Origin of the sequence: Desulforamulus putei DSM 12395 (assembly GCF_900129195.1) — a bacterium.
GTDB classification, from domain to species: Bacteria; Bacillota; Desulfotomaculia; order Desulfotomaculales; family Desulfotomaculaceae; genus Desulfotomaculum; species Desulfotomaculum putei.
In genome coordinates, this window is record NZ_FQUY01000004.1 from 1 (window position 1) to 57671 (window position 57671).

Annotated in this window: 52 protein-coding genes and 1 riboswitch (1 of these 53 running past the window's edge); of the genes, 6 read left to right on the forward strand and 46 right to left on the reverse strand. The window is 52.4% G+C overall.

The window, feature by feature from the left end:
- The 10 genes from BUB67_RS04085 to uvrC form a co-directional block, all read right to left on the reverse strand.
- Positions 1 to 119, reverse strand: a 119-nt coding sequence (locus BUB67_RS04085; protein ID WP_238456958.1) for a glyceraldehyde 3-phosphate dehydrogenase NAD-binding domain-containing protein, incomplete at its 3' end; no start/stop codon positions are given.
- A 127-nt stretch (positions 120 to 246) separates the two neighbouring features.
- Positions 247 to 1668: an RNA polymerase factor sigma-54 gene (gene rpoN / locus BUB67_RS04090; RefSeq protein ID WP_073236213.1), complete on the reverse strand. Its 1422-nt coding sequence runs from the start codon at positions 1666 to 1668 to the stop codon at positions 247 to 249.
- Positions 1669 to 1769: 101 nt separating this feature from the next.
- Positions 1770 to 2771, reverse strand: a complete 1002-nt coding sequence (locus tag BUB67_RS04095) for an MBL fold metallo-hydrolase (protein WP_073236216.1) — start codon at positions 2769 to 2771, stop codon at positions 1770 to 1772.
- Positions 2752 to 3720 carry a DNA-binding protein WhiA gene (gene whiA, locus BUB67_RS04100; RefSeq protein WP_073236219.1) on the reverse strand — a complete coding sequence of 323 codons (969 nt, stop codon included), beginning with the start codon at positions 3718 to 3720 and terminating at the stop codon, positions 2752 to 2754. The genes BUB67_RS04095 and whiA overlap by 20 nt, the downstream gene beginning before the upstream one ends.
- Before the next feature lie 474 nt (positions 3721 to 4194).
- The gene (locus tag BUB67_RS04105) at positions 4195 to 5025 is read right to left on the reverse strand and encodes a polysaccharide deacetylase family protein (RefSeq protein WP_073236222.1); all 831 of its coding nucleotides are present in this window, start codon (positions 5023 to 5025) and stop codon (positions 4195 to 4197) included.
- 83 nt (positions 5026 to 5108) lie between these two features.
- Entirely contained in the window at positions 5109 to 6431 is a 1323-nt protein-coding gene (locus BUB67_RS04110) for a gluconeogenesis factor YvcK family protein (RefSeq protein WP_073236225.1), read from the reverse strand.
- A gap of 13 nt (positions 6432 to 6444) precedes the next feature.
- Positions 6445 to 7314 (reverse strand): RNase adapter RapZ, encoded by an 870-nt coding sequence (gene rapZ / locus BUB67_RS04115; RefSeq protein ID WP_073236228.1) that lies wholly within the window; start codon positions 7312 to 7314, stop codon positions 6445 to 6447.
- A 254-nt stretch (positions 7315 to 7568) separates the two neighbouring features.
- Positions 7569 to 7826: an HPr family phosphocarrier protein gene (locus tag BUB67_RS04120; protein ID WP_073236231.1), complete on the reverse strand. Its 258-nt coding sequence runs from the start codon at positions 7824 to 7826 to the stop codon at positions 7569 to 7571.
- 58 nt (positions 7827 to 7884) lie between these two features.
- Positions 7885 to 8688: a Cof-type HAD-IIB family hydrolase gene (locus BUB67_RS04125; RefSeq protein WP_073236234.1), complete on the reverse strand. Its 804-nt coding sequence runs from the start codon at positions 8686 to 8688 to the stop codon at positions 7885 to 7887.
- 137 nt (positions 8689 to 8825) lie between these two features.
- On the reverse strand, positions 8826 to 10685 hold the full coding sequence (gene uvrC / locus BUB67_RS04130; protein WP_073236237.1) for an excinuclease ABC subunit UvrC: 1860 nt from the start codon (positions 10683 to 10685) through the stop codon (positions 8826 to 8828).
- A 320-nt stretch (positions 10686 to 11005) separates the two neighbouring features.
- Between uvrC and BUB67_RS04135 the strand changes: the two genes are divergently transcribed.
- The 3 genes from BUB67_RS04135 to BUB67_RS04145 are packed head-to-tail and all read left to right on the forward strand — an operon-like array spanning position 11006 to position 13877.
- Positions 11006 to 11683, forward strand: a complete 678-nt coding sequence (locus BUB67_RS04135; RefSeq protein WP_073236240.1) for a TetR/AcrR family transcriptional regulator — start codon at positions 11006 to 11008, stop codon at positions 11681 to 11683.
- Positions 11680 to 12675 carry an HlyD family secretion protein gene (locus BUB67_RS04140; protein WP_073236243.1) on the forward strand — a complete coding sequence of 332 codons (996 nt, stop codon included), beginning with the start codon at positions 11680 to 11682 and terminating at the stop codon, positions 12673 to 12675. The genes BUB67_RS04135 and BUB67_RS04140 overlap by 4 nt, the downstream gene beginning before the upstream one ends.
- A gap of 14 nt (positions 12676 to 12689) precedes the next feature.
- On the forward strand, positions 12690 to 13877 hold the full coding sequence (locus BUB67_RS04145; RefSeq protein ID WP_073236246.1) for an ABC transporter permease: 1188 nt from the start codon (positions 12690 to 12692) through the stop codon (positions 13875 to 13877).
- Positions 13878 to 13993: 116 nt separating this feature from the next.
- Here BUB67_RS04145 and uvrA read toward each other — a convergent pair whose 3' ends face one another.
- Both uvrA and uvrB read right to left on the reverse strand, forming a co-directional pair.
- The gene (gene uvrA, locus BUB67_RS04150) at positions 13994 to 16828 is read right to left on the reverse strand and encodes an excinuclease ABC subunit UvrA (RefSeq protein ID WP_073236249.1); all 2835 of its coding nucleotides are present in this window, start codon (positions 16826 to 16828) and stop codon (positions 13994 to 13996) included.
- 12 nt (positions 16829 to 16840) lie between these two features.
- On the reverse strand, positions 16841 to 18859 hold the full coding sequence (gene uvrB, locus BUB67_RS04155) for an excinuclease ABC subunit UvrB (protein WP_073236544.1): 2019 nt from the start codon (positions 18857 to 18859) through the stop codon (positions 16841 to 16843).
- A gap of 184 nt (positions 18860 to 19043) precedes the next feature.
- On the opposite strand from uvrB, the gene BUB67_RS04160 reads away from it, so the two are divergent.
- Positions 19044 to 19481, forward strand: coding sequence for a coiled-coil domain-containing protein (locus tag BUB67_RS04160; RefSeq protein ID WP_143157000.1), 438 nt, complete (start codon positions 19044 to 19046; stop codon positions 19479 to 19481).
- Positions 19482 to 19500: 19 nt separating this feature from the next.
- On the opposite strand, the gene BUB67_RS04165 is transcribed toward BUB67_RS04160, so the two are convergent.
- On the reverse strand, positions 19501 to 20085 hold the full coding sequence (locus tag BUB67_RS04165) for a uracil-DNA glycosylase (protein WP_073236255.1): 585 nt from the start codon (positions 20083 to 20085) through the stop codon (positions 19501 to 19503).
- A 184-nt stretch (positions 20086 to 20269) separates the two neighbouring features.
- Between BUB67_RS04165 and BUB67_RS04170 the strand changes: the two genes are divergently transcribed.
- Positions 20270 to 20533 (forward strand): DUF3243 domain-containing protein, encoded by a 264-nt coding sequence (locus tag BUB67_RS04170; protein ID WP_073236258.1) that lies wholly within the window; start codon positions 20270 to 20272, stop codon positions 20531 to 20533.
- 69 nt (positions 20534 to 20602) lie between these two features.
- On the opposite strand, the gene BUB67_RS04175 is transcribed toward BUB67_RS04170, so the two are convergent.
- The 28 genes from BUB67_RS04175 to BUB67_RS04315 form a co-directional block, all read right to left on the reverse strand.
- Positions 20603 to 21850: a PDZ domain-containing protein gene (locus tag BUB67_RS04175; protein WP_073236261.1), complete on the reverse strand. Its 1248-nt coding sequence runs from the start codon at positions 21848 to 21850 to the stop codon at positions 20603 to 20605.
- Positions 21851 to 21934: 84 nt separating this feature from the next.
- Positions 21935 to 23086 carry a S41 family peptidase gene (locus BUB67_RS04180; RefSeq protein ID WP_238456948.1) on the reverse strand — a complete coding sequence of 384 codons (1152 nt, stop codon included), beginning with the start codon at positions 23084 to 23086 and terminating at the stop codon, positions 21935 to 21937.
- A 119-nt stretch (positions 23087 to 23205) separates the two neighbouring features.
- Positions 23206 to 24333 (reverse strand): murein hydrolase activator EnvC family protein, encoded by a 1128-nt coding sequence (locus tag BUB67_RS04185; RefSeq protein ID WP_200798118.1) that lies wholly within the window; start codon positions 24331 to 24333, stop codon positions 23206 to 23208.
- A 99-nt stretch (positions 24334 to 24432) separates the two neighbouring features.
- Positions 24433 to 25320, reverse strand: a complete 888-nt coding sequence (gene ftsX / locus BUB67_RS04190) for a permease-like cell division protein FtsX (RefSeq protein WP_200798119.1) — start codon at positions 25318 to 25320, stop codon at positions 24433 to 24435.
- Entirely contained in the window at positions 25310 to 25996 is a 687-nt protein-coding gene (gene ftsE, locus BUB67_RS04195; protein WP_073236267.1) for a cell division ATP-binding protein FtsE, read from the reverse strand. The genes ftsX and ftsE overlap by 11 nt, the downstream gene beginning before the upstream one ends.
- 183 nt (positions 25997 to 26179) lie before the next feature.
- Positions 26180 to 27121, reverse strand: coding sequence for a transketolase family protein (locus BUB67_RS04200; RefSeq protein ID WP_073236271.1), 942 nt, complete (start codon positions 27119 to 27121; stop codon positions 26180 to 26182).
- Positions 27122 to 27260: 139 nt separating this feature from the next.
- Positions 27261 to 28082, reverse strand: coding sequence for a transketolase (locus tag BUB67_RS04205; protein WP_073236273.1), 822 nt, complete (start codon positions 28080 to 28082; stop codon positions 27261 to 27263).
- Between the two features lie 44 nt (positions 28083 to 28126).
- Complete coding sequence (locus BUB67_RS04210; protein ID WP_073236276.1) at positions 28127 to 28969, reverse strand: YitT family protein; 843 nt, start codon at positions 28967 to 28969, stop codon at positions 28127 to 28129.
- A gap of 247 nt (positions 28970 to 29216) precedes the next feature.
- Positions 29217 to 30324 (reverse strand): peptide chain release factor 2 gene (gene prfB, locus BUB67_RS04215; protein WP_143157003.1). Its coding sequence is split into 2 segments (ribosomal slippage): positions 29217 to 30254 and positions 30256 to 30324, totalling 1107 coding nucleotides; the frame shifts between segments, so codons are not numbered across the junction.
- A 71-nt stretch (positions 30325 to 30395) separates the two neighbouring features.
- Complete coding sequence (secA, locus tag BUB67_RS04220) at positions 30396 to 33011, reverse strand: preprotein translocase subunit SecA (protein WP_073236281.1); 2616 nt, start codon at positions 33009 to 33011, stop codon at positions 30396 to 30398.
- Between the two features lie 394 nt (positions 33012 to 33405).
- Positions 33406 to 34464: an NAD(P)-dependent alcohol dehydrogenase gene (locus BUB67_RS04225; RefSeq protein WP_073236284.1), complete on the reverse strand. Its 1059-nt coding sequence runs from the start codon at positions 34462 to 34464 to the stop codon at positions 33406 to 33408.
- Between the two features lie 160 nt (positions 34465 to 34624).
- Positions 34625 to 38083: an NAD(P)-binding protein gene (locus BUB67_RS04230; protein WP_073236288.1), complete on the reverse strand. Its 3459-nt coding sequence runs from the start codon at positions 38081 to 38083 to the stop codon at positions 34625 to 34627.
- Between the two features lie 3 nt (positions 38084 to 38086).
- On the reverse strand, positions 38087 to 39916 hold the full coding sequence (gene nuoF, locus BUB67_RS04235; RefSeq protein ID WP_073236290.1) for an NADH-quinone oxidoreductase subunit NuoF: 1830 nt from the start codon (positions 39914 to 39916) through the stop codon (positions 38087 to 38089).
- Positions 39909 to 40439 carry an NADH-quinone oxidoreductase subunit NuoE gene (gene nuoE / locus BUB67_RS04240; RefSeq protein ID WP_003543778.1) on the reverse strand — a complete coding sequence of 177 codons (531 nt, stop codon included), beginning with the start codon at positions 40437 to 40439 and terminating at the stop codon, positions 39909 to 39911. The genes nuoF and nuoE overlap by 8 nt, the downstream gene beginning before the upstream one ends.
- 4 nt (positions 40440 to 40443) lie before the next feature.
- Positions 40444 to 40740: a hypothetical protein gene (locus BUB67_RS04245; protein ID WP_073236293.1), complete on the reverse strand. Its 297-nt coding sequence runs from the start codon at positions 40738 to 40740 to the stop codon at positions 40444 to 40446.
- 243 nt (positions 40741 to 40983) lie between these two features.
- Positions 40984 to 41625, reverse strand: coding sequence for a response regulator transcription factor (locus tag BUB67_RS04250; RefSeq protein WP_073236295.1), 642 nt, complete (start codon positions 41623 to 41625; stop codon positions 40984 to 40986).
- A 1-nt stretch (position 41626) separates the two neighbouring features.
- Complete coding sequence (locus tag BUB67_RS04255; RefSeq protein WP_073236298.1) at positions 41627 to 43609, reverse strand: sensor histidine kinase; 1983 nt, start codon at positions 43607 to 43609, stop codon at positions 41627 to 41629.
- A 23-nt stretch (positions 43610 to 43632) separates the two neighbouring features.
- Positions 43633 to 44793, reverse strand: coding sequence for an iron-containing alcohol dehydrogenase (locus BUB67_RS04260; protein WP_073236301.1), 1161 nt, complete (start codon positions 44791 to 44793; stop codon positions 43633 to 43635).
- Between the two features lie 156 nt (positions 44794 to 44949).
- Positions 44950 to 45474 (reverse strand): ribosome hibernation-promoting factor, HPF/YfiA family, encoded by a 525-nt coding sequence (gene hpf / locus BUB67_RS04265; protein WP_073236304.1) that lies wholly within the window; start codon positions 45472 to 45474, stop codon positions 44950 to 44952.
- Between the two features lie 142 nt (positions 45475 to 45616).
- The gene (locus tag BUB67_RS04270) at positions 45617 to 45814 is read right to left on the reverse strand and encodes a cold shock domain-containing protein (protein WP_073236308.1); all 198 of its coding nucleotides are present in this window, start codon (positions 45812 to 45814) and stop codon (positions 45617 to 45619) included.
- Between the two features lie 548 nt (positions 45815 to 46362).
- Positions 46363 to 47085 carry a ComF family protein gene (locus BUB67_RS04280; RefSeq protein WP_073236313.1) on the reverse strand — a complete coding sequence of 241 codons (723 nt, stop codon included), beginning with the start codon at positions 47083 to 47085 and terminating at the stop codon, positions 46363 to 46365.
- Positions 47086 to 47129: 44 nt separating this feature from the next.
- Entirely contained in the window at positions 47130 to 47570 is a 441-nt protein-coding gene (locus tag BUB67_RS04285) for a hypothetical protein (RefSeq protein ID WP_073236315.1), read from the reverse strand.
- Positions 47571 to 47588: 18 nt separating this feature from the next.
- Entirely contained in the window at positions 47589 to 47798 is a 210-nt protein-coding gene (locus BUB67_RS04290) for a hypothetical protein (protein ID WP_073236317.1), read from the reverse strand.
- A gap of 138 nt (positions 47799 to 47936) precedes the next feature.
- Positions 47937 to 48155 carry a DUF2922 domain-containing protein gene (locus BUB67_RS04295; protein WP_073236320.1) on the reverse strand — a complete coding sequence of 73 codons (219 nt, stop codon included), beginning with the start codon at positions 48153 to 48155 and terminating at the stop codon, positions 47937 to 47939.
- Positions 48156 to 48169: 14 nt separating this feature from the next.
- On the reverse strand, positions 48170 to 48394 hold the full coding sequence (locus BUB67_RS04300) for a DUF1659 domain-containing protein (RefSeq protein ID WP_073236322.1): 225 nt from the start codon (positions 48392 to 48394) through the stop codon (positions 48170 to 48172).
- Positions 48395 to 48573: 179 nt separating this feature from the next.
- Entirely contained in the window at positions 48574 to 50283 is a 1710-nt protein-coding gene (locus tag BUB67_RS04305) for a sensor domain-containing diguanylate cyclase (RefSeq protein WP_084127636.1), read from the reverse strand.
- Positions 50284 to 50326: 43 nt separating this feature from the next.
- On the reverse strand, positions 50327 to 50791 hold the full coding sequence (locus tag BUB67_RS04310) for a glycosyltransferase (RefSeq protein ID WP_073236325.1): 465 nt from the start codon (positions 50789 to 50791) through the stop codon (positions 50327 to 50329).
- 59 nt (positions 50792 to 50850) lie between these two features.
- The gene (locus tag BUB67_RS04315; RefSeq protein ID WP_073236328.1) at positions 50851 to 51594 is read right to left on the reverse strand and encodes a sensor histidine kinase; all 744 of its coding nucleotides are present in this window, start codon (positions 51592 to 51594) and stop codon (positions 50851 to 50853) included.
- Positions 51595 to 51751: 157 nt separating this feature from the next.
- Between BUB67_RS04315 and BUB67_RS04320 the strand changes: the two genes are divergently transcribed.
- Entirely contained in the window at positions 51752 to 52234 is a 483-nt protein-coding gene (locus BUB67_RS04320) for a helix-turn-helix domain-containing protein (RefSeq protein WP_073236331.1), read from the forward strand.
- Positions 52235 to 52239: 5 nt separating this feature from the next.
- On the opposite strand, the gene BUB67_RS04325 is transcribed toward BUB67_RS04320, so the two are convergent.
- The 5 genes from BUB67_RS04325 to BUB67_RS04345 form a co-directional block, all read right to left on the reverse strand.
- Positions 52240 to 52806: a transposase gene (locus BUB67_RS04325; protein WP_073236333.1), complete on the reverse strand. Its 567-nt coding sequence runs from the start codon at positions 52804 to 52806 to the stop codon at positions 52240 to 52242.
- Between the two features lie 161 nt (positions 52807 to 52967).
- The gene (gene metK, locus BUB67_RS04330) at positions 52968 to 54161 is read right to left on the reverse strand and encodes a methionine adenosyltransferase (protein ID WP_073236336.1); all 1194 of its coding nucleotides are present in this window, start codon (positions 54159 to 54161) and stop codon (positions 52968 to 52970) included.
- A gap of 95 nt (positions 54162 to 54256) precedes the next feature.
- Positions 54257 to 54354, reverse strand: a riboswitch (SAM riboswitch).
- Between the two features lie 63 nt (positions 54355 to 54417).
- Positions 54418 to 54681 (reverse strand): YlmC/YmxH family sporulation protein, encoded by a 264-nt coding sequence (locus tag BUB67_RS04335; protein ID WP_073236340.1) that lies wholly within the window; start codon positions 54679 to 54681, stop codon positions 54418 to 54420.
- A 58-nt stretch (positions 54682 to 54739) separates the two neighbouring features.
- Positions 54740 to 56311 (reverse strand): murein biosynthesis integral membrane protein MurJ, encoded by a 1572-nt coding sequence (gene murJ / locus BUB67_RS04340; RefSeq protein WP_073236343.1) that lies wholly within the window; start codon positions 56309 to 56311, stop codon positions 54740 to 54742.
- Between the two features lie 220 nt (positions 56312 to 56531).
- Positions 56532 to 57671: the 3' portion of a S8 family serine peptidase gene (locus BUB67_RS04345; RefSeq protein WP_238456949.1), read on the reverse strand. Its footprint extends 1917 nt past the window's final position; the window shows 1140 of its 3057 coding nt (coding positions 1918-3057); its start codon lies off the right edge, out of view; the stop codon is at positions 56532 to 56534.

The window sequence follows — 57671 nt, forward strand, 5'->3', positions numbered from 1 at the left end:
AAACGGCGGGACTTGTGGTTTACCAGGGCAACCTCAAACTCCCCGCGTTCAATTGCACAACGCAATACGTTCCGCCCGATACGCCCAAAACCGTTAATCCCCACTTTGATTGGTGCCATTTCAATACCCACTCCTTTGGAATTTAAGTATGTCACAATACTCCAGCCCCTATTAAATTGTATGTCTTATTTACAAAAACATTTCCACATTTATCGCCATATCCCTGCCAAAATAGATATTTTTTTGCTAATATCTTTTTCTTCTGGCGGTTGAGGGAATCCCCAGTTCATCCCGGTATTTGGTTACCGTACGGCGGGATATTTTGACGCCCCTTTGACCAAACAATTCAGCAATTTTCTGGTCGCTCAAGGGGTTGGCCGGATCCTCTTCCTGAATGATCTCCCGGAGCATCTTTTTCAGGCTCTCCGCAGAAACCTGAGTCCCGCTGGCGTCGCTCAGGCCGGTGGAGAAGAAGTATTTCATTTCAAAGACACCCTGGGGCGTCTGGATATACTTGTTGGAAGTGGCACGGCTGACCGTGGATTCGTGCACCCCAACCATATCCGCAACTTTCTTTAAATTCAGGGGCTTGAGGTATTTCACACCGTGGTCCAAAAAATCCCGCTGCAGTTCCACCAAACAATTTGCCACCTTGTATAAGGTCAGCCTGCGCTGCTCGATGCTGCGGATCAACCAGGCCGCTGCATTTAATTTTTCCTCCACAAACTGTTTCGTATTCTGATCTGCAGCACTATTTTTGGCTAACACGGTACGGTAGGTATTGTTAATGGTCAGGCGGGGGATCGCCACGTCGTTGACTAAAATGACATACTGACCTTCCACCTTTTCCACCACCACATCGGGCACGATATACCGGATCTCGTCATGGTGGCTGAAGTTCCGGCCGGGTTTTGGTTCTAATTTTTTAAGAATATCGGCGGCCCGCTGGATCTCCTGGGGAGAAACATTTAGCCTGGCAGCAATTTTTGCCAGCCGGCCTCCCGCCAGGTCCTCAAGGTATTCTTCCACCAGCTGCCTGACAATGGGGTTGTCTTCCTGCAGGAGGTCCAGTTGAATGGTTAAGCATTCCTGCAAGTTCCTGGCCCCTACCCCCGGCGGGTCGAAACTCTGCAGCACCCTCAGGGCCTGCTGCATTTTTTCCGGGCCTACCCCCAGCTGTTCACCGGCTTCTTCCAGACTGATGCCCAGGTAGCCCCTGGCATCAACGTTGCCAATCAGGTACCGGACAATACTTTTAAGTTCTTTGTCCGCCCTGCTCAGGCTGAGCTGCATGTTAAGGTGGTCCACCAGGGTGGGGGCGTGACTGATAAACTGTTCATAGCCGGGCTGTTCAATGACTTCCCTTTGACCCCGGTTGGGGCAGAGGCCCAGGTCGCTGCTGTCTGCAAAATATTCCACCCAGTCCGGGTCGAATTCTTTCTTCCCGGCTGCTGCCGGGCTGTCTTCCTCCCGGGCTGCCTCGGCCTCTTCGGCCCGTTCCCCGTCATGATCTCTCAATTCCAACAGGGGGTTTTCCAGCACCTGCTGTTCAACATACTCGGTAAGTTCCAGAGAAGACATCTGCAGGACAGTGATGGCCTGGCGAAGCTCCGGTGTCATGATCAGTTTTTGAGTTTGCTCCAAATTAAGACCAAAGTCCATTCGCAAGATCCATCACCTCCTGTAGGTAACCATGGACTGTTAAGAAATTAGCAGTATTAGGAGATTTGCTGGCCCCATTGCGGTCCAACGGTGTTATTGTCAGAATTTTATCGGTTTTTCTCCAGTTGTTCAAGAATTGCTGCTATATCGTAAATGGTGCCGTCTGTTGCGTATAAAGTACGGATGCCGCTGCGGTTTTCCACGTAATAGGCCATGGCGGGCCGCAGGTCCTCCGGCCTAAGGCAGCAATGGTTGAAGTGAGTGATAAAGCAAAGCTTAACCTTGCTTCCCGCCAGCAGATGCGGTAAGCCCAGGGTGGTAATATGACGGTGGGCATAGACATTGTGACCGGTGACATTGGCGATCAGCACATCTACCTGGCTGAATATTTCCTTGATATCCCTCCGGTAATCCACCACCTCCAGCAGGTCCATGATGGGTCCCCGCCATGCCGTCTCTTTGATTCCCTCGGGAGTGGAATAACTTATAATATAATTGGTATCGCTGGTATAACCGATGCTTATATTCCCGGCCCGCAGGACAAAGCCATAGTTTTCTTCGGCGTGGTAAACCGGCACGGGGGTTAGGACGGCATTTTTTATTTGAATGGGCCGGTGGGCCTGCAGGGGAATCACCGTAGGCCCTCCTTTGTAGCCGCTATGCCTATTAAGTCCCTGGTGATAATAACTGAGAAGTCTGTCCCGTTCCAGCATCTGCCTGGGCGCCATCAAATAGCCCCGGCGTGAAAACATCCCCCAGCACATGCCTTCAATGACAGCCTCCGCGCCGGCATAATGGTCCAGGTGGCCGTGGGAGATAAAAATTGCGTCCAGGGTCCCAAGATCGATGCCGGCCTCCTGGGCACGCACCACGGCGCCGGGACCGGGGTCCACATAGAGACGAAGGCCGTTGACCGCCAGCACAAAGCCCGCTGTCCGGGGGATCTGGCTAAAAACCGCTTCCGGGTTGCCCCCGGTGCCCAGAAAGGTTACGGTGACCCCGGGCGGCGGCGGAGCCGGTTCTTCCCTGTGTCTGTATTTGCTGAAGGACGCCGCAGCAGCCTCGCTGGTTTTCCTTCTCAATTCCGCGTCAACTTTCTTTAAATCCATGGTCTACCTTCCTTGACCGCACTCTTTCCGCCAGGCGTTCCAACTTTCGCATGCGGTGGTTGACCCCGGATTTGCCTATGGGAGGATCCCAGAGTTCCCCCAACTCTTTCAGGCTGGCATCGGGGTGCTGCAGTCTTAATTCAGCTGCCTCCCGGAGGGGTTTGGGCAGTTTCTCCAGCCCGATGGTATCGGCCAGGTACTTGATATTTTCCAGCTGCCTTACCGCTGCATTGACGGTTTTGTTTAAGTTGGCTGTCTCACAGTTGACCAAGCGGTTTACCTGGTTTCTCATATCTTTGTAGATACGGGCGTTTTCAAAATCCAACTGGGCTGCATGGGCGCCCATGTGGTTCAGGCATTCTACAATTTGCTCGCTGCCCTTGAGGTAGACAACATACCAGTTTTTGCGGGGGCTCACCCTGGCCGGCAGGTTAAAACTCTGCATCAGTTCGGCCAGTTCCTGAGCATGCTTGAAGTTATCGGTAATGATTTCCAAATGGTACGTTCCCTCGGGGTTATTAACAGATCCGCCGCCCAAAAAGGCCCCCCTGAGGTATGCCTTGCGGCAGCAGTCCCTGGCAATTAACTCCTTGTTAATCCCTTCTTCGGCAATGGCAGCGCCGGCCTCACCGATGCCCAGAGCCTTGAATATTTCCTCTATGCCCGGTTGGGACGGGATGCGGACCAGATAGACATTGTTTTTCCGCAACCTGACCCTGCGCCGGACCAGGATCTCGGTGGACAGTCCGAACAGGTTTTTTAAGAGTTTGAAAATCTTACGGGCCACGGCGGCATTCTCTGTCACAATGTTCAGGGACAACTTCTTCTGCCCGCTGATCTGCACACTGCCGTCCATTTTGATCAAAGCAGCCAACTCCGCCAGCCGGCAGCAATCTTTGCCGCCCACCACCCGCGCCAGTTCATTTTTCGTCACTGCCGAGAAGGACATCGCCACCCCTCCACTCAGAGGATATTATACCACAAATAAATTGGTACAATATGGCCTTGCTGCAATTTTAATGCCTGCTGCGGGAGTCTGTCGATGAGGAAAACGATACGGGAAAAATTTGGGGTAACAATTTTCCATAATGCCGACTGTTGAATAATATATTGAGGGGCTGGTACAGAGTGGTTGTTTACTTGGGAAAGAGAACCGTCGAGGCTTTCATTATGGGGAATGATTCTGGTTTTGGCACCTCAAAAAAGTGGGGGGCAAATGCAAAGGCTCGGTCAGCCAGTTGTTAAGAATCGGCAGCACCGTTCCCGCCGTGGAAGAGTTTTAGAATGGAAAATTGGATAGAATGAAAGAAAGTCTTTGGGGTCCAGCCGTCAGCCATCAATCTTTAGCCATCAGCTTTTAGAATCACCTTAAAAGCTGATAGCTGACGGCTGATGGCTTGACCCCGGAGGAATACCCGTTAGGCTAGTATTTATGCAGTTCTTCAATAAATTTCTCGTTGCTGTAATGGCCGGTTACACGGATGCGGCGGAGTTTGAAGGGGTTTGAGTCAGCTTTGGCAAGACCCAGTTCGGTGGTGACGGCTGCCCGGTAGCCGGCCTGTTTCACAAGATCCGCCACGGTGTCGTTGTAGCTGCCGTAGGGGTAGGCAAAGAATTCGACAGGCTTTTTCAGGCCATACTCCAGGGCGCGCTTGGATTCTTCAATCTGGTGACGGGCTGCTTCCGGCGGCACTTCCGCCAGGTGGGGGTGGTCCACCGTGTGGGCGCCGATGGTAAAACCAGCCTCAGCCAGTTCCCGGATTTCATGCCAATCCATCATTTTGTTTTCGGGCTGGAGTTTCTTTTCCACATCAAAAAAGTTGGTATTGCCGATGGCTTTGGAAACTACAAAGACCGTGCCGGTATACCCGTACTTCTTCATGATGGGGTAGGCAAACCGGTAATTATCTTTATAACCGTCGTCAAAGGTGATGACAATGGGTTTGTCCGGCAGGTGTTTGCCCTTTTCAAAATGATCCATCACATCTTCCAACGAAACGGTTTCATAACCGTTTCGTTTCAGGTATTTCATTTGCCATTCAAATTTATCCGGCGGAACCCGCAGGCCCAACCCGCCGGTTCTGGGATCGGGGTTCACTTTATGATACATCAGAATGGGAATGCCTTCCAATTTGGGGTATTTAGCGTCGGAGGGGATGGCTTTATACTGGCGCTGGTACCACATGCCTGTGCCGGTCAGTATGAGTGTGACAACAATCAGACTGACCAGAAAGATTTTTTTTGCTGCAGACATTACGTTCACCTCCGGTATATCTTATGGGTAATGCTTTGGGGTCTGGCCAAAGGCTGGACCCCAAAGGAATGCCGTCTTAGCAACTAGCGCATGCGTGCGGGCTGGTATATTTTAACCGGCGCCCGTTCCAGGGCTGCGGTTTTGGACTCGTACAGAATTTCCATAACCGCCCGGGCCAGTTTTTCGGGCTGGTGCCGAACCACATCGCTATGCTGAACCAGGTATTTGGACCACGTTTGCACGCCCAATTTAGCTAGCGCCGGACCGTCCACCTTTACCGGAGCAGCGCCCTTTTCCCGGTATTTTTTCAACAAACGGCCCGGAATGGGCTCGCAGTTCACCAAGATTTGATCAACGATGGGCCCCACATGATCAAAAATGGCTTTCACATGGTCGCAGGCAGTATAGCCCTGGGTTTCCCCGGGCTGGGTCATAATGTTGCAAATGTAAATCTTCTGGGCCGGCGACTTTTTGATGGCTTCGGCCATTCCCTGCACCAGCAGGTTGGGAATCACACTGGTGTACAGGCTGCCGGGACCCAAAATAATGATGTCGGCCTCTTGAATGGCGGCCAGGGCCTCGGGCAGGGGGCGGCAGACCTCCGGACGCAAAAAAATTCTTTTAATGCGGCTGCGGCTGGCAGAAATGTTGCACTCGCCAAAGACCAGGGTGTTATCTGCCAGTTCAGCCCCCAGCACCACGTTTTCCAGGGTGACGGGAAGCACCTGGCCCCGGATGGCCAGCACTTTGGAAAGGGCCCGGACGGCGCCGTCAAAGCCGCCGGAAACGTTATTTAACCCGGCCAGTAATAAATTGCCCAGGTTGTGTCCGGCCAGTTCGCCGCTGTCAAAGCGGTACTGCAGCACTTCTTCCATGAGGGTTTCTTTGTCCGCCAGGGCCACCAGGCAGTTGCGAATATCTCCCGGCGGCAGGATCCCTAAATGATCCCGCAAGCGGCCGGAGCTGCCCCCGTCATCGGTAACCGTCACAATGGCGGTGATATTGCTGGTGTATTCCTTGATCCCCTTGAGCAGGCTGGAAAGCCCAGTCCCGCCGCCGATGGCCACCACCCTGGGTCCCCGTTTCAACGACCGGTGGTGGTAAATGGTTTCCACCAGCCGTTCCGACGGGTCCGGCCGGATCACCGTCATAATGGACTTAAAGGCCATCCGCAGCCCGTAACCCATCATGGCCAGACCCAGGCCGGTCACCAGGATCCCGATCAGCCACTGGGGGACGCCTGCCAGTTGGTTAACCAGCAGGTCCATGACCACACCCATCAGGCCCCCCAGCTGGCGGTCCAGCAGCGCCAGGCCCAGCCCCAGCAGGGCAATTCCTGCCAGGGCCAGCAGCAGCCAGCGTTTTATATTCATGCCAGGAGAAAACCATTTCCATAAAGCGGTCAAATTTCCCACCCGCCTACACTCGCATGATATCCCGGTGCCTTACATTGACGCGGTACCCCTTCGCTGTGAGTACATCTCCCAGTTTATTGGCCAGTGTCACAGACCTGTGCATGCCGCCGGTACACCCGATGGCGATCATCAGAGTAGCTTTACCCTCATTTTGATAATGGGGAATTAAAAATGTAACAAAATCAATAAATTTTTCCATGAATTCCCTGGTAACATCCTGGGACAGCACATGCTGCCGCACCGGTTCATCGTTGCCGGTGAGGCAGCGCAGTTCCGGGATATAATGGGGATTGGGCAGGAACCGCACGTCAATCACCAGGTCGGCATCCAGGGGAATCCCGTATTTGTAGCCAAAGGACATGACGGTGATCAACAGGCGGTGGTTATCTTCTTTGTCACCGCCGTACTGGCTGACGATCTGCTCCTTCAACTGGCTGTTGGAAAGGTCCGAGGTGTCGATGATTTTATTGGCCCGGCCCCTGATCTCCCGCAGCAGTTCCCTTTCCTCCCGGATGACCTCCAGGACCTCCCCGTGGGTATCCAAGGGGTGACGGCGCCGGGATTCTTTATACCTGCGCACCAGGGTTTCATCGGAAGCTTCCAAAAACAATATTTCATACCGATACCCCTGTTTGCTGAGATCGTTGAGGACCTCCGTCACCTGGTTAAAAAAAGCGCCTCCCCGGATATCCACCACCAGGGCAACTTTATCTATTTTGCCGTTGGACTGGGAGACCAGTTCGGCAAACTTTGGAATAAGGGCCGGCGGCAGATTATCCACACAGAAGTAGCCCAGGTCCTCCAAACTTTGTACGGCTTGTGTTTTGCCGGCTCCGGACATGCCTGTGACAATTAATAATCTCGGACCGGACACCTCAACACCCCCTTCAAAGACAAGCTTAAATATCTCCTTTATTGTAAACGGTAAGTACAAATTAAGCAAATAAAACACTTATCCTAAAAGGGGCAGGGATTTTCAGTTATTAAACGGTTGTTGGTACCGGTTAAAAACACCTACCCCATTATAGTAAAACAGCGCCCCTGTGGTGCTAAATTGGCGCTAAATTTAAGAAGTGAGCTGTGGGAGCTCGGAGGGGAAAAAACGGCAGCGGGAGTGGATGTGTATACCTACCGGTTCAACTCTTTCTCTAATAAATCTCCCAGAACTTGCAGGGCCTCGGGGGCGTCTTCCCCGTCTGCCGTCAGGGTTAAGGTATCCCCGTTCCGATTGGCCAGTTCCAGCAAACCCATGATGCTTTTACCGTTTACCCGGTGTCCGCCCTTTTCCAAACTGATTTGAGCTTTAAATTGATTGGCCGCCTTGACAAATTTGGCTGCCGGTTGGGGATCCAGTTTGTTGACATTTTGCAGGCATTTCTTTAACATGCGCAAGTCACCCGTCTTCGGACTTTTTCCTGTCTTAATATTCTCCATCCGCCGGTGTTCAATCCCCTAAGATAAATTTGCCAATAACCTCTGCCACACCGTCTTCGTCATTGGAACGGGTTACATAATCTGCTTTTTCTTTTATTTCTGTCCTGGCATTGTCCATCACAACACCCAGACCGGCATAGGCAATCATTTCCAAGTCATTGGGCGCATCTCCGATGGCGATGACCTGGTCCGGTGTCAGTCCCCAGCGCCGGGCCAGGGTATCCAGGGCATGGCCCTTGGTGGCCTCGGGGTGGGAAAATTCCAGAAAGTGGGGTTTCGATTTGGTGATGTGCAGGGTCCTTCCGAACTGCCGCCTCATCTCCTGCCCCAGGGCATCCAACTCCTGTACGCCACCGACAATGAGGACCTTGGTGGGCGGTTCCTTCAGGAAGGTAAGCAAATCTCCCACCGGCCGGGCGGTAATGCCGGATATCCTCTGATACATTTCCGCCTCGGGGGTTATTTTTTCTACATACAGGTTGTCATCCACATAAACATTGATATGATACCCCAGGGGCTTCACCTGCCGGATGACCTGTCTGGCCAGCTCCAGGGGGACCGGCCTGTGGATAAGGGTTTCCCCGGAGCCCGCTTCCTTCACCAGGGCCCCCTGGTAGGTGATTAAGGGCAGGTTTATATCCAATTCCCGGGCATAGGGCAGGGCGGAGCAGTACATGCGCCCGGTGGCCAGGGTCACATGCACCCCCGCCTCCCTGGCCCGCCGGATGTATTCTTTATTGCGCGGTGATATTTTAAACTGGCTGTTGAGCAGGGTGTCGTCCAGATCGATGGCCAGCATACGGTATTTTGACAAGGTTGGCAGCCTCCTTTTGTTAGTATCTGTCTGGGCTTGCGGGTGTTGCTAATACTGCATTCCTTTTGGGTCCTGCTAAAAACAGGACCCCAAAGGAGTGCAGTATTAGCCCAGACAAGACCCCATAGGAATACCCATTAGTCTAAATGTTCCCGCAGGAATCGGTACACCGCTTCGGCGGCCTTGCTGTTCATGCCGGGCACCCGGGCCAGTTCTTCCACCGTAGCCTGTTTAATGGCATCCAGATTCTTATAGGCCTTGTAAAGCTCCCGGCGGCGTACCGGTCCGATGCCTTCGATGTCATCCAGGATGGATTTGAGATTTCTTTTGGTTCTGAGCTTCCTGTGGTAGGTCACAGCAAAACGGTGGGCTTCATCCCTGAGCCGCTGCAGCATCTGCAGGCCCCGGGATTCCCTGGGCAGCCGGATGGGGTCCGGCCGGCCCGGCGCAAAAAGCAGCTCTTCTTCCTTGGCCAGGCCGCAGGCGGGGATGTGGGCAAATCCCTGCTCCAGCATGGCTTCCCGGGCGGCGGAGAGCTGTCCCTTTCCCCCGTCAATAATGATTAAATCCGGCAGGCGGGTAAATTTAGCCCGGTTGGGAGCAAGTTCACCGGCCTCCACCTGAGCCTGCTCTTCCCTGGCCCGGGACAAACGCCGGGTGATGGTCTCTTTCATGGATGCAAAATCATTGGGGCCTTCCACGGTGCGGATTTTAAACCGCCGGTACTGGTCTCTGGCCGGTTTGCCGTCTTCAAAGACCACCATGGAAGCCACGGTTTCGGCGCCCTGGATGTTGGAGATATCGTAGCACTCCATGCGCCGGGGCGGCTGTTGCAGGCCCAGGACGGCCATTAATTCCGCCAGAGCACCGTCCAGGGCCTGCCGCCCAGCCTGGCGCTCCAGTTGGGCCTGCTCCAGAGAGAGCAGCGCGTTCTGGGCCGCCATTTCCACCAGTTTGTGCTTATCCCCCCGTTTGGGAACTTTTATGGTAACCTTACTCCCCCGCAGTTCACTGAGCCAGGCCGCCATGAGAGGAGCCCCTGCGATTTCTTCGGAAAGCAAAATCTCCGCCGGCACAAACTCGGTCTGGTTATAAAACTGCTGCACAAAGGTGGCCATGACTTCCCCCCGCTCCAGGGTATCGGTCCCTTCCAGGAAGTAATTTTCCCGGCCGATGAGCTTGCCGCCCCGGATAAAAAATACCGTCAGGCAGGCTTCATCAAAACCCCTGGCCATGGCAATGACATCCTGGTCCGCCAGGTCGGTGGAAACCACCTTTTGCCGCTCCACAATCTTTTCCACTGCCAGCAGCTGATCCCTTAATTCCGCCGCCTTTTCAAATTCTAACTTTTCCGCGGCCTCCTCCATCCGCTGCCGCAACCTTTTCATTAAATCTTCCTGGCGCCCTTCCAGGAACAGGATCACTTCGTTGACCGTTTCCCGGTAGGCGCAGCGGTCCACCAGGTTACAACAGGGCCCCAGACAGCGCTTGATATGGTAATTCAGGCAGGGACGCTCCCTGGGCGCCAGCTCCCGCTGCTTGCAGGTGCGCAGGGGAAAGATTTTCTTTAACAGCCGCAGGGTTTCGTTCACCGCCCCCGCGTGGGTGAAGGGCCCGAAATACCGGGCGCCGTCCTTCAAGACCCGGCGGGTGATGTGCACCCGGGGAAATTCCTCCTGGACCGTTACTTTAATGTAGGGATAGGTTTTATCGTCCTTTAATAAGACGTTATATTTCGGCCGGTGTTCTTTGATCAGGTTGTTTTCCAGGATCAGGGCTTCCATTTCAGAGTCCGTGACAATGTACTCCAGGTCTGCCGCCCGGCGCAGCATGGCCTGCACTTTGGGAGACTGCCTGGCGCCCGCCTGAAAATAGGAACGAACCCGGTTTTTCAGGGAAACCGCCTTCCCCACGTAGATCACCCGGCCGTCCGCATCTTTATAGAGATAAACCCCGGGACGCGGGGGAATATTTTTAATTTTGTCTGTTAATGTCAAGGCCATCCCCCCCAGGATGATTGTATCTTGCAGGTCCGCTGGTGCCAATGGTAATTGTCTTTTTCTAACTATTTTTTCATCTCATGGTTAAGATGGGATAAAGAACAGATTAAGTTTACCTAACCGGTAGTATTTCCTGTTTATCTTGGCTAACGACCGTTTCTTTTCCTGCTTGGAAAAAATAACAAATTTGTTGCAAAATTTCATATGGATTAATAACATTTCAAATAAATCATCCTTCTCTTGACAATGATGGCAAAGAGGAGCACAATAAAGCCAGGTAAATAACCGGTTAGTTACTTTATGGTAAGGAGGTTGCCATGGCTAAAGGGGAAAGGCTTCCGAAAAGAGAAACAGACAACAAGAATGAAGCAAGCGCCCGGGCCGAGGAAAGCAAAAACCGCATCCTCTTGGCCGCAGCGGATATCTTTTCCCGTAAAGGTTTGGACGGCGCCAGGGTGGACGAAATCGCCGCCGCTGCCAGGATCAACAAGCGGATGATTTACCATTACTTTGAAAGCAAGGAAAACCTGTACGTTGAGGTCCTGCGCTATAACTACAGAAAAATATACAACCTCGCCAAAGGGGCCTTTATTCCCGGCGCCGACCCTATGGAAAATGTGGAGCGGGCCCTGCGCCAGTATTTTTACTTCCTGGCCCGGGATGAAGAGTTTGTGCGCCTGGTGAACTGGGAAGCCCTGAACCGGGGACGTTACGGCAGCAGAGTTTTACCCCAGTTGCTGGATCTGTTTGAATCGGACCTGGGTCAGATTTTACAGGACGGCATCAACCGGGGAGTTTTCCGCCCCGACCTTGATATACGCCAGACCCTTTTGAGCATGCACGCCCTCTGCCTGATTTATTTCAGCCGCCGGGAAACGGTACAGCCCATGTGGGCCGGCGACATGATGTCTGAAGACATGCTGGAGGAACGCTGCCGGCATATTCTTGACTTTACCTTCAACGGAATCCTGAAAAACAAGGAGGAAACAGAATGATCCGTCCCAACAAATGGTTTGTATCGGTCATGGTTCTGCTGCTGTTGCTGACAGGATGTACAGCCCAAAAGACAGGCCAGGAGGAACTTACCGGGGTGGTGGAAGCCAAGGAAGTGGATGTCAACACCAAGGTGCCGGGGCGCATTGTGAAGCTGTATGTGCAGGAGGGCCAGCAGGTGAAGGCCGGTGATTTGCTGGCTAAAATTGATGACGAAGACTTGAAGGCAAAAGAAGCCCAGGCCCTGGCCGGTATCGCCGCCGCCAATGGGGATATTGCCAAGGCAGCTGCCGGCAGCAAGCTTTCCGCAGACAGCACGGCCGCCGCTGTCCAGAAGGCCGAAGCAGCCCTGGCCAAAGCCAAAGCCGATGCCGAACTGGCCAGAAAAACCTATGAACGCATGGTTGAACTGCATAAGGCCCAGGCCATCTCCGATCAGCAGATGGACAGCGCCGAGAAGGATTATAAAGCGGCGCTGGCCGGGGTGGCGGCAGCCGAAGGAGATCTGGCCAACGCCAGGGCTTCCCGGCTGCAGGTGGATGTCTACCAGGCTGATATGCAGCGGGCTGAAGCTGCCCTTGCAAAGGCCGAGGCCGACCTGCAGCAGGTAAGGATTAATTTAAAAGAAACAAATATCAAAGCTCCCTGTTCCGGTACCATCACCTCGCTAAATGTCGAGGAAGGCGAGATGGTGTCCACCGGCCTGCCCCTGATGACCGTGACCGATTATGCGGACAACTGGGTCAATGTCAAGGTGAAGCAGTCTGTGCTGGATAAAATCAAAGAGGGCCAGCAGGCCACGCTCATCCCCGTGAGCGTACCGGACAAAAAATACACCGGCAAAATTGTTGATATCAGCCGCAAGCCGGAATTTGCCACCGCCCGGGCCACCAACGACCGGGGTGAAAAGGACATCGTCACCTACAACGTCAAGATCAAGGTGAACTCCGCCCAACTGCGGCCGGGCATGTCGGTTCAAGTAAAGTTTGAATAGCCGGGGGGTTGCGCATGGATAAGATCCTTTCAATTGCCTCCCGGGAATGGCAATACATCCGGGGCAACAAGCGACTGCTGTTCGTCATGTGTTTTATTCCCACCCTGTACATCGTGCTGTTCGGCATTATGTACAGCGACCACGTGGTAAAGCACATCAAAACCGTGGTGCTGGATTATAACAACACAGCCACCAGCCGGATTGTGGTGCAGGCCTTTCGGGATTCGGAAAAGTTTGATTTGGTGGGTCAAGTGAGCAGTGAGGAAGAGCTGCGCCAAATGTTGGAGACCCGTGAGGTTACGGCGGCAGTGGTATTGCCGGAGGACCTGGACACCAACCTTAAAAAGGGTCAGGGTTCCGAGGTGCTGGTGATCGTCAACGGCACCAACATGCTGTTCAGCAACGCCGTCATGTCGGCGGCCAATGAAATTATCTCCACCCTGTCAGCCGGTGTCAGTATCAAGACGCTGGAATCCAGCCAGGCCCTGCTGCCGGAGAAAGCTGCCGCCACAGCCCTTCCCCTCAGGTACCGGCTGCGGGTGTGGTATAACCCCACCTTCAACTACGCCAACTTTCTGCTGCTGGGCCTGGCCTGCACCGCCCTGCAGCAGGTGATTCTCCTTTACATGGCGGTGGCAGTGGCCAGGGAAAAGGAAACGGGGGCCATCAAAGACCTGCTGGCAGGCGGTTACCGGGCCCACCATGTGGTACTGGGAAAAATGATCCCTTACTTCCTATTAAATATTGTCAGCGCCAACGTGGTGCTGGCCCTGTGCTTTACGGTCTTCCAGATACCCTTCCGGGGCCACTACCCGTTGCTCCTGCTGCTGATAGCTGTCTTTATTCTGGCCATCCTGACCCTAGGCATCTTTCTTTCCATCGTCTGCCGGAGCGAACTGGAAGCCACCCAGCTTGCCATGCTGGTGGCCATTCCGTCCTTCCTTTTCTCAGGGTTTACCTGGCCGGTGCAATCCATGCCCCTGTTTGCCAGGGCAATTTCCGCCTCACTGCCCCTCACCTACCTGGTATCCGATGTGCGCGACATCGCCCTGATGGGCATCGGTTTCTCCCAGGTGCTACCGAACCTGCTGGTGCTGATGGGCATCGTTGCGGTACTGCTGCCGGCTTCCATCTGGTGCTTCAACCGCCAGTACCAAAAATTTGCTACCCCTGTGCAGCAACAAAGCAACATCCCCCTCTAACACCAAAAGCCTCCGGTCTGACAAACCAGCCGGAGGCTTTCATTCAAGTTGGGGACGGTTCTTGACTTGAATTCGACAATTGTCGAATTCAAGTCAAGAACCGTCCCCAACTTGAATTAGGTGAGGGTTCTCTGGCGGTCCCGTTCCAGCACCGGTTTGAGGAACTTGCCGGTGTAGGATTGGGGCGCCCGGCAAATTTCTTCCGGGGTGCCGGCGGCCACCAGGGTGCCCCCTTTGTCGCCCCCTTCGGGGCCCAGGTCGATGATGTAGTCGGCGGTTTTGATCACATCCAGGTTGTGCTCGATGACCACCACGGTGCTGCCGTTGTCCACCAGGCGGTGCAGCACTTCCAGCAGCCGGGCGATGTCGGCGGTGTGCAGGCCGGTGGTGGGTTCGTCCAGGATGTAGATGGTGCCGCCGTTGCTGCGCCGGCTTAATTCGGTGGCCAGCTTGACCCGCTGGGCCTCCCCGCCGGAAAGCTCCGGCGCCGGCTGGCCCAGTCGAATATAGCCCAGCCCCACGTCCTGCAGGGTCTTGAGCCGGCGGTGAATCTTCGGGATGTTGGCAAAGAACTCCACCGCCTCGTCCACTTCCATATTTAATACATCGGCAATGCTCTTGCCTTTGTATTTAACCTCCAGGGTCTCCCGGTTGTAGCGCAGGCCCTTACAGACTTCACAGGGCACATACACGTCCGGCAGGAAGTGCATTTCAATTTTAATGATGCCGTCCCCCTGACAGGCTTCACAGCGGCCCCCCTTCACATTAAAGCTGAAACGGCCGGGCTTGTACCCCCGCACCCTGGCCTCCGGCAGCTGGGAAAACAACTCCCGGATGTCGTTAAACACGCCGGTGTAAGTGGCCGGGTTGGACCGCGGGGTACGACCGATGGGGGACTGGTTCACGTCGATGACCTTTTCCAGGTGCTCGATGCCCTGAATTCCCAGGTGTTCCCCGGGCTTGTCCTTGGCCCGGTGCAGTTTCTGGGCCAGGGCTTTGTAGAGGATTTCATTAATCAGGGTACTTTTGCCGGAACCGGAAACACCGGTGACGCAGACAAAGACCCCCAGGGGAATTTCCACGTTTATTCCTTTCAGGTTGTTGGCCGCCGCACCCTGTATGACCAGGCTTTGTCCCTTGCCCCGGCGGCGGCTGAGGGGTACCGGGATGAATTTCCGGCCGCTCAGGTACTGGCCGGTGAGGGACTCCGGCGCCTGCATGATATCTGCCACGGTACCGGCCGCTACCACCCGGCCACCGTGACGGCCGGCCCCGGGGCCGATGTCGATGATATGGTCCGCCACCCGTATGGTGTCCTCATCGTGTTCCACCACGATCAGAGTGTTGCCCAGGTCCCGCAGCCGCCGGAGGGTGGCAATGAGCCTCTCGTTATCCCGCTGGTGCAGGCCGATGCTGGGCTCATCCAGGATGTATAACACCCCCATCAGGCCGGAACCAATCTGGGTGGCCAGCCGGATGCGCTGGGCCTCCCCGCCGGACAGGGTGCCGGCGGAACGGCCGAGGGTCAAATAGTCCAGGCCCACGTTGACCAGAAAGCCTAGGCGTTCGTTAATTTCTTTGAGAATCTGCCGGGCAATGAGCTGCTCCCTCTCGGTGAGTTCCAGGTTCTCAAAGAATTTCAGGGCTTCGGACACCGGCAGGGCTGTGACCTCGGCAATATTCTTCCCCCCCACCTTCACCGCCAGGGCCTCGGGCTTTAGCCGGGCGCCCCGGCAGCCGGGGCAGGGCTTGATGCTCATGTATTTTTCAAATTCTTCCCGCATGGCCTCGGATTGGGTCTCCCGGTAGCGGCGGGACAGGTTGCCGATAATCCCCTCAAAGGGCACTTCGTAGCGGTGCACGTGCCCGTAACCATCGGTATAATGGAACTTTACTTTTTCATTGCCGGTGCCGTAAAGGATCACCTGGAGCTGTTTGGGAGTGAGCTGCTCCACCGGGGTGTCCAGGCTGAAGTCATATTTCTCGGCCAGGCCGGACAGGTAGGCGGCGGCAATTTGCCCTTTGTGCCAGCCTTCAATGGCCCCTTGCCGGATGCTTTTACTCTTGTCCGGAATGATTAAATCCGGGTCAAATTCATGGTTGAAGCCGAGGCCGGTACAGACCGGGCAGGCCCCGTGAGGGCTGTTGAAGGAAAACAGCCGGGGGCTGATTTCGCTGATGTTGATGCCGCATTCTATGCAGGCAAAGTTTTCCGAAAAGGTGTATTCCTCCCCGCCCACCACCGCAGCAACGGCCACCCCTTCGCCTTGTTTGAGAGCGGTTTCCATGGAATCGGCCAGCCTTTTTTCACTGCCGGGCCGGATGATGATGCGGTCCACCACAATTTCAACGGTATGTTTCTTTTTCTTATCCAACCGGGGCACTTCGGTGACATCATAGATTTCTCCGTTCACCCGCACCCGTACGAAACCGTTGCGGCGGATGTCCTCAAAGATTTTGACATGCTCACCCTTTTTGCCCCGCACCACCGGGGCCAGCAGCTGCAGCTTGGTTCCCTCGGGCAGGGCCATCAGTTGATCCACCATTTGCTGGACGGTTTGCTGGGTGATGGGTCGGCCGCACCTGGGGCAGTGGGCCCGGCCCACCCGGGCAAAGAGCAGCCTCAGGTAGTCATAAATCTCCGTTACGGTACCCACAGTGGAGCGGGGGTTGTGGCTGGTGGTCTTCTGGTCAATGGAAATGGCCGGAGACAGCCCTTCGATATAGTCCACATCGGGCTTGTTCATCTGCCCCAGGAACTGCCGGGCATAGGCAGACAGGGACTCCACATACCGGCGCTGGCCCTCGGCATAGATGGTGTCAAAGGCCAGGGAAGATTTGCCGGAACCGGACAGGCCGGTGATCACCACCAGCTTGTCCCGGGGAATTTCGACGTCGATGTTTTTGAGGTTGTGGGAGCGAGCCCCGCGAATTAGTATCTTGTCTTGCATGATTGTACTCCTTTAATACTCTACCTCCGGAATCGCCGGCTTAATTTCCTTGTCACCGCGCAGCTGCAGCCTGAGCTCAATAATGGCATCCCTTAACTGGGCGGCCCGCTCGAACTCCAGGTGCTTGGCGGATTCTTTCATTTCCTTTTCCAGCCTGGCAATCATCTTCTTGATCTCGGTCTTGGTCATCTTGCCTGCCCTGGTCCGGGCCACGTACGGTGCCTTTTCCTCTGCCGCCCGGGTGGCTTCGATGACATCCCGCACCGCCTTGCGGACGGTTTCCGGGGTGATGCCATGCTTTTGGTTATACTCTGTTTGAATCTTGCGGCGGCGCTCAGTTTCGCCGATGGCCTTCTTCATGGAATCGGTCATTTTATCGGCATACATAATGACGCGGCCCTCGGCGTTACGGGCGGCCCGGCCGATGGTCTGGATCAGCGAGCGCTCGGAACGCAGGTAGCCTTCCTTATCGGCATCCAGGATGGCCACCAGGCTCACCTCGGGCAGGTCCAAACCCTCCCGCAGCAGGTTGATGCCTACCAGCACATCAAAGGTCCCCAGGCGCAGGTCCCGCAGGATCTCCATCCGCTCAATGGTGTTAATATCCGAGTGCAGGTAACGGACCCGCACACCGTTTTCTTTGAAGTAATCCGTAAGGTCTTCGGCCATTTTTTTGGTCAGGGTGGTTACCAGCACCCGCTCGTCCCGTTCCACCCGCAGGCGGATTTCCCCCAGCAGGTCGTCAATCTGTCCCCTGGTGGGACGGACTGAAATTTCCGGGTCCACCAGGCCGGTGGGACGGATAATTTGTTCCACCACCTGCTGCCCGTGTTCAAATTCGTAGTTGCCAGGGGTGGCGGACACGTAAATCACCTGGTTTATCTTTTGCTCAAATTCGTGGAATTTGAGGGGACGGTTGTCCAGGGCCGAGGGAAGCCGGAAGCCGTGCTCCACCAGGGTGGTCTTGCGGGAGCGGTCCCCTTCGTACATGCCGCCGATCTGGGGCACTGCCACGTGGGACTCGTCAATAATCAACAGCCAATCTTCCGGGAAGAAGTCCAGCAGGGTAAAGGGTGGTTCCCCCGGGGCTCGTCCGGTCAAATGGCGGGAGTAATTCTCAATGCCCGAGCAGAAACCCACCTCGGCCATCATTTCCAGGTCATAGCGGGTGCGCTGTTCCAGCCGCTGGGCCTCCAGCAGCTTGCCGGCATCCCGCAGCTCCTTCAACCGCTGCTCCAATTCCTCTTCAATGGACCCGATGGCCCGTTTTAAGTTCTCCTCGGCGGTCACGAAGTGACTGGCGGGGAAGACGGCAATATGCTGCCGCTGTCCCAGAATCTCACCGGTGACCACGTCGATCTCCAACAGCCGTTCCACTTCGTCGCCGAACATCTCCACCCTGAGCGCCCTGTCGGTGGCGTTGGCGGGGAAGATTTCAATGACGTCTCCCAGCACCCGGAACTTGTTGCGGGTAAAGTTAACGTCATTCCGCTCGTACTGGATGTCCACCAGCTTTCTTAAAATAGCGTCCCGGTCGTAGGTGCCGCCGACCCGCAGGGACAAAACCAGGTTCCGGTAGGTTTCCGGGTTACCTAAACCATATATACAGGAAACACTGGCCACGATAATGACATCCCGCCGCTCCAGCAAAGCGGTGGTTGCCGAGTGGCGCAGTTTGTCTATCTCATCGTTCAGGGAGGAGTCCTTTTCAATGTAAGTATCGGTATGGGGAATATAGGCCTCGGGCTGGTAGTAATCAAAGTAACTAACGAAATATTCAACGGCGTTGTCCGGAAAAAATTCCTTCATTTCACTGCACAACTGGGCCGCCAGGGTTTTGTTGGGCGCCAGGATCAGGGTGGGCCGCTGCACCTGCTGAATAATATTGGCCATGGTAAAGGTTTTGCCGGTGCCGGTGGCCCCCAACAGCACCTGGTGCTTGAATCCCCTGTGCAGCCCGTCCACCAGCTGCTTAATCGCTTTGGGCTGGTCTCCCCGTGGTTGAAACTCGGATTTCAGTTTAAATTCCAACATCTATCACCTGCTTTCTTTCCATCTTATATTATAACATTCCGGTCAATATCAAAAACCCGGCAGCGCCGGTAAAATGAGCTGACACTTTTGGTAGAACCTATTCAAAAGAGGAAAAGATTGTGCTATGATTTGGGTAACATGTTGGGACGGGCACCGGTATTTTTTGGCTGGGGGGATCGAAGTGAGCGAAGAACGTCTGGCACGTATCGAGCATCTGGTCGGTGATTTGATTCGCATTGTTGGCCATACCAACTCGTTGGTGGAAGAACTCAATACCAAGGTGGAAAAACTCAATACCCAGGTGGAAAAACTCAATACCCAGGTTGAAGAACTTGATGCAAAGGTAGACAGGCTTGAGGCGAGGGTTGAAAGGCTTGAGACGAGGGTTGAAAGACTTGAGGCCACAGTAGATAAACTTGATGCAAGGGTTGCCAACCTGGAATTAAGGGTGGAAAAATTAGAGGCCAATCAGGAAGCCTTTAAAGATCAGCTGGCTTCCCTGCGTGAGGAGATGATCCTCCGCTTTATGCGGGTTGAAGACAGATTTGATTTTATTCACGAGAAACTCATGGAACATGAAGAAAAACTTTATTTCCTTAAAAAAACTGCTGCCAGGTAAGGCAGCAGTTTTTTGGTGCTCAAAAGGAACCCTGGTCAAGGACAGCCTTTCCTGTCACCCGCAGGTACTCCTCCTGAATCTTTTGAAAGTCTTCCCACACCGGGCGTTTTTTGTTGGGATCCCGCAGGACCGCCGCCGGGTGGTAGGTGGGCATGATTTTGATACCGCTCCGGCTTTCCAGCCACTGGCCCCGCATCTTGGTGATGCGGGCCTCCGGCCCGATTAAGTTCTGCAGGGCGGTGCTGCCCAGCAAAACGATAATGGCGGGTTTGATCAGTTCGATCTGTCGGTACAAATAGGGCAGGCAGGCCAGCGCCTCGGCCCGGGTGGGAACCCGGTTGTTGGGCGGCCGGCATTTTACAACGTTGGCGATATACACCTCTTGCCGGGTGAGATGGATGGCTGCCAGGATACGATCCAACAACTGCCCGGCCCGGCCCACAAAGGGAAGGCCCTGCTCGTCCTCGTCTTTGCCCGGTCCCTCGCCAATCAGCATGAGCCTGGCCTCGGGGTTGCCCATTCCGAAAACCAGCTTGTTTCTGCCCTCCGCCAGCCCGCACCGGGTACAATTCTGCATATCCAAAGCCAATTGCTCTAATGACATGGAACAAACCTCCCGCTTTACTCAAAGATTATCATAGACCACATCTCCGGCCCCGGCAACCCTCCACAGCAGGGTCAGTCTTTTATTTCCAAGTATGTATAATTTCCCTTTCCGTTGCCAAACTATAGGTGAAACAGGCAGCGATGCCGCCTATGGGCAGTCAAAAGAGAAGGAGGAAACGTACATGCTGGATTTAAGCAAAGCCAACACAAGCTGGGAAAATTGGAAAAAGTACCTGGGCCAGGCCATGGAATTTGCTGAAGAACTGGGAATCTCCCGGGACAAAATTCAACAATATGCCATGACAGCCGGTTCCATTCTGGCTGACAACGTACAGCCCGCCAACCCGGAACAAAAGGTGCTCAAGGAGCTGTGGGATGTTGCCGACAGGGATGAGCAGGAAGTGATTGCCCGCCTCATGACCAAATTGGCCAGCCGTTCCCGCTAGTTTTTCCGATGAAAAGACCACGTCCAAACAACGTGGTCTTTGCTCTTGCGGGCGCCTTTCCAGGCTGTCTTACCATCCGCCCCGGGAGAAACGGTTGTTAAACCACCGGCGGAAGGGCCCTTTGGTGGATAACTCCATATAGTTCTCCTCGTTCCCTTCCGGGACGGGCAGCAGACCCAGCATCCCTTTGCCCTGGTAATCAATACCTTCCCGGTACACCTGTTGATCTTTCACAGAATAATAGGTCAGTTGAACCTGATTGTAGACACCCAGGGCAAATTCCAGGCCCCGGCGGCTGCTGACCGCCATGCCGTTGACCTCCATAATAATATCGCCGGAGCGAAGGCCGGCCTGCCAGGCAGGGTAGCCCGGTATCACATCCAACACCCTGACCCCCTGGCCGGCTGGCTGGTAGATGGACTTGCCTGTTTCCATCCGCTTGCCGATATAGATAACCAGTTCATGGCCTAAAGGAGAAAACAGGGCCGCTACAACTCCCATCAAGGGCCGTTGGTCGGCCAATACCGCCAGGCCAAGCAGCAGGAGACTGTACGCACCCAGAATAAGGGCAGAAATTCTGCCTTTTTGCCGGGGTGTGCGGGCCACTGCCAGGTCGCCATACCCCAAACCGGCCACCACCGGCATGAGGCCATAAATGATATTGTCCACATTGGCCCCTAGGCCCTCCCGGATGAGGGGCCACCAGTCGGGCATGCTGATCCCCCCGGTGGGCCCGCTGCTGTGACCCACCACCACCATGGCCACCAGGGGGATGGGCCAGAATTTCTGCAGGGCAAAGCCGCCCACCACCGTGCCTTCCGCATTTTTGACGAAGGTAGGCATGGCCCCCAGATGCCCGCTGATGAGAATCAAAAAAGCCTCCACAAAGTGCAAGATGGCCACCAACCCCAGGACCTGGGGCACGCTGATGGCGGGCCAACCGAATACCAGAGAACTGAGGGCTAAAATCCCCCCGGCGTAGGCAAAACATAAAAACCTGGCATCAATAAACATTAACAATATGGCCAGGGGCCAGAGGTACATTAATCCCGATCCGGACAGTGTCAGTCCCACAAACACCATCAGGTAGCTGGCCAAAAGGCCTCCCAGCAGCCCGAAACCGGTGGCCCACAGAACATCCCGCCACACACCCCGGGGCTTCAGACCAAAAAATCTTTCCCTCACCTTACCGATGCGGTAGTATTGCAAAGCCACGATGGCCACCACCAGCAGGAACAGCTGAAGGATTTGGGGCTCTGTAAAAACCGCCGCCATGGTTTTTAGAATTTCCGGGGTTATTTCCACAAAAGGAAACATAAAAAGAACCACCTGCCATTTGAGAGGTGAGAAGTGAGAAGTTAGAGGTGGGAATACGATCTGCCTCCCACCTCGGCCCTTTATTTATTTATGAATCTTTTCCCGTATCAGCTTAATGGCGGTCTCTAATTGTTTATCGGATTTGGCATCCGGTTCTTGATCCACCACCACGTCCGGGGCAATGCCTTTTTTATGAATATCGTGTTTCTTCGGCGTCAAATACCTGGCAGTGGTCAGTTTGAGCCCGGCGCCGTTGTCCAGGGGAAATACCGTTTGCACCACGCCCTTACCGAAGGTCCTGGTGCCCACCAGGGTGCCGACCCCGGCATCCTTGATGGCTCCGGCCAAAATCTCGGAGGCGCTGGCGCTGCCCTTGTTCACCAAAACCACCAGGGGCAAATCCAGTTGATCGGGCTCGGCGTTGAAAGTGTGATCCCGCCCAATGCGGTAATCAATATGCACAATGGGACCCTTGTCTAAAAATTGATCCGCAATTTTAATGGCTGAATTGAGTTCACCACCGGGATTGTCCCGCAGGTCCAGCACCAGTCCTTCCATGCCTTCTGCACGGAGCTCATGCAGGATTTTGACCAGTTCTTCCCCGGTGTTCTCGGTAAACTGGCTGATGGCGATATAACCCACATTGTTTTCGTTGGGAAGCATGCGGCCCTCCACGGTGGGAACACTGATTTCCTGTCGCGTCAGTGGAACCTTAAAAGGCTCTTTTACACCCTCCCGCATGATGGTCAGTTCAACTCTGGAGCCCACGGGACCCCGCATCAGGCTGACGGCGGTTTCGGTGTCCATGTCCTTGGTCGGTCGGTCGCCGATTTGTATAATAATATCCCCGGCTTTGATGCCTTTCTCAGCTGCCGGCGTATTGGGAAAGGGTTTCACCACCGTCAGATGATGGTCCTTGACCCCCACCAGGACACCGATGCCGCCAAAGGAGCCGCGGATTTGTTCCTGCAGGGAGGAGTAGGTCTTGGCATCCAGGTAAACCGAATAGGGGTCGTCCAGAGACTCCACCACGCCTTTAATGGCCCCTTCCACCAGCTTTTCCGGCGCCACTTCAAACAAATACTGACCCTTCACCAGGGTCACCACTTTTACCAAATTGCCCAGCCCTTTGTAGTTGGCCGCCACTGTACCGCCCAGGAGCAGCAAAATGACGAAGACCATGGAGACCAGTGCAATGGCCAGCCTTCCCCAAAAGGCCCACGTATCTCTTTTCACACTAACACCTGCCCGTTTCTTTATCTCTTACACATGTATTATACTACAACAGAATGACATAAATTACAAAGACTTTTCCAGTTTCTGGTCGGGAAAAGCCGGGATTGGACCCGGCCTTATTACAGGTAATTATGGGGGCTGACCGCCGTACCGTTTTTCCGTACTTCAAAATGCAGGTGAGGTCCGGTGGACATGCCGGTACTGCCGACCCTGCCGATGGTGGCGCCCCTGGTGACCGCCTGCCCGTTGCTCACCAGCTGGGCGGACAGGTGCCCGTAAAGGCTGACCACCCCGCCGCCGTGGTCGATCATAACCACCCTGCCGTAACCGGTCATGGTGCCGGAGTAGATCACCGTTCCGTCGGCCGGCGCAATGACGGCGGTGCCGGTGGGAGCCGGGATGTCAATGCCGGTGTGAAAACGCATTTGCTTTAAAATGGGGTGAATGCGATTACCGAAGGGAGAAGAAATACGGGTATAGCCGGGGACCGGCCAGCTGAATACCCCTCCTTTATAATTGCCACCCTTTTTGGCATTCTCCAAGGCGATCTGCCGCAAGATGGCGTCCTCCTGGGCCTCCAGGCGGTCAATTTCCGCCTCGGTCTTTTTGAGATCCTGCTTGGCCTCTTTTAACAGTTCTTCTTTCTCACTCTGGGCCTGGGCCAGCATTTCTTTAGCATACTCCTGCTCGTTTTTCAAGCTGGCAATCTGCCGGGTTCTGGTCTCCAGCGCGCTTTTGTATTCCTCAATTTGCTGCTTTTCACTGGCAATGCGGTCCACAATGGCCTTGTCGCTTTCCACCATCCGCTGCAAAAACTCCAGGCGGTTGGTAAAATCCGAAAAGCTGCCGGCATTTAACAGGACCTCCAGGTAACTCACAGGCCCGCTCTGGTACATGCCCTTGACCCTTTTTTTCAGCTGTTCGTTGCTCTTGGCCAGCCGTTCTTCCGCTGCGGCCAGGTCTTTTTTGGTTTCCTCCAGCCGGCTCATGGCCGCGTTGAGCGAGCCCTGGAGCTGCCTGATCTGTTCGGTCTTCTGGTTGATGGATTGGTTAATGGAAGCCAGTTGTACGGTATAATCTCTGACCGCTTGCCTGGTCCTTTGTTCCTGGGCCTTTTTCTGGTTCAACTGTTTTCTTACTTGATCCAGTTGCTGATTCAAAGCAGGAGACGCCAGTACCGGTGTCCCTGCCAGCAGGACAAGTCCCAGGCTGAGGGCCAGCATCTTTTTGGTCCATTTACGCTGCACGGGTATCCCTCCCAATAGGGTCGTCTGTCGTCGGGCAGCGGTTGTCAGATTTGCCCTAACGACAAGGTAACATGATGGTAGCGATACTTAGCAAGTTCGTTATACCCTTAAAAATTTTCTTAGTGAAAACCAACTGCCTAGGGCTCCGATGAGCACGCCCAGCCCCACCATGCTGCCCAGAATAGTTAGAATGATCCTGGGCTCGTTCACCAGTTGGATAAAGGGCAGGGAAATTTTTAGTTTATTGATCAGTGAAAGATATCCCACGTCCACCACCAGAACGGCCAGCAGCCCTCCCGTCAGGCCCAGCACAATGCCCTCCAGGACAAAGGGAAAGCGGACAAACCAGTTGGTGGCGCCCAGTATTTTCATAATGCTGATTTCCCGCCGGCGGGCGAAAACCGACATGCGAATGGTGGTGGCAATTAAAAAGCCTGCCGCCAGGGTTAACAGGGTCACAGTGACGACGCTGGCATAGCGGACCCAGCGGGTCACGTTGAGGAGTTTTTCCACCACCCCCTGGCCGTAGCGGACCTGTTCCACACCCTTTAATTGTTCGATTTTTTTGGCGGTGGCCGGTACGGCAGCGGCCTGCTTGGTTTTCACACGAAAAGCGTCGGGCAGGGGGTTGGTCTCTTCCAGGGATTCCAGAATATCTGCCCGGTCGCCGAAACTTTCTTTCATTTCCTTGAGGGCCTGTTCCTTGGAGACAAACTCCACGGTGTCCACAGCGGGATTGCTTTTAATTTGCTCTTCAATTCTGTCGCGGTCCACCCGGCCCACACTCTCTTCTAAAAAGGCGGTAATTTCAACACTGCTTTCCACCGATTTCGTAAGTTTTTCGGCATTCACCACCAGCAGCAGGGAAACGCCCAGAATGATCAGGGAAACGGTGACAATGCCCACAGAAGAGATGGAAAGCCAGCTGTTTCTCACCAGGGAAGTAAAGGCCTCCCGGAAGAAATATTTAAGGGTATTAAAGTTCACAGCGGTACACCCCGCTCTCTTCATCCCGTACCACGCAGCCGTTGGACAGGGCAATAACCCGCTTCTTCATGGTGTCTACAATTCCGGAATCGTGGGTGGCCATCAATATGGTGGTCCCCCGGCGGTTAATGTCCTGGAACAGTTTCATGATTTCCCAGGAGGTGTCGGGATCCAGGTTGCCGGTGGGCTCATCGGCAATAATTAATAGAGGGTTATTTACAATGGCCCTGGCAATGCAAACCCTTTGCTGCTCCCCGCCGGACATCTGGCTGGGCAGCAGGTGGCCTTTATCCTTGAGTCCCACCTGCTCCAGAACCTCCGGCACCATGCGCTTGATTTCTTTGCCGGAGGCGCCGGTGATTTCCAGGGCAAAGGCTACATTTTCCGCCGCTGTTTTCTGGGGCAGCAGTCGAAAGTCCTGGAATACCATACCGATTTTTCGCCGCATGTAGGGAACTTCCCGTCCCTTCATACGGACAATATTTTTACCGTTGAACATCACCTGCCCCCGGGTGGGCAGCTCTTCGCGAAAAATCAGTTTAATCAGGGTAGACTTGCCGGCTCCGCTGGGGCCCACCAGAAAGACAAATTCACCCTTCTTTATATGCAAAGTCAAGTCCGAAAGGGCCTTTACGCCGTTGTCGTATACCTTGGAAACATTGTAGAACTGTATCATCGTAACACCTTTCCAAGCTGTGATCTTAGGAACCACCTATTCGGTTTCGACACCCAAAGCGGAAATTCCTTTAAAAATGGCCTAAAATTCATTCCTTTTTGTCCAATTTTTGACAAAAAATACAAAAAGAGTGCCCTTGCAAGCACTCCTTTTATAAACTTCTAACCAAGGTACCAGGTACCGTTATTTTTTCTTGGCGATAACTTTGCGGGCCGCCTCTGCGATGTGGGTGGCGGTGAGGCCGAAGTGCTGCAGCAGTTCTTCGGGTTTGCCGGATTCGCCGAAGGTATCCCGGACGCCGATGCGCTGCATGGGGACGGGGTGGTGTTCGGACAGGGTTTCCGCCACGGCGCTGCCCAAGCCGCCGATGATGGAGTGCTCTTCGGCGGTGACCACGGCGCCGCATTTTCTGGCCGCTTCTACAACGGCAAAAATGTCCAGGGGTTTGATGGTGTGAACATCCAGCACCAAGGCGCTGATGCCTTCGGCAGCCAGGGTTTCAGCGGCTTCCAGGGCGACGGCAACCATGATACCGGTGGCGATCAGGGCCACATCGGTTCCCTCCCGCAGGGTAACGGCTTCCCCGGGGATGAACTTAAAGTCTTCCCCGTGCAGGACCGGCACCCCGGAACGTCCCAACCGGATGTAAACAGGCCCCTTGATTTCCGCGGCGGCCCGGATGGCGGCTGCGGTCTCCACGGCATCGGCGGGAACAAACACGGTCATGCCGGGCAGCGCCCGCATAATGGCAATGTCTTCGACGGACTGGTGGGATCCGCCGTCTTCACCCACAGTGACACCGGCGTGGGTGGCGGCAATTTTTACGTTCAACCTGGGGTAACAAATGCTGTTGCGGATTTGTTCAAAGGCCCGTCCGGTGGCAAACACCGCAAAGGTGCTGGCAAAGGGAATCTTGCCCACGGCTGCCAAGCCGGCGGCGGTGGCCATCATGTTGCTCTCGGCAATGCCCATGTTAAAAAACCGGTCGGGGTAGTTTTTCATAAAGTCGTGTGTCTTGGTGGATTTAGACAGGTCGGCGTCCAAAACCACCACGTCCTTATTATCAGCGCCCAGGCGGACCAGTTCTTGGCCGTAGGCATCCCGGGTGGCAATTTTCTTCGTCATGGTAAACCTCCAGTCTTTTGGGAATTTCTTTGGGGTCAGGCCGTCAGCCTTCAGCTTTTGGGGTTATTCTTTTAGCCGACGGCTGATGGCCGATGGCCTGTTATAATTCAAGTCAAGAACCGTCCCCGACTTGAATTACTCACGCCAGTTCCTTCAATGCCTGTTCCACCTGCTCCGGCTTGGGTGCGTTGCCGTGCCAGCCCACCTGGTTTTCCATGAAGGAGACCCCTTTGCCTTTGATGGTCCTGGCGATGATGATGGTAGGTTTGCCTTTGGTGGCTTGGGCCTCCTCGATGGCCTTGAGGATCTGCCCGATATCGTGACCGTCGATTTCAATGACATGCCAGTTAAAGGCCCGCCATTTATCAGCCAGGGGAGCTACATTCATCACTACGTCCACCGGTCCGTCAATTTGCAGGTTGTTGTAGTCCAGAATGGCAGTCAGGTTGTCCACTTTGAAGTGGCCGGCGGCCATGGCAGCTTCCCAAATTTGGCCTTCTTGCACTTCACCGTCGCCCAGCAGGGCATAAACCCTCTGAGCCCCCTCCCCGCCGTCCAAACGAAGGCCCAGGGCCATGCCCAAGGCGGCGGACAGTCCCTGGCCCAGGGAGCCGGTGGACATTTCAACGCCAGGCAGTTTTTTCATATCCGGGTGACCCTGGAGACGGCTGCCCAGTTTACGCAGGGTCAGCAGTTCCTCTTGGGGGAAGTATCCCTTTTCCGCCAGGGCGGCGTACAGTACCGGGGCCGCATGGCCCTTGGACAGGACAAAACGGTCCCGGCCCGGCCAATGGGGGTTTTCCGGGTCTAACTTCATGGTATCAAAGAAGAGTACGCTGACAATGTCCGCCGCGGACAGCGAACCGCCCGGGTGGCCGGAGCCGGCTTCGCCCAGCATGGTGATGATGTGGCGGCGAATGGCCCTGGCTCGCTCCTGCAAAAATGCTATTTTTTGGTCCATGGTTGTTCCCTCCAAAATTTAAATTTGTTCAAATATCAATGCATTTATCCCAATTCCTTGAAACCTTCCCCCAGGACTTCATGCACATCTGCCAGGATGATAAAGGCGGCAGGATCTTCTTTTTTGACAAGGGCTTTCAGACGGGACACCTCGGAGCGGCCCACCACCGAAATAAGCACCTCCCGCTCCTTGCCGGTATACATGCCTTTGGCCTTCCAGGCGGTGGCGCCGCGGTCCAGTTCCTTGATGATACCCTGGGCGATGGCATCCGCTTTTTTGGTGATAATCAGGAAGGCCTTGGCGGAACTGAAACCTTCTATAACCAGGTCGATGATCCATGCGGTTAGGAAAATGGTTATCAGCGCATACATGGCCAGTTCTGCCGAACGAAAGACAATGCCTGCCCACAAAACCACAAGACCATCGATGATAAACAGCAATTGACCGATGTTAATGCCCATATAGGACCTTAAAATGGCCGCCAACAGTTCGGTGCCGCCGGTGGTGCCATTGAAGCGAAACACCAGCCCCAGGCCGATGCCCGTAAGCACACCCCCGTACAGACTGGCCAACAGCAAGTCCTTGGTTAACAAGGGGAGATAGGGCTCCAGCAAATCAACAAATACAGAAAGAGCAACGGTACCGTAAACCGAATTGACAGTAAAACGCCAGCCCAACCGGACGATGGACCAGATAAAGAGCGGCACATTCATGACCAGCATGCTAAGGCCCACAGGCCAATGGGCAATATGGTAGAAAATGGTGGCAACGCCGCTTAAGCCGCCGGCGGCAATTTTGGCCGGCACCAAAAAGGCATCCAGCCCCACGGCGGTTAATAGGACTCCAATGGTCACACCTAAATAATCTTTCAACCAGCGCAGAAACATAAGTTTATCCTTTCAAAGAGCGTGTTCATGATCGCACTTATCATACCCCAAAAAGAGAAAGCCTATTTTCTAGGCTCTTACATTTATTAAAATCAATTTAGCCAGTATTAGTGTTCTCCCCGCAAGTGCTAAATCCTTCCAAAATGAAAAAAATCTTGTCGAATAAGTTTAAATTCAAGTTTGGGGACGGTTCTTGACTTGAATTCGCTGAAGCGAATTCAAGTCAAGAACCGTCCCCAACTTGAATTTATTGATGGGTACCGGCTTTTTGTTTGAGATAGGCGGCAATAAATTCATCGATGTGCCCGTCCATCACCGCGTGGACGTTGCCCACTTCCACCCCAGTGCGGTGGTCTTTGACCAGACTGTAGGGGTGAAAGACGTAGGAGCGGATCTGGTTGCCCCAGGCGATGTCCTTTTGTTCTCCCCGCAGGGCAGCCAATTCTTCTTCTTTCTTCCGCAGCTCCAGGTCGATGAGCTTGGCCTTTAATAATTTCATGGCCGCCTGGCGGTTGTAAGTCTGGGACCGCTCGTTCTGGCAGGCCACCACGATGCCGGTGGGCAGGTGGGTAATGCGCACCGCCGAGTCGGTTTTGTTGACGTGCTGGCCCCCGGCGCCGCCGGAACGGTAGGTGTCAATCTTCAAGTCTTCCGGGCGGATATGGACTTCCACTTCGTCCTCCACCACCGGCAGCACATCCACCGAGGCAAAGGAGGTGTGGCGGCGGCCGGCGGCGTCAAAGGGAGAAATGCGCACCAGCCGGTGCACACCCTTCTCGCATTTCAGGTAGCCGTAGGCGTTGGGACCGGAAACTTGAATGGTAACGCTTTTAATGCCCGCCTCGTCACCCGGCAGCAGGTCCAAAATCTCCACCTTGTAATGGTGGTTTTCACAGTACCGGGTGTACATGCGCAGCAGCATCTGGGCCCAGTCTTGGGACTCGGTGCCCCCGGCCCCCGGGTGCAGGGACAGGATGGCATTTCCCCGGTCGTAGGGGCCGGACAGCAGTACCTCCAGTTCGGTATCCGACACCCGCCTAGCTAGGGCGGCCAGTTCCGCGGTTAATTCCTCTTCCAGCAGGGGGTCCTGTTCTTCCAGGCACAGCTCCAGCATCACTTCCAGGTCCTGCAGGGAGGACTCCAGGGCGGTAAAGTTTTCCACCCTGTCCTTGAGGCCGGCCAGTCTCTGGTTGACCTGCTGGCTGTGCTCCACATCATCCCAGAATCCTTCCCGCATCATTTCCTGCTCCAGTTTGGCTATTTCTTCCTGTTGTTTGTCAATGTCAAAGAGAAACCCTCAAATCTTTGATACGCTTCCCCAGTTGCTCCAGGTCGCGCCTTACTTCAGCATCCAGCACAGATACTCATCCTTTCACCTAGGGGGTCTGACCCCTTTTTCCTGTATTTACCATGATGTGTTGTTCGGTTATTTGCCGCAGCATTTCTTGTATTTTTTGCCGCTGCCGCAGGGACAGGGGTCGTTGCGGCCCACCTGCTGCTCCTTGCGCAGGGGCTGGCGGGGGCCTTCGTCAGCGGAGCGGTTTTCCACCACCACCCGCTGTTCCCGGGGTTGGGCGGGCACCAGGCTGACCCGGTAGATGTAGCGCACCACATCATCCTGGATGTTGGCGATCATGTTATTAAACATTTCATAAGCTTCAAACTTATATTCAATGAGCGGGTCCTTCTGGCCGTAGGCCCGCAGGCCGATGCCCTCCCGCAGCTGGTCCATGGCATCCAGGTGGTCCATCCACTTTTCGTCCACCAGCCGCAGCAGCACCACCCGCTCGATTTCCCGCAGGGTTTCGGCGCCCAGTTCTGCTTCCCGGGCCTTGTACAGGGCCATGGCTTTATCCAGCAGTTCTTGCCGCAGGGCATCCCGTCCCAGACCCTCCAGGTCTGCCACCTTCAGGTCATGGTTGGGCAGGTAGAGCTGGGAAGCGTATTCCAGCAATCCCGCCAGGTCCCACTCTTCCTGGTGCACACCCTCGGGGCAGTAGGTGTCCACCGAACGGGCCACCACGGTGGCAATGGTCTCCTTGATATTCTCGGCCATATTTTCACCGGTGAGCACCCTGCGGCGCTGGCTGTAAATAAGCTCCCGCTGCTGGTTCATGACATCGTCGTAGTTTAACACGTGTTTGCGGATGTCAAAGTTGCGGTTTTCCACCCGCTTCTGGGCGGTCTCAATGGACTTGGTAATGAGGGGGTGTTCAATGGGCACATCCTCTTCCATGCCCAGCTTATCCATTAAACCGGCGATGTTGTCCGAACCAAAGAGGCGCATTAAATCGTCTTCCAGAGAAATATAAAACTGGCTGGAACCCGGGTCGCCCTGACGGCCTGCCCGGCCCCGCAGCTGGTTGTCAATGCGCCGGCTTTCGTGCCGTTCGGTGCCAATGATATGCAGGCCGCCCAGTTCAATGACCCGCCGGCGTTCTTCTTCACATTGTTGTCTGTATTTTTCCACCAGGGCGTGGTACTCGGCAGCGTCGGTTTCTTCGCCCTGGCCCTTCTTGCGCAGTTCTGCCATGGCCAGAACTTCCGGGTTGCCGCCCAGCAGGATGTCGGTACCGCGGCCCGCCATGTTGGTGGCAATGGTGACGGCGTTGAGACGGCCCGCCTGGGCAATGATCTCCGCCTCTTTTTCATGGTACTTGGCGTTTAAGACCTGGTGCGGCACACCCTTCCTTTTCAGCATGCCGCTGAGCAGTTCGGAGGTTTCAATGGAAATGGTGCCCACCAGCACCGGCTGGCCGGTGGCGTGGCGCCGGGCAATCTCTTCCACCACCGCCCGGTACTTGGCCTCTTTGGTCTTATACACCAGGTCGGGCATATCCACACGGATCATCGGTTTGTTGGTGGGGATGACCACCACATCCAGGCCGTAGATCTTGCGGAATTCCTCTTCTTCGGTCAGGGCGGTCCCGGTCATGCCGGCCAGCTTCTTGTACATGCGGAAGTAGTTCTGGAAGGTGATGGTGGCCAGGGTCTGAGACTCCCGTTCGATCTTGACGCCTTCCTTGGCCTCAATGGCCTGGTGCAGACCGTCGCTGTAGCGGCGGCCAAACATGAGGCGGCCGGTAAACTCATCCACAATCACCACTTCGCCGTCCTTCACCACGTAGTCCCGGTCCCGCTTCATCAGGGCGTGGGCCTTCAGGGCTTGATTCAGGTGGTGGGTCAGCTCCATGTTGGTATCGTCATAGAGGTTCTGAACGCCCAGCAGTTTTTCCGCTTTGGCCACACCCTCTTCGGTGAGCAGGACGGTATGGGCCTTTTCATCCACGGTATAGTCGGTATCCTTCACCAGTTTGGGCACAATTCTGGCCATGGTGTAGTAGAGGTCGGTGGGCTTGTCGGCCATCCCGGAGATAATCAGCGGGGTGCGGGCCTCGTCAATTAAAATGCTGTCCACCTCGTCCACGATGGCGTAGTTCAGTTCCCGCTGCACCAGTTGCTGCGGGTGAATGGCCATGTTGTCCCGCAGGTAGTCAAAACCGAATTCGTTGTTGGTCCCATAGGTGATGTCGGCGTTGTAGGCCCGGCGGCGCTGCTCCCAATCCAGGCCGTGCACGATCAGTCCTACGGATAAACCCAGAAAACGATAGATCTGTCCCATCCACTGGCTGTCACGGGTGGCCAGGTAGTCGTTGACGGTCACCACGTGAACGCCGCGGCCGGTCAGGGCGTTGAGGTAAACCGGCAGGGTGGCCACCAGGGTTTTTCCTTCACCGGTTTTCATCTCGGCGATACGGCCCTGGTGCAGCACGATGCCGCCGATCAACTGCACATCAAAATGGCGCATGTTCAGAACGCGCTTGGAGGCCTCCCGGACAACGGCAAAGGCCTGGGGCAAAATGTCGTCCAGGGTCCGGCCGTTTTCCAGCAGTTGCTTGAACTCGGCGGTCTTGCCCCGCAGTTCCTCGTCGGTCAGTTTGGCTATGGCGGGCTCCAGCCCGTTAATATCGTCGACCACCCGCTGCAGTCGTTTGATTTCACGGGCGTTATCATCAAACAGGTTTTTTAAAAACTTGAGCAATGGTTTACCACCTTTCATGTGAGAAGTGAGAGGTGAGAAGTTAGATGTGAGAATCTTCTACCTGCTGCACTTCACTTTGGAGAGAATAATTCAATCGGTAAACAGTTTAACATTTTAAGATTAAAATTGAATTAAAAGAACCACTCAGGTTCCTCCATGGTTAATTATTCCAAAATATTCTATCACCCTGTACCGGCTAAAGCAAGAAAACAGATTTAAAATACTTCTCCCCCGCCAATTAATATTCCTGCCCCCGGGCGGGTAAATCAAACTGGTAAATATATGATCGAGCAGAGTAACACCGTATATTCATAAAAAAAGAAAGCTGGGAATAATATCCGCAGCTTCCAATACACAAATTCTGTAAACTTCCGGGGTGACCCTGAGGTTTGGATTAATTAACTAATACCACAGGTTTAATTAGATCTTTTGGCTTATCCTTCATTAGTAATAATGCTTTTTCACAGTTTTCAATACCATTGAACACGTGAGTTACTAATTTGCCGGGATCAAGACGGTTATATTTTACAAGATCAATTAACATCTCCATTCTACGGCGGCCACCGGGACATAATCCGCCTTTAATGGTTTTATGAGCCATACCGCTGCCCCACTCAAGCCGTGGAATCGGTAAAATTTCTCCTTCACCATGATAGTTAATATTAGAGATTGTGCCACCTGGTTTAGTCATTTTTATAGCTTGAGCTACAACTTCGGGTTTTCCACCGGCAATGATTGTTGCATCTGCGCCCTTACCATTTGTAAGTTTCAATACCTGCTCAACAATATCACCATTTCTGTAGTTAACAATATCTGTTGCTCCATAGAATTTTGCGGCCTCTATACAAACCGGCCTGCTCCCTACAGCGATAAGTCTACCTGCGCCACATAATTTTGCACCGGCCACACCCATTAAGCCTACCGGGCCAATACCAATAACTACCACCGTAGCACCTAGCTGAATATCTGCATTCTCAGCACCGTGCAAACCAGTAGTTACCATATCAGGAATCATTACTGCTGCCTCAAGGGGCATTCCATCCGGCAAATGGGCCAGATTCATATCAGCATCGTTCACATGGAAGTATTCACCCATTGAACCATCTTTGATGTTGGAAAACTTCCAACCAGCCAACATCCCGCCTGAATGCTGGTGAAATCCTGCTGCAGCCTCCAAAGTGCGCCAATCCGGGGTGATAGCAGGCACTACTACACGGTCGCCAGGTTTAAAATCTTTAACTTCACTACCTACCTCAACCACTTCACCGATAGCTTCATGACCCAGGATCATATTATGTCTTTCACCAATGGCACCTTCAAAAACAGTGTGGATGTCGGACGTACACGGAGCTATTGCTAAAGGACGACAAATTGCATCATAGGGGCCAGCAACCGGCCTATCCTTTTCTATCCAACCTACTTCACCGATACGAAGCATTGCAAAACCTTTCATTAATTAGCACCCCCATAAATTTAAATAATTTATTAAAGCGACAAGACAACCGCTTATATTTGTATAACACCCCCTTTTTTCCCGTTACTGCAACCAGATGCTGCCAAATAGCAGTTTTGCTATTTTGAATATTATGTCTTTTATTTTTTGGCCAAGGGTGTTATCTTTTGAGAAATTGGTTTAACACTTCTTTGTATATTTCTTCTTGATTAGAGTAGTTTACTTGCTTACTAAAAGCTTGCGCTAACTCAATTAAAATCTCCCAATTTTCCTTACCGGCTAACGGGTGTAAACCTGCATGCAAGCGCTGCACTTTGCCTTCAACATTAGTAACACTTCCATTGGTTTCAGCATACATAGCTCCGGGCAATATCACATCAGCATTAATAACCTTTGGTAAGTAAGGGCTAATAACAACTGTTTTGACTCCATGCTTAAACAGTTGGCTATCTAACTCGGCACTATCACCTACAACCAGCAACCCTTTTATAGATCCATCATTTATTTCATTTAAAAGTACCTGGTAATCACTTGCATCATTTTTTATTCCTAATTTAAATTGATATTGTATATTACCATAGGGGTAAAGAGTAATGATACCCTTACCAGTTACCCCAAGGTTGCCGGTAATGAATGCAAATTTGCTTAATAAGTCTAATTCCTTATGGGAAAGATTTTCACCGTCCACAACTATGACCGGGTTACTGGCTCTAATATATAAGTTTATAAACTCCATAATCTTTTGTGATTTTAGCAGAAATGATTCTGCGATACTGTAGAAATCCTCTTTAAATTGATTCTCTAATCCGCAAATATAGACTAAGTTTTCATTGGCAACCTTACCATCGACTAAATCATACTGCAGTATATAGCGAACAAAGGATTCAAACAGCCTTTCTGTACTGCTCTTAGTAATCTTTAACGTGTATGCAGCCAGGGGATCCAGATTGCTGACATTTGAGCCTATGATTAACAGCTTACTGCCGTTTTCCACAGCTTTTCTAATTTTATAAGCTATAATTGGGTAGCGGAGAGGAACTTCTCCCCCAACTACCATAATCAAATCACTTGAAGCCAACTCATTTAATGATGGCTTTAACCCCTCTCTATAAATCTCCGCTGCTACTCTTCCTGTGGACACTGGAACAGTACTGTAAATTTTATTTGTTCCTAAATACATACGGCCAATTTTATATGCCAGGTAATTTTCTTCGTTGGATAACCTGGGGGAAACTGCTACTGCAATACTATCCAAACCTTCAAAATCTCTTACCTGCCCTAAAATATCTGAAGCTGCACCAATGGCTTCCTGCCAAGAAACCGGCTCAAGATTACCGTTCTTATTTACCAGGGGAGACCGTAATCTTTCCGGCCTGTGTACATCCTTACCCGCAAACATTCCTTTACCGCAAAGAATACCATCATTAACGGTATCTCCCGACACAGGTGAAGATATATTAACTATTTGATCACCCGCTTTAAGAAATTCCAATTTACAGCCTATATTACAGAAGGTGCATACTGATTCAACTTTCGTTGTCTTCCACGGGCCTGGTTTGGGCAAATTCACTTTGAATGTCAAGGCCCCCGTAGGACAGACCGCAACGCACTGGCCACAGGAGTTACACGTAGTTTCTGTTAAAGGTTTCTTTAATGATGGGAGAACCACTGTATCTGATCCACGGTTTACGAAACCTAAGGCACCGACACCCACAACTTCATGGCAGAATCTTACGCAATTCCCACAGAGGATGCATTTGTTCGGATCTCGAATAATCTCCGGGTGATCACTGAATACAGGATAGTTCCTTTCCCCAAAGCCCAACCTATTGACCTGGACTTTCAGTTCAGTAGCATACTCTCTCAATTTACAGTCAAAGACATCCAGACAGCCGCAGGATAGGCACCGTTCAGCTTCTTTCTTGGCCATTTCAGGGGTAAAGCCAAGCTCAAACTCATCAAAATTAACTTTTCTTACATCCGGCTCAATGGTGGGCATCGCTGTTCTGGGAATTCTTTCCCGATCGGCATATTCCGCCGGATCTATTTCATCCAGAGTCCCCCGGGTACAATTAAAGGGGTGCTCAACAGCCTTAACTACTTGACCTTTAAGAAATTGGTCGATGGAATTAGCCGCTTTACGGCCTGCAGCCAGTGCCTGGACAACTGTAGCAGGACCGGAAACACAGTCACCGGCAGCAAATAACCAGGCAATATTAGTCTGCATAGTTGACGTATTAACATCAATATTACCCCGCCGGTTTAATACTATTTCCTCACTTCCCAGCAGGCTGTTCTTATCCAGCTTCTGCCCGATGGCAATAATAACCATATCTGTTGGTATTTCAAATTCGGATCCCTCAACGGGAACGGGACGACGCCTGCCTGAGGCATCAGGTTCACCAAGCTGCATTTTAATACATTTAAGTGATGTAACGCTGCCCTGTTCTCCAACAAACCCAACCGGTGCAGTTAACATTTGAAACTTGATGCCTTCCTCCAAAGCCTGGGCGATTTCATGGTGATTAGCGGGCATCTGTTCTTGTGTGCGACGATAAACTACAGTCACCTCTTTGGCGCCCAGTCTTATGGATGTCCTGGCAGCATCCATAGCAACATTGCCACCACCAATGACAACAACCTTATTTCCTACCTTGATCGGCTGCCTTGAGGCAACCTCCCGCAGGAATTGGATACCCGAATATACTCCTTTCAGGTCTTCTCCCGGCAATTGCAGGCTCTGGTTAGCCCAGGAACCAATCCCAATGAAAACGGCATCAAACCCCATCTGTTTTAATCCCTGTAAAGAGAAATCCCGACCTAATGCTTTATTCAAGAAAACGTTCCGGCAAAGACCGGTGATAACCTCAATTTCCCGGTCCAATATGGTCTTTGGTAAACGATACTCCGGTATACCATATCGCATCATCCCGCCTAATTGGGGAGCAGCCTCAAAAATACTCACCCGGTGACCTGCTAATGCTAAATAATAAGCCGCAGCTAACCCGGCAGGACCCCCACCAATGACGGCTACCTGCTTACCGGTATCTTTTTTGACCGGAGGAACATAAGGTCTTCCATCAACGTTACCAAAATCACCGGCAAATCTTTTTAAAGCACAAATAGAGACAGGGCCATCAACTAAATTACGGCGGCACTCTTTCTCACAAAAACTGGGACAAACCCGCCCAACCGAGGACGGCAGAGGTATTTTCTCTCTAATTAATTTGGCCGCTTCTTGTATTTGACCGTTAGCAATATGAGCTACAAATCCTTGTATGTCCACCTCCGCCGGACAAGCCAACTGGCAGGGACCAACACAATCACCGTTATGTTCTGCCAGTAATAGCTCCAAGCCCAAGCGGCGAACACCTATAACCTTATCTGTATTGGTTCTAACTACCATCCCTTCACTGACCTTAGCCCCGCAGGCTTGAACCAGTCCCCGGGCACCCTCGATTTCTACCAGACATTGCCGGCAAGCGCCAAAGGGCTTTAACCGGGGATCATGGCAAAAGGAGGGGATATTAAAACCGTTTTCCCTGGCTACTTCGAGAAGGATGCTGTCCTTTTCCGCCAATATTTCTTTTCCGTCTATGGTGATTTTTACTTTAGACACCTTTTACTTCCCCCTCTCCTTTCCCGTTGTCACGGTAATAGCATTGAACTTGCACACACTAATACATAAGCCACAGCGGGCACACATCTCCTGGTTAATGGTAAACGGCATTTTCTTTTCACCGGTTATCGCTCCGGTAGGACATTCCCTGCTGCACCGGCCGCATCCCTTACAAGCATCAGCTAACACCTGGTAACTAATCAGGGCTTTACACTTTTTAGCCGGGCACGCTTTATCGAAGATATGGGCTTCATATTCGTGTCTGAAGTATTTGATGGTAGTTAAAACCGGGTTGGGTACCGTTTGACCAAGTCCGCAGAGAGCTCCGGCACTAATTTTTTGCCCTAATTCTTCTAACAGCTCAATATCTCCGTCCCGGCCCTCACCGTTGGTAATGCGTTCCAGTACCTTCAGCATCTGTTTGGTACCAACCCGGCAAAATGTACACTTACCGCAGGATTCGGACTTGGTGAATTTCAAGAAAAATTTGGCCACGTCAACCATACAAGTTGAATCATCCATAATTAACATGCCGCCGGAACCCATGATGGCCCCAATCTTTTTCAGAGAATCATAATCCACCTGTGTATCTGCCAGACTGGCCGGTATGCAGCCGCCGGAAGGACCGCCCGTTTGCACAGCCTTAAGTTTTCTGCCGGAAGATAAACCACCGCCCACATCGTATACAATTTCATTAATGGTAATTCCCATCGGTACTTCAACCAGGCCGCCCCGGGCTATACTGCCGGCCAGGGCAAATACCTTGGTTCCTTTACTGTTTTCCGTGCCGAAACGGCTAAAGGAGTCGCCGCCGTTTAAAATGATCCAGGGTACGTTAGCAAAGGTCTCAACGTTATTTATGGATGTCGGTTTACCCCAAACTCCTGATTGAGCGGGAAATGGCGGTCGTATCCGGGGCATGCCTCTTTTCCCTTCCACCGAGGCAATCAGGGCAGTCTCTTCGCCGCAGACAAAAGCACCGGCACCTTCTCTGATCATGATATTAAAGCTGAAGTTGCTGTCCAGGATATGGCTCCCCAGGTACCCCTTTTCTAAGGCCTGGGCAATGGCTATTTTCAGACGTTTAATGGCCAGTGGATACTCGGCCCGGATGTAAATGTATCCATTTTCCGCTCCCATCGCATACCCGGCTATCAGCATTCCTTCCAGCACGCTGTGAGGGTTGCTTTCAAGTACACTGCGATCCATGAAAGCACCGGGGTCACCTTCGTCTGCATTACAAATCACATATTTCTCGCGGCCCGGGGATTTTCTGGCAAAAGACCATTTTGTTCCGGTTGGAAAACCTGCGCCGCCTCTTCCCCGCAAGCCTGAACGGCTGATTTCTTCAATAACTTGTTCCGGTGTCATAGACTTTAGCGCCTTCTCGATGGCCTTGTAACCACCTACAGACAGATAGCTGTCAATATCTTCCGGGTTGACTACACCGCAGTGTTTGAGGATAATTCTCTGCTGTTTATCTATAAAATCAGCATCCGGGGTTTTTATTCTATCGCTATATACAACCCAATCCATAATGGGTGTGCCACCCTGTATGTGTTCCTGCACTATTCGGGCCACCTGTTCTGGCTGTACTTTACCGTAGATATACCTGCCCCCGTTCAGAGAACGAACTTCAACCAGTGGCTCGTTGTAACACATACCCATGCAGCCGCTAAAAGTTAATTCTACCGCCAGGCCCTCCAAAGCAGTCTTAAATGTGTCATAAACCTTTTGGGCCCCGGCGGCAATACCGCAGCTGGCAAGGCCAACATTCACCACCGTGGTTACGCCTGACTTATCCGCTGAAGTTGAGTTAGCATGTTCATTCACTTAACTCACACCCTTCCGAATTAACAAACCCTTTGTCCGCAACCTTTTGATGAAGCATTTTTTTCACTTTATCAGGGGTCATCCGGGCAAAAGTCTCATTATTTAAGGTCATAATCGGTCCATGACTGCAGCATCCAAGACAGGCCACATGTTCCAATGTAAACTTACCATCCGGACTGGTATGGCCCGGTTTGGCCTTTGTCACATGCTGTACAGCTTCTGAAATTCTTTCAGCACCGGCCAGGTGGCAGGCTGTACCATGACAAACTTGTATAAAATTCTCACCCAGTGGTTCTAAACGAAATTGGGAATAAAAGGTGACTATGCTGAAAAGCTCACTGGTTGGTGTTCCAGTCAACTGGGAAATGCGTTCCAGCATTGATTGGCCTATATAACCATAGGTGGCCTGGACTTGCTGAAGGATCATAATGGCAGCGCCTTTATCGGAGTTGTATTTATTAACAATCTGATCTATCGCATCGAAATTTTCCGCGCTAAGCTTTAAACTATCCGGATTGCTCATTTTCTCACCCCTTCGTGCTGCATAGCGGCAAGAAGTTTTTTTTAGATGCGCTGTGCCGTTCAAAGAGGCTGACAATCTTAAGGGTTTCTAATTTTTTAACCCAGGGCAGCTTTTCAATTTTATTCGCCACTTCCTGAACCGTTACAGGTGCTTCAATCATTATTACTATGTCACATCTCCCCACTACGGGGTCAACAAAATCAACTTCGATCATCTCTTCCAGCTCCCGGAGAATCTGAACAAACCCCTGCTGGTCTACATCATCATGCACGGTTACCATTAAGTAAGCCCTCAGACCCATGTGGTTAACCCCTCCCTTATGTTTGTTTTTACGGTGCCATTTACTTAATTTTCTGATTATTAAAATAATTATTTCACAGTATCCAGATCCTGTCATCGTACGTTAGGGTGGTTCTTTGGCTTACGAAGAGACTGTTCTTTACCCGCGGAACCTACCCCATAAGGTAGCAAAACTACCTGCCCGGGTAGTGAAAAAAATACCCGGGATATTTGCTATCCCGGGTTTCCACACCTAATTAATAAGTTATATGATATCCTTCTCTAACAGCTTTGCCACCAGGGCTATCCGATTATTGACGTTTAGTTTACGCATGATATTTTGAATATGAAACTTAATTGTATTCTCACTGAGATACAACTGCTCGGCAATTTCTCTGTTTTTTAACCCCTGGGCCACTAATTTAGCAATAGATATTTGCTGTTCTGTTAAAAGAGAAAGGGAAGAGTTCTTGTTTGGTACTTCCTTTAATTTATTTACAATACTAGCAGCAACCTGAGAATCCAATACGGTTTCTCCTCTAACCACCGCCCTTATCGCTCTTTTTAATTCAAAAATCTCGACATTTTTAATCAAGAATCCTTTGGCCCCGGCCATCATAGCCTGGACTATATAATCTTCCTGCTCTGCGTAGGCAGTTAAGATAATAATTTTGAGATCCGGGTAAAGCTTGGTTAGGGTTCTACAAATTTCTATACCTCTCTCCTCGGGCATGCGCTCATCCAGCAGTACCACATCAGGGCAGGTAGTTTTTATTAACTTTATTAATTCCCTGCCACTTGAGGCCTCCCCTACCACATTAAAATCAGGTTCCCTTTGCAGGGTCAGTTTAAGACCTTCCCTTACTATCTCATGGTCATCCACTATAATAAGGGAGATAGCGTTCATCTCAGTCAACTCCTTCTACTGGGATTACCGCATGTATCTCTGTCCCTCCCGAGTCCAGCCGACGGATTTTCAGGGTTCCATTAATATACTGAGCCCGCTGCAACATATTTTTTATGCCGAATTTATTTTCATCCGGCAGATTTTCCATGATGTTTTCATTAATACCAATGCCGTTGTCAATAACAGTTATCACAATTTTTTTATCACTATATGATAAATAGATTTTTATTTTCGTAGCTGAGGCATGTCTTAAAGCATTCACCAGGGCCTCCTGCACTATACGAAAAGCAATGTTGCGAACCGCACCTGGTAATTTGGGTACTGTACCGGAAGTTTGGACAGAGATACCAACTGAACCGGCCTGATTTAAGTCACGCACCAGGCTTTCTATACTTTCCTGTAAACTAAAAGATGCTTCCTTAGAGCCAGATTCACAGACAACCGTACGCACCTCTGTAACAGCTTTGTTAACTAAGCCTTCCAAATATTTAAGTTTGGCATATACCGGTGATTGAGGGGAAAGCTCATTAAAACACCATTCAAGGTGTAAACCTATGGCAAAGAGTATCTGCAGTACATTATCATGCAAATCACTGGCTATCCTGTTTCTTTCTAAATAAATAGCCTGCTCTTCACGGGCCCGAAAGAGAATATTATACATATTCTTAAGTTCCCGGTTCTTTTGTTCCAGTTGTTCCTTTTGTTGGCAGGCAACCCGGTAATGTGCTTCCGCTTTATCCTTGAGCCTGAGGGTGTCTTCAAATAACCTGGCATTTTCTAAGACAATGGCCGTTTGATTACCAAGTATTTGAAGAATGGACTGGCATACAGCGTCACTTTTATACCGGGGAAAGAACAGTATTATTAAACCCAGTGGTTTATTTCTAATCATCATGGGAAATATGACAGCATCCTCAAAACCGTATTGCCGGCGCATAAAGCCCAGGCTTTGATCATTTTTTACATTCAGACGACATATGCCGTAAGGATAAGAGAAATCATGGTCGGCAGTTAAAGTAGAAAAATATGCATCTAATACTTCTTTCTCCGCACAAGGTTCCGGTACATGAACACTGGCCAACCTGTCTGTTTGCGTCATGATTATGGCATACCTGGCATCGGTTATCTGAATCAGCGATTGACCTATGGCGAAAAGAAGCGGTTCAACCCCTTTGTTAAGCATGGCCAGGTTGTCAGATATAACTTGCAGTGACAAAAGCGCAATTTTTAAACGCTGGCTCTCCTTTTCTAATTTTTCAACAAGTGCCCGGTTCTCAATAGCTACAGCTACCGGCCCGGCAATCCCCACACAGAGTTCCACCTCCTCCTCGGTGAATGGACGACCCGGATCCTGTCTCTTAATTACCAGGGCCCCAATTACTTCTCCCCTGGAAACAAGCGGTACCAGCAGAATACATGTTTTATCAGATTCTTCTGAAAACATAACCGGCACATTATCTTTTTTTACCCGCTCCCACTTCTCTTCCATATTTTTTTGAGCAAAAAGAATATCCTGCCCCTGTGATTCCACAACCAATGAGGCAAATGTTATACTCCTGCCCTTTTTAGCTCCCAGGAGGTAACATTTAACCGGTCCTAAAACCTGTGCTACAAGCTTATTGGTTTTTTTTAATATTTGATCAAAGGGCAGGATATTACTTACTGCCCGTGATACTTCAAGAATGGCCAGTGTTTGAGCGGCCTTTTTTTTCAGGAGTTCATATAGTTCTTCTATTTCCTTTTGAGATTGAGAAAGGTTGATATTACATTTTTGCATTTGGATAATACTTTGTTTTAATTCGCTATAATGTGTTTTAGTTGAATTTTTTACCCCGATCAGTCTTTCCAGGGCAGCATTTTTGACCATAATTTCGTTAGGATATTGCTTATACCCGGAGGGATGAAGTAACTTTACCATATCAATGGCATGCTTCCTTCGGACAACTGCTTTTTGGTTATTTATTACCTTAAGTATGTGGGCCATTAAACTCACCCTCTCCATCTAAATTAACCAGAGAATGCCCGGGAAAGTATCCCACATATATCCGTTAGACCGGCATCCCTGGGATTGGTAATTAGACAGGCGTCTTTTACCGCATTAGCACTAAGAGTATGGATGACTTCTTCTGAGTATAAGCAACCGGCCCCGGCAAAACTCTCAACTATCCCTAATTCTCTAGCCAGGCCCCTGACGGCCTCAATGGCACCCCTGGCCCTCTCCCGGAGGTTTGTACCGCCTGCGGGTTGACCTAATGCCTCGGCAATATCCGCTAATCTTTCTATACATGCAGGGTAGTTATATTCCATTACATGGGGGAGCAGAATTGCATTAGCCATACCGTGTGGTAGATCAAACTTCCCTCCCACCTGGTGTGCTAAAGCATGAACCGCCCCTATCAGTGCGTTCGAAGCGGCTATGGCAGCCAGCAAGCTTGCTTTGGCCATTGCGTCCTTGGCCTCCAGGTTTGTTTTGCTGGCCACGGATTTTCCTAAATAAGCGGAAATTAAACGAATGGCGGTGAGGGAATAGGAGTCGGTAAGAAAATTGGCAGCCAGGGAGACATATGCCTCAATTGCATGGGCCAGGGCGTCCATGCCGGTATTGGCGGTTAGTTGAGGATCCTTTGTGGTTAAAATAAGCGGGTCAGTTATGGATATATCGGGAACCAGTGATTTACTAATAAGAATCATTTTTAAATTACGCTTGCTGTCCATAACCACCGCAAATTGTGTAATATCCGCCCCGGAACCCGCCGTACTGGGCACCATAATCATTGGGGGCAGCGGGTTGGTTATTTTATCTACACCTTCATAATCGTGAATTGTGCCGGGATGAGTAGCCATTACCGCCACGGCTTTAGCTACATCGATCGGGCTACCGCCGCCTATTGCTACAATTGCATCACATTTAGAATCTATATATGCACGGGTGGCCTGCTCAACTTCATAATCTTTAGGGTTCTCTGTCAAGTCATGCCAGATTTCATAATCAACCTCTTCCTGCTTTAAAAATGGTAATGCCACGTCAATCCACCCTGCATCTAAAACACCAGGGTCTGTTACCACGAAAACTTTTTCCGCACCCACCCTCCGGGCACAATACCCCACCTGCTCTATGGCACCTCGGCCAAATATTATTTCCGGTATCCTGAACTCCTGGATAAACATCTCAGTAACTCAACTCCCACCAAAAACTTTTGCTAATATTAATAATATTCACTCTTTTCCTTATACTTCCTTTTAAGTTAAAAAAATTACAAGAGCTTTTTTCAAAAACACTTCACAAATATTAAAAGCGCGCCCGTCTGGACGCGCTGGGTATTTTTATTCAAATTCCGGTTCGATTAAGCCGTAGTTGCCGTCTTTTCTCCTGTAAACCACGTTGGTCTGTTCGGTTTCCGCATTGGAAAAGACGAAGAAGTCATGGCCCAGCAGGTTCATCTGCATAATGGCCTCATCCAGGGACATGGGCTTAATGGCAAAACGCTTTGTTTTAATGACCCTGGGGGTCTCGTCTTCCAATTTGTCCTGGTTTTCCGCCAGATTGGCAACACCACGGTTGCTGCGGCGGTTGATCTTGGCTTTATAGCGTTCAATCTGGCGCTCCATTTTCTCAACCACCAGGTCCACCGAGGAATACATTTCGCCGGTGGCCTCTTCACCCCTTAACAACATGCCGTTTACCGGGATGGTGACCTCAATCTTATGTGAATCGCCTTCCACGACCAGGGTTGCTACCGCTTCTCCCAAATTATCCAGGAACCGGTCCAACTTGCCTAAACGTTTTTCCACATAGTCTCTCAGGGCCGGGGTTACTTGAATGTTCTTACCGCGAACTTGCACTTTCACAAGTACCACTCCTTTCGCAGTGTCATAGGAAATAAATGCCTGCTGTTAGTATTCCCGAAAAACCGTTAAATTCCTGCATTATTTTAACAGAATTTTAAAACCCTGGCCGGTGGCCAGGGTAGAAAGTTCTCAACCTTTATAATTAACGCTTTACAACGTTAGCAGCCTGTGGTCCACGAGCTCCTTCAACAATGTCGAATTCAACTTCCTGACCTTCAGCCAATGTTTTGAAACCTTCTTCTTGAATGGCGGAAAAGTGAACGAATACATCGCCACCTTCTTCTCTTTCAATGAAACCATAACCTTTTTCCGCATTAAACCATTTTACCTTGCCGTGCATTTACATTCCTCGCTTTCAAAATACTTTCAGAGAGCCCCATGGAACTCACATGCGCTCATCTTATCATTTTGCCTGGTCTCTGTCAAGTGTTACCTGCCCGGGAGGATTTCCGCTGCTTTGTCGAAAAATTCCTTGTTGAAAAGGTTTTTCCTGTGGACAATGTGGATAAGTCTGTTAATAACCCATCAAATCAGGGGTTTTTCTGTGGACATCAGGTGGATAGAGCTGTGTATTTTGTCAAAAAGAAGAAAAAGTTGGCATAATTTTTGTAGAAGATTTTTATTTTCCAATATATGGAATATAAATTCCGGGAATTTTGCTTTGGTGATACAGTCGTATTCTAGCCTGATTGCCTGGGCTGTAACGGCAAAACCGATGATTTTCCCTGTAATAGCACCAACTTCTGAACGCTCTGCCATTTTCTATTTTATTTCATAATATTGCTGCCGGTTCTGACGGTGGAGATATAAAAAAGGTAAGAAAAAACGCCGGAACTCCCGGTGTCCCGGCGCTTTTCTGTGTTTTATGTTGATAAGGCATTGCCAGTGCTATTTGGCTGCGTTGGCCACCGTGATGACAAAGATGCTTGCCGCCCCCTGACCCCTGAGGGTCTCTGCCATGGCAGAAACCGTTGATCCGGTGGTGAAAACATCATCTACGATCAAGATGTTTTTATCCCTGATTTGCTCCGGCGCCGTCACTTGAAAGGACCCCTGCAGGTTTTGCTCCCTCTGCTGCCGGGTCAGTCCCGTCTGGGGCGGTGTTTCGGCGGTTTTCATGAGTGCATGGCTTAACAGCGGCAGGTTGAGGCCCCTGGCTACTGCAACGGCCAGCAACTCCGCTTGGTTAAAGCCCCGCTCCCTTAATCTCCCCGGGGATAAGGGTACCGGCAGCACAAGATCACAATTCAGCAGCGGGGGGTATTTGGGCAGGGTCTCCAGCAGGAGTCTCCCCAACAGCGGGGCCAGGGATTTTCTTCCCTTATATTTTAAAAGGTGAATGGCCTCCCGCAAACCGCCTTCATAGGGACCCACTGCCCTGGCCATCTCAAAGGGCGGGGGCCGGCGGCGGCAATCCCGGCACAGGGTGACCAGCCGGCCCTGAAGAGGAACCGGCCTGCCGCAAACCGGGCACTTTGGTTTGGCTGCCCAAACCGACAGTTCATGCCGGCAGGCGAAGCACAGGTCTCCTTCGCCGGGACTGCCGCATAGCTTGCAGCCGGGCCGCTCGGGGAAAAACAAGTTTACCAGGGCTTCCAGCAGGGGGTGCATCGTTTCTCCTTCTCCTCAAAGCGCTTGAAGTATACGCTTCGTCCTTATTTCTCCGGCAGCTGACAGGACTCCTGCAAATTCGCCGGCCTGCCACCTCTTTTAACGTCAAACACCTCCGCTTCGATGCGGGCTGTTATCATACTGTCCAGGTCACGATAGAGGCGCCCCAGGGCCTGGCGGGCCGCCTGGGAAAGCTGGTTCATAACCATTTCCCTGGCTTCCCTTTGGACCTGGGTAATTTGCTCCGGTGTCAACCGACGCTCCTGATTGAGGGACTTCATCTGGTTCACCCTGGGCATGAGGCTCTTAACCACAACGGTTACGGTCTGCTCCAAGAGGTCCAGATAAAACCAATACTGCCGGGCGGCAAAACCGTCCTTGAGATTTTTCACCAACCGGTGCAGCAGCAGGGTAAGCCCGCCGGCCATGACCGGGACTGCGGCCAGCAAAAGGTCTGCCAGCAGCCATCGTATTTCTTCGGCCATTTTTTCACCTCCTCCGGGTTATAGCCTGCCGGAAGCCAGGTTTATCACCAGCAGGATTAGGGAGGCTGTTACACCGCCCATTAAACCCAGCAGCCACATAAGGATTTGCCCCAGCCTGGCCTCCAACCTTTCCAGCGCTTCGGCCTGGCACTCCTGCCATTCCTTTAAATGGCCGACGTCCGCCTCCAGGGCAGAGACCTGCCGGGCAAGGCTAAGATCGAGGGACATGGGAAAACCTCCTTTGAGGTATTGCTTTGGGGTCCTGCCGTCAGCTTTCAGCCATCAGCCTTTGGTTGTTAATTCTTTAGCTGACGGCAGATGACCGAGGGCTAACCAGGGCGGGTTTCCCCGCCCCGGCCCTTGGGTTTAGATAATGTCCATTTCGGTTACGTCGCGGCTGACGATGCGGGCTCCGGCTGCGCTTACCAGGCTGCCGCCGGGGCTGGTAAAGATGTCCTTGGCCACGATCTGGTCCATGACTGCCCGCACTTCGGATTCCTGCAGGTTGTCCCTGGGTTCGGCCACCCGCAGGGTTACTTTACTACCGGCCATGTTGACAAAGATCAGCTCCAGTGTTTTACTCATCCTTTATGACCTCCTTATTGGTTGATTAATTCGCCGTCATCCACCCGGTAGACGGCCAGCAGGGCATTGTCCTGCAGGCTGCTGATGGCCTGGGCCACATCATACAGGTCCTGGTCGGTGGCGGTCAGTTTCACCCTGGCATAGGTGCGGTTTACATAAACCGGATCTCCGCTGGCGTTGACGCCCTTTTGGTAACGCAATTTCATACTGCAGGAAAAGGGTTGTTTTACCACTGCCATTTTGGCTTCCTCCTTTGTTTTTTAGGGGCCGGCCCCTTTGGTTCAGCGCTTGATGTAATTGTAGCGGCTTCCCGGCAGAAAGAAAAAAGCCCATTTGACGCAGGTTGATAGCAGACTTGCAGCAACCGGGCTATAAAACAGGTAAAAAACACCGACTTGCGGCAAGTCGGTGTCCGATTTTAAGGAACTGCTGAAGTTACGTCCTTTTGTACTTTTAATTTGATTTCCTTTACCAGCTGGCTGTAAGCAATGGAACGGTCCCGGCCCAACTCTTTGGCCCGGGCCACCGCCTTTTCCGCCCCGAAGAAGAGTTGGTCCGGGTCGGCGGTATCCTGGGGGAAGGTGGCCACCCCGACGGATACCGTTACCCTTACCTGCTGCTTGGATTCCTCGGGCACCAGCCGGCAGTCCCTCACCTCTACGCGGATCTGTTCGGCCAGTTTTAGGGCGGCTGCTGTGTCGCAACCCGGCGCCAGCACCGCCAGCTCACCGCCCCCGTACCGGCCAAGGAGATCTGCGGGCCGGGTGACATCCCGCAGCACCGCAGCCACCATTTGAATCACCGCATCCCCTGCCCCGTGCCCGTAGCGGGAGTTGAACACACGCATGTTATCAATATTCACCAGCAGCAGGGAAGCGGGCTCCCCCGCGGCCTGGGACCGCATCATTTCCTTTACCGCCCGGTGGTAAAACTGCCTGTGGTTCAAAAACTCCGTCAACCGGTCTGTGACAGACAGGTGCCGGATTTTCTCCACCAGCATATCGTTGGCCAGCACGATACCCGCCTGGCCGCCGATAATGCTGATCATCTGCACATGCTTCTCTTCATAGGCACAGGGATGCATGTTCCCCAGCGCCAGAACACCGGTGACCTCGCCCCGGGCCAGCAGGGGAACCACCAGCACCGACCGGAAACGCCGGAAGGGACCGGCATCTGCAGGGGAATCCATGGCCCGGACATCATCGATGACAACGGGTTCTTTGCTCTCCACAACCTGTCCCACCAAACCTTCGCCGGGCGCCACCGCCACGTTGCACATCTCATCCTGCCAGGGCCCCTGAGCGGCGCCGGGTAAAAACAACTGGCGTTCCTGGGACCAAAAGAAGATTACAGCCGTATGGAACGGGACAATGCGCCGGGATTCCTGCAAAATTTGATTAAAGAAGGTGTCCGGTTCATTACTGACCCGCAAACGCCTGGCCACCTGGAAAAGGGCGGTCAGTTCCCGGTTGGACAGCTCCATATGTACATATTTACGGAAAATTAACTGGGCCGCCAGCACCGGCAGGAATAAGACCAGGGCCCAGCTGACACCCATCTTAAGATAAAGGGCAGCCATCAAAGATCCGTAAGGAGCGGTAAAGAGGTAGGTATAACCGTCCCAGCGCAGGGCATCCCAGCCAAATAAATCCGGGTGATCCCGGCGTCCGGGCAGCAGGTAGAAATAAACCAGGATGTGGTTGACGGCAAAATATACCAGGGTAAACAGAAGGATGGGCAAAATCTCGCCCTCCGCCTGCTCAAAGACAAAGGCCGCAGCGGCAGCCGCCAAGACGTGTTGGGAACTGTTAAACAGGGTGGTTCGCAATGGATTGCCGCGGTTGGCAATGCCCAGCCCGATCAGGGAGACCAACCCGGTCACCCAGGCGGTGGCCGCACCGCCGCAGATCAACTGGGTGGCCGCAACGATGACGTACCCCCCGGATAAGTAACCCTGGGGAAAGGGAACCGCCATCCACTCAGCCAGGATACCCAGGACAATGAGGATTGCCAGCGTCCCCCCCTGGTCCAGATTTAGCTGGGGAAAAATCTTCCACAGCCAGCCAAAGCCCAGCAAAATGATGGTCCATGTATAAAGTAAGCCAAGACTTCCCTGTCTTGCGATCATAACCACCCCCCTCGGTCTCCAATATTCGACAATAAATGGTAATTCACCTCCAGCCCTGGCAGAAAAATACACGGAAAACCTTTTCGGCCAGCAGGCCCTGTGGAAGTTTTCTCAGGTCCACCACCCACACCAGGGCATTATGGCAGTACAGCAGTCCGGTCAGGAGGGCCCGGTCCTTCCGGAAAGGATGCTCCGGCGGACTTTCCGGCTCCAGGGTTACCAGGCGAAAGGACAAGTTTGCCTGTAAACCCCTGAGGATATTGGCGGTATCGTCCTCCGAACCGTCATCCACCACCACGACATCCAGGTTCACCCACTGGTATTTTCGCCAGGATGCCAACCGCCGCATCAGGTATTCCACGTCCACTGCCCTGTTGCGCATCACCACCAGCATGCTCACCGGCGGGCCGGGCAGGTGCCTGAACAAACGGAACAAGTCCTGCACTAAATAGTAGATACCGTAGCAGGCCAGGATTAAAATGATCAAATAACAGACAGTCTCCCACATAACAACACCCCCTGTGCTTTTAGAGTATGTTTACACCGGCACAGGGGGTGAGCGGTAACTTATGGTTGATGTTGAAACCGGACAAAGAAGGTACTGCCTTTGGCACCGGTTTCCACCTTTATGGTGGCGTTGTGCCTGGCGGCGATGCTATAGCAGACCGCCAGGCCCAAGCCGGTACCCTGCTCCTTGGTGGTAAAAAAGGGGGTTCCCAGCATATCAAGGATGCCCACTTTGATCCCCTTTCCCTGGTCCTGTATGGACAGTACAATCTCCGGGCCGTCCACAAAGGTTTTAATTCTAAGAGTGCCGCCGTCTGACATTGCCTCCAAACCGTTGCGCGCCAGGTTCAGGACCAGTTTGGCAATTTCTTGTTCGTTTAACCACAGGTAAGGAATCATCCCCGGTTCAAACAGGACCTTTTTACCGGTTCGATCAGCTTCGGAGCTTATGGTAGGCAGCAGACCTTCCAGGATATTATTCAGTATGATACGCTTGAGATTCGATACCTTGGTAGGCGCCAGAAGAAGTACTTCTGAAATAATGGAATTGGCCCGATCCAGTTCCTCCAGCATGACCTGCAGACGTTCCTCAAAACCGGGGCAGGCTTTTTCATTGGCAAGCATCTGCAGCAATCCGCGCACGGTGGTCATGGGATTTCTTATCTCATGGGCAATTCCAGCAGCCATTTCCCCGGCTAACTTAATTTTTACCACCCGGTGAATGTTATTGGCGAAACCCTTGTATCCTGCCGAATCTTCCTTTACTAAAAGATAACTATAGACATCCCCCTGGTTTTCGCTCATCCCTAGCGCCTCCTGTAGGTTTTTGGTTCGCAAAGATAGAGTTAGCTGCCTATACAATAATTTCAATTTGAAACATTGTCAAGGATTTTAATTTCACTATGAAACATTTGATTGTATTGACAAACGCCCTCGATATAATTGACTCGAGGTGTATTGCGTGGGTATCTTCAGACAAAGAATGAAAGAGCTCAGGGAAAGCAGAGGCCTCACCCAGCAGGCTTTGGGTGAGGCATTAAACATTGGGAAATCCGCCATTGCGCTCTACGAAACAGAAAAGCGCCACCCGGACCCCGATACACTGAAAAGACTGGCCGTTTTTTTTAACTGCAGTGTGGACTATTTATTGGGCCTTACTGATGAACCCCAGAGGCAACCCCCCGACCATTTAGCTGACTTGCCGCCTGAAATTACGTCCTTTGTGCTGGACCGGAAAAACCATAAGCTTATTCGACTGATCCAGATTATTAAAGCACAGGGTTATTCCAATGAGGTCATTGAAGAATGGCTGGTTTCTTTAAGCAATACCCTGAGCTTAATTCATCATACATATCAAATGAAAAAAAACTCCGGAGCCGCTGATAAATTACTGGTTCATGAACTGAAAGAAAAGTATAAGGATAGGAGAGGCGGCAAAGAGTAAGTAAATTATCGGGGGTCAGACCCCTTTTGGGAATAATTGGTTTCTGAGGTAATAAATTTTATGTATTGATGAACACTGTTACCGGGAAAGTAGCTAAGTATTTTATCTGTTTCAACCAAGTCACTGAAGGTTTTTCCTAAATAGATATTGTAACTACTCCAATGATAATCGGCAGGATTCAAAACCATGTTGGCGCGAACAGGATTAAGATGGATATACTTGTTCACTTCTAAATTATACCCATCCTTCTCAATGATTTGTGAGTTAAATCTACCCTGAAACAAATGGCCGGAAATATCATGCTTTTGATTGAAGTAAATAGCATAGAGCATGTTTATTTTTTTCATAATCTTGCTGATATCAACATCTCCTGTTTCTATATGTAAATGAACGTGGTTAGTCATCAAACAATAGGTATACAGTTTAAAGAAATATTCTCTCTTTGCCTTGCATAATATTTCGAGATAAACTTGATAATCTTCACGATCCCTAAAAATATCGCTTTTACGGTTGCCACGGCAAACAACATGGTATATGGCGCCCGGATACCAAATACGGGGTTTTCTCGGCATATTACTCACCCGGTTTCCCTAACTTTTAAGTATTATATCACAGGTCAAGTAACTTCTGCCTCGAACCCTGTCGATGCAGTTTTTTTAGGGGGTCAGACCCCTTTTGGGGGAAAATGGAAAAGCGCTTCGTCTTGATGATGAAGCGCTTTCGTCTTTTGATCTTATTTGAGTCCTGCCTCAGCCCGCAGGATTTCCGCCTTGTCGGTGCGCTCCCAGGGGAGGTCCAGGTCGGGGCGGCCGAAGTGGCCGTAGGCGGCTGTTTGTTTGTAGATGGGGCGGCGCAGGTCCAGAGCCTTGATGATGCCGGCGGGACGCAGGTCGAAGTGACGGTTGATAAGGTCGATGATGACATCGTCACTGACCACGCCGGTGCCGAAGGTCTGCACCCGCACAGATACCGGGCGGGCAACGCCGATGGCGTAGGCCACTTGCACTTCGCATCTCCTGGCCAGGCCGGCTGCCACAATGTTTTTCGCCACATAGCGGGCGGCGTAGCTGGCGGAGCGGTCTACCTTGGTGGGGTCTTTGCCGGAGAAGGCGCCACCGCCGTGACGGGCGCGGCCGCCGTAGGTGTCCACGATGATTTTACGCCCGGTAAGGCCGGCATCCCCGTGGGGGCCACCGATAACAAAACGGCCGGTGGGGTTAATAAAGAAGCGTGTCTTGTTATCTACCAGTTCCGGAGGCAGCACATAGCGGGCCACCTTTTCAATCATATCCTGGCGAATGACGGCCAGTTCCACTTCCGGGTGGTGCTGGGTGGAAATGACCACGGTGTCGATGCGGGCCGGCCGGTCCCCTTCGTATTCCACCGTCACCTGGGTCTTGCCGTCCGGACGCAGGTAATCCACCAGGCCGCTCTTGCGGACTTCGGCCAAACGGCGGGCCATCTTGTGGGCCAGAGAAATGGGCAGGGGCATCAATTCGGGGGTTTCATCGGTGGCAAAGCCAAACATCATGCCCTGGTCACCGGCGCCGATGGCTTCGATTTCATCTTCGGTCATTTCGCCGGTTTTGGCCTCCAGGGCTTTGTCCACCCCCATGGCAATGTCCGGCGACTGCTCGTCGATGGCGGTGAGGACCGCGCAGGTGTCCCCGTCAAAACCGTATTTGGCCCTGGTGTAACCGATTTCCAGGATGGTTTCCCGGGCTACTTTGGGAATATCCACATAACAATTGCAGGAAATTTCCCCGCCCACCAGGACCAGGCCGGTGGTGACAAAGGTCTCGCAGGCAACTCTGGCCATGGGATCTTTGGCCAGAATGGAATCCAATATGGCATCGGAAATTTGATCCGCCACTTTATCAGGGTGGCCTTCAGTTACGGATTCGGATGTAAAAAGTTTTCTGCTCAACGGTGTTCCCTCCCTCTATTAACTTTTCCCGCTACCATCAAGAAATAAACCTCTCCGGCAGGAGAGGTTATTTTTCCCAGCATTTTCTCACAATGACCTCATCTGTCAGGAAGAAACTTCCTGCAGGACTTGGCACCTTCCGTGAGGTTGCCGGGTTTCATCGGGCCAGTCCCTCCACCTCTCTTGATGAGCACAGAAATATTAGCAAAATGCCAGATTTATTTTAGCAAAGCAGGTACTTTGTGTCAAACAAAATCTATTTGACTTCGTAGTAGGAACGGTCCATGGGCTCCAAATCCACCAAAACCGTGTCGATGCCGAATTTTTTCACCAGTTCCCAAGGAATCACCATATCCTTGCCGGAACGCACCAGGCCGAAATAACGGCGGGGCGCCTGCAGCACCAGGGCCACCACCCGGCCGGTTTCCAGATCAATGTGCAAATCCTTCACCGGCCCCAGTTTGGCGCCGTCCTTGAGATTGACAATGTCCTTGGTTGCCAGTTGGGTTGCTTTTATCATGGCACGCACCTCCCCTAACCCATGTTATGCGCCAGGGGCCTTTTTGGTGTGCGGCGGCCTAGCCCCGGGAGGGGCGAAGGCGCCTCAGGAATTTACCGGCATAAAGGGTAACCAGGGCTGCTTCTTCCATTTTCAGCAGAAAAACGGCCGCAACAAAGACCAGGAGCCCGGCGGAGATCCCGGCGCCCACCTGGGCCGCCAGGCCCAGGGTACCGTACGGGGCCAGCAGGCCGGCCATCGCTGCATCAACCCCCCGGGCTGCCGCGGCCATGGCGGCGGTGGCCAGGGAGGTTTGCAACAGGAATTTGACCACGCCGGCGTTCAACATGCCCGGTATCCGTTTATTGAGGAACCAGGTCAGCATGGCGGTGTTGACCAGTGAGGCAATGGAGTTGGCCAGGGCCAGGCCGCCATGCTTTAAGGGGCCGATGAGCAGCAGGCTGAAGATGAGGTTCACCACCACCGTAACGGCCATTAGTATGACGGGGGTCCTGGTGTCCTGCTGGGCATAAAAAGCCCGGGTGAGAATGATGTTGGCCGCCTGGCCCACCAGACCGATGGCATACATCATCAGGGCAAAGGCTGTCATCTCGGTGGCCCTGGCGGTGAACTGGCCGTGTTCAAAAAGCAGCTTAATAATAGGTGTGGCTAAGACCATCAGCCCGACGCCGGCGGGCAGGGAAAAGAGAATGACCATGCGGATGGCCCGCAGCACCGTATCCGCCAGTTCCTGCTTTTGACCCTGGGAAGCCAGGGCGGTAATGGTGGGGTAAAAGGCGGTGCCGACGGCCAGCACAAAAAAGGTAATGGGCATCAGGATAATCCGGTTGGCATAGTTCAGGGCGGAAATACTGCCCTCTGCCAGACCCGAGGCCAGGATGCGGTCGATAATCAGGTAGATCTGGTTGAGGGACGTGCCGATGGCCACCGGCATCACCAGGTACAGCACCTTGCGTACCCCGGGATGCCGCCAGTCGGTGTTAAATTTAAACCGGAAGCCCACCTGTCTGAGCTTGGGGACCTGCATCAGGGCCGCCAGGACGAAACCCAGCACCGTGCCGGCTGCCAGACCGTCGATACCATAGGCGCTGCCCAGGGTTAAGGCGGCAACAATGATGGTGATATTGGTGACGCTGACACTTAAGGCCGGGATGCCAAAGACCTGGTTGGCGTTGAGAAGCCCCTGGAATACGGTGGACAAACCGTAGAACACCAGGATGGGCAGCATGATGACGGTCAGCCGGGTGGCTAAGCCGGCCACTTCGGTACTTAATCCGGGGGCCGTCAGTTTGACCAGCAGCGGGGCAGCAAAAATTCCTGCCACGGTAATCAGGGAGAAAATAATAACCACCATGGTAATCACGGTATTAAACAGCCGCCAGGCCTCATCCTTTTGCCCTTTGGCGGCATATTCACTGAATACGGGCACCACCACGGTGGCCAGCGCGCCAATGACAATGGCGAAGACCGCGTTGGGAATATTATAGGCCACCACATAGGCATCGGTAACGCCGGTGGCGCCAAACATATAAGCAATGACCTGCTCCCGGACAAAACCCAGAATGCGGGACAGCAGGTTAATCACTGCGATCACCAGGGTGGCCCGGGCAATCATTTTTCCGGTGGACAAGGGTAAAACCTCCTGAATTTAGCCTTCAGCTGTCAGCCATCAGCCGTTAGCTTTAAGTTTTACTCATAAACAATAAAAGTAGTATGTTCTACTTAAAGTTCCTATATCCTGCACGTTTTGACATATAGGTCCAAAAAAGAAGGGCTTCCTCTATACGAAAACCCTTCTCATATACTTCATGTTAACAATTAAGCAGAATCCAAAAGCTGACAGCTGACAGCTACCTATTATTCTCCCGGTATTCCAGCAGCCGCACCATCACCGTAGCCGCTTCGGCCCGGGTGGTCAGGGCTTTGGGGGCGAATACATTCTCCCCTCTGCCCCGCATGAGCCCCTCTTGCACAATGATGGAAACGGACGTCCTGGCCCAAGGGGCGATGGTGTTTTCGTCTGCAAACAGGCCGAGCCGGGGCGCGCTGTCGGGGATCACCCTGTTGCTGTTCAACCGGATGGCCCGCACCAGCATGGCCGCCATTTGCTCCCGGGTAATGGGGTCGTTGGGGCCGAAGGCGCCGTTGCTGTAGCCGGCCACCAGTCCCATTTTAACCCCGGCGCCCACCGCCCCGGCACACCAGTAATCCTGAGGCATGTCGCTAAACCTGGCTGCCGCGGGGTCCTCCGGCAGTCCCAGGGTCCTCACCAGCATGACGGTAAACTGTCCCCTAGTGACCATTTCATTGGGCCCAAAGGTTTCGGGCGTGACACCCCTCACCACATGACGGGCGGCCATAATTTCAATATTCGGCTTGGCCCAGTGCCCCGTTATATCGTTAAATGTACGGCTGGCTTCCAGGACCGCAAATTTACCAAACCGATCGACGGTAAAGACGGACTTACCGGTATCCGGGTTGTAATCACTATTGATGAACTCCCACTGGCGGGTCATCTCATTAAACCGGTAGGCACCGATCTTCCGGATGTTCAATCCCGCCGTGGCACCGATGGGGGACGTAACGGTCACCTTGACCGGGTTTTTCGATTGACTGACCGCCAGCTGGCTGCCGTCGGGCCACACAATGGCGGGGCGCACCTCCACCAGCTTACCCACGGGCCGGAGGTACATCAAGGGGTCGGTGCCGGGCAGAGATTGTTCTCCCACGGACTGCCAGGCCACCCGCATCTGCAGTTGGGCCCCCTGCTCGGACTGACCGATGCGCCCGAACTCGGCGGCGGGGATTTCCACGCTCAGGCCGGGCAGCTTTAGTTCCACCGGCCGCCCGTTGCGGTAAAGCTCCGCTGCCATGGCGGCCCCAATGGCCAGGGTAACAGGCTTGTCCTCACCGGTTTCATTGCCTCCCCCGGCGGCAAGAACCACCTTACCGGTGTTCCTAGAACTTTCAATGGCCTGTCTTACTTCCCG

Excerpts from the sequence above, each read along its gene's own strand:
- BUB67_RS04095 (WP_073236216.1), bottom strand. The coding sequence starts at position 2,771 with ATGGATTTAAAGAAAGTTGACGCGGAATTGAGAAGGAAAACCAGCGAG.
- whiA (WP_073236219.1), bottom strand. The coding sequence starts at position 3,720 with ATGTCCTTCTCGGCAGTGACGAAAAATGAACTGGCGCGGGTGGTGGGC.
- BUB67_RS04105 (WP_073236222.1), bottom strand. The coding sequence starts at position 5,025 with ATGTCTGCAGCAAAAAAAATCTTTCTGGTCAGTCTGATTGTTGTCACA.
- BUB67_RS04120 (WP_073236231.1), bottom strand. The coding sequence starts at position 7,826 with ATGTTAAAGAAATGCCTGCAAAATGTCAACAAACTGGATCCCCAACCG.
- BUB67_RS04135 (WP_073236240.1), top strand. The coding sequence starts at position 11,006 with ATGGCTAAAGGGGAAAGGCTTCCGAAAAGAGAAACAGACAACAAGAAT.
- BUB67_RS04140 (WP_073236243.1), top strand. The coding sequence starts at position 11,680 with ATGATCCGTCCCAACAAATGGTTTGTATCGGTCATGGTTCTGCTGCTG.
- BUB67_RS04145 (WP_073236246.1), top strand. The coding sequence starts at position 12,690 with ATGGATAAGATCCTTTCAATTGCCTCCCGGGAATGGCAATACATCCGG.
- uvrA (WP_073236249.1), bottom strand. The coding sequence starts at position 16,828 with ATGCAAGACAAGATACTAATTCGCGGGGCTCGCTCCCACAACCTCAAA.
- BUB67_RS04165 (WP_073236255.1), bottom strand. The coding sequence starts at position 20,085 with ATGTCATTAGAGCAATTGGCTTTGGATATGCAGAATTGTACCCGGTGC.
- BUB67_RS04170 (WP_073236258.1), top strand. The coding sequence starts at position 20,270 with ATGCTGGATTTAAGCAAAGCCAACACAAGCTGGGAAAATTGGAAAAAG.
- BUB67_RS04175 (WP_073236261.1), bottom strand. The coding sequence starts at position 21,850 with ATGTTTCCTTTTGTGGAAATAACCCCGGAAATTCTAAAAACCATGGCG.
- ftsE (WP_073236267.1), bottom strand. The coding sequence starts at position 25,996 with ATGATACAGTTCTACAATGTTTCCAAGGTATACGACAACGGCGTAAAG.
- BUB67_RS04200 (WP_073236271.1), bottom strand. The coding sequence starts at position 27,121 with ATGACGAAGAAAATTGCCACCCGGGATGCCTACGGCCAAGAACTGGTC.
- BUB67_RS04205 (WP_073236273.1), bottom strand. The coding sequence starts at position 28,082 with ATGGACCAAAAAATAGCATTTTTGCAGGAGCGAGCCAGGGCCATTCGC.
- BUB67_RS04210 (WP_073236276.1), bottom strand. The coding sequence starts at position 28,969 with ATGTTTCTGCGCTGGTTGAAAGATTATTTAGGTGTGACCATTGGAGTC.
- BUB67_RS04225 (WP_073236284.1), bottom strand. The coding sequence starts at position 34,464 with ATGAAAGGTTTTGCAATGCTTCGTATCGGTGAAGTAGGTTGGATAGAA.
- nuoE (WP_003543778.1), bottom strand. The coding sequence starts at position 40,439 with ATGAGCAATCCGGATAGTTTAAAGCTTAGCGCGGAAAATTTCGATGCG.
- BUB67_RS04245 (WP_073236293.1), bottom strand. The coding sequence starts at position 40,740 with ATGGGTCTGAGGGCTTACTTAATGGTAACCGTGCATGATGATGTAGAC.
- BUB67_RS04250 (WP_073236295.1), bottom strand. The coding sequence starts at position 41,625 with ATGAACGCTATCTCCCTTATTATAGTGGATGACCATGAGATAGTAAGG.
- BUB67_RS04255 (WP_073236298.1), bottom strand. The coding sequence starts at position 43,609 with ATGGCCCACATACTTAAGGTAATAAATAACCAAAAAGCAGTTGTCCGA.
- BUB67_RS04260 (WP_073236301.1), bottom strand. The coding sequence starts at position 44,793 with ATGTTTATCCAGGAGTTCAGGATACCGGAAATAATATTTGGCCGAGGT.
- BUB67_RS04270 (WP_073236308.1), bottom strand. The coding sequence starts at position 45,814 with ATGCACGGCAAGGTAAAATGGTTTAATGCGGAAAAAGGTTATGGTTTC.
- BUB67_RS04280 (WP_073236313.1), bottom strand. The coding sequence starts at position 47,085 with ATGCACCCCCTGCTGGAAGCCCTGGTAAACTTGTTTTTCCCCGAGCGG.
- BUB67_RS04285 (WP_073236315.1), bottom strand. The coding sequence starts at position 47,570 with ATGGCCGAAGAAATACGATGGCTGCTGGCAGACCTTTTGCTGGCCGCA.
- BUB67_RS04290 (WP_073236317.1), bottom strand. The coding sequence starts at position 47,798 with ATGTCCCTCGATCTTAGCCTTGCCCGGCAGGTCTCTGCCCTGGAGGCG.
- BUB67_RS04295 (WP_073236320.1), bottom strand. The coding sequence starts at position 48,155 with ATGAGTAAAACACTGGAGCTGATCTTTGTCAACATGGCCGGTAGTAAA.
- BUB67_RS04300 (WP_073236322.1), bottom strand. The coding sequence starts at position 48,394 with ATGGCAGTGGTAAAACAACCCTTTTCCTGCAGTATGAAATTGCGTTAC.
- BUB67_RS04305 (WP_084127636.1), bottom strand. The coding sequence starts at position 50,283 with ATGATCGCAAGACAGGGAAGTCTTGGCTTACTTTATACATGGACCATC.
- BUB67_RS04310 (WP_073236325.1), bottom strand. The coding sequence starts at position 50,791 with ATGTGGGAGACTGTCTGTTATTTGATCATTTTAATCCTGGCCTGCTAC.
- BUB67_RS04315 (WP_073236328.1), bottom strand. The coding sequence starts at position 51,594 with ATGAGCGAAAACCAGGGGGATGTCTATAGTTATCTTTTAGTAAAGGAA.
- BUB67_RS04325 (WP_073236333.1), bottom strand. The coding sequence starts at position 52,806 with ATGCCGAGAAAACCCCGTATTTGGTATCCGGGCGCCATATACCATGTT.
- BUB67_RS04335 (WP_073236340.1), bottom strand. The coding sequence starts at position 54,681 with ATGATAAAAGCAACCCAACTGGCAACCAAGGACATTGTCAATCTCAAG.